At 67.0% G+C, this 56,277-nt stretch carries 51 protein-coding genes and 2 pseudogenes (1 of these 53 only partly in view); 25 read left to right on the top strand and 28 right to left on the bottom strand.

The genetic code is table 11. From position 1 onward, the window contains the following. Positions 1-729: the 5' portion of a LysR family transcriptional regulator gene (locus C5F75_RS05335; RefSeq protein ID WP_059576787.1), read on the bottom strand. It extends 174 nt beyond the left edge of the window; 729 of the gene's 903 nt are visible here — the first part of the coding sequence; the start codon lies at positions 727-729; its stop codon lies off the left edge, out of view. Between the two features lie 120 nt (positions 730-849). Here C5F75_RS05335 and C5F75_RS05330 point away from each other — a divergent pair, with 120 nt between their 5' ends. Both C5F75_RS05330 and C5F75_RS05325 read left to right on the top strand, forming a co-directional pair. Next, on the top strand, positions 850-1,587 hold the full coding sequence (locus C5F75_RS05330) for an SDR family oxidoreductase (RefSeq protein WP_059576789.1): 738 nt from the start codon (positions 850-852) through the stop codon (positions 1,585-1,587). A 43-nt stretch (positions 1,588-1,630) separates the two neighbouring features. Beyond that, positions 1,631-2,530, top strand: coding sequence for an SDR family oxidoreductase (locus C5F75_RS05325; RefSeq protein ID WP_060010176.1), 900 nt, complete (start codon positions 1,631-1,633; stop codon positions 2,528-2,530). A gap of 30 nt (positions 2,531-2,560) precedes the next feature. On the opposite strand, the gene C5F75_RS05320 is transcribed toward C5F75_RS05325, so the two are convergent. Then, positions 2,561-3,451 carry an alpha/beta fold hydrolase gene (locus C5F75_RS05320; RefSeq protein WP_060010251.1) on the bottom strand — a complete coding sequence of 297 codons (891 nt, stop codon included), beginning with the start codon at positions 3,449-3,451 and terminating at the stop codon, positions 2,561-2,563. 106 nt (positions 3,452-3,557) lie between these two features. Here C5F75_RS05320 and C5F75_RS05315 point away from each other — a divergent pair, with 106 nt between their 5' ends. Next, positions 3,558-4,445: a LysR family transcriptional regulator gene (locus C5F75_RS05315; RefSeq protein ID WP_060010172.1), complete on the top strand. Its 888-nt coding sequence runs from the start codon at positions 3,558-3,560 to the stop codon at positions 4,443-4,445. Between the two features lie 73 nt (positions 4,446-4,518). On the opposite strand, the gene C5F75_RS05310 is transcribed toward C5F75_RS05315, so the two are convergent. From C5F75_RS05310 to copC, 4 genes are all read right to left on the bottom strand, one after another. Then, positions 4,519-5,448 carry a LysR family transcriptional regulator gene (locus tag C5F75_RS05310; protein ID WP_060010169.1) on the bottom strand — a complete coding sequence of 310 codons (930 nt, stop codon included), beginning with the start codon at positions 5,446-5,448 and terminating at the stop codon, positions 4,519-4,521. Between the two features lie 166 nt (positions 5,449-5,614). Further along, complete coding sequence (locus C5F75_RS05305; RefSeq protein ID WP_006478064.1) at positions 5,615-6,388, bottom strand: SDR family oxidoreductase; 774 nt, start codon at positions 6,386-6,388, stop codon at positions 5,615-5,617. A 179-nt stretch (positions 6,389-6,567) separates the two neighbouring features. Beyond that, the gene (locus C5F75_RS05300; RefSeq protein WP_059576802.1) at positions 6,568-7,068 is read right to left on the bottom strand and encodes a DinB family protein; all 501 of its coding nucleotides are present in this window, start codon (positions 7,066-7,068) and stop codon (positions 6,568-6,570) included. A gap of 66 nt (positions 7,069-7,134) precedes the next feature. After that, on the bottom strand, positions 7,135-7,509 hold the full coding sequence (gene copC / locus C5F75_RS05295; RefSeq protein WP_060010165.1) for a copper homeostasis periplasmic binding protein CopC: 375 nt from the start codon (positions 7,507-7,509) through the stop codon (positions 7,135-7,137). A gap of 114 nt (positions 7,510-7,623) precedes the next feature. On the opposite strand from copC, the gene C5F75_RS05290 reads away from it, so the two are divergent. Continuing rightward, positions 7,624-8,340: a 16S rRNA pseudouridine(516) synthase gene (locus tag C5F75_RS05290; protein WP_060010162.1), complete on the top strand. Its 717-nt coding sequence runs from the start codon at positions 7,624-7,626 to the stop codon at positions 8,338-8,340. A gap of 106 nt (positions 8,341-8,446) precedes the next feature. Then, complete coding sequence (locus C5F75_RS05285; RefSeq protein WP_011546000.1) at positions 8,447-8,635, top strand: hypothetical protein; 189 nt, start codon at positions 8,447-8,449, stop codon at positions 8,633-8,635. On the opposite strand, the gene C5F75_RS05280 is transcribed toward C5F75_RS05285, so the two are convergent. Further along, positions 8,618-9,652, bottom strand: coding sequence for an NAD-dependent epimerase/dehydratase family protein (locus tag C5F75_RS05280; protein WP_059576812.1), 1,035 nt, complete (start codon positions 9,650-9,652; stop codon positions 8,618-8,620). The genes C5F75_RS05285 and C5F75_RS05280 overlap by 18 nt on opposite strands. Positions 9,653-9,760: 108 nt before the next feature. On the opposite strand from C5F75_RS05280, the gene C5F75_RS05275 reads away from it, so the two are divergent. The 3 genes from C5F75_RS05275 to C5F75_RS05265 all read left to right on the top strand — a co-directional run bounded on the left by C5F75_RS05275 (position 9,761) and on the right by C5F75_RS05265 (position 12,741). Continuing rightward, on the top strand, positions 9,761-10,792 hold the full coding sequence (locus C5F75_RS05275) for a CDP-6-deoxy-delta-3,4-glucoseen reductase (RefSeq protein ID WP_006478058.1): 1,032 nt from the start codon (positions 9,761-9,763) through the stop codon (positions 10,790-10,792). Positions 10,793-11,087: 295 nt separating this feature from the next. After that, positions 11,088-12,272, top strand: coding sequence for an acetylornithine transaminase (locus C5F75_RS05270; RefSeq protein WP_059576815.1), 1,185 nt, complete (start codon positions 11,088-11,090; stop codon positions 12,270-12,272). Positions 12,273-12,285: 13 nt separating this feature from the next. After that, complete coding sequence (locus C5F75_RS05265; protein ID WP_060010159.1) at positions 12,286-12,741, top strand: GNAT family acetyltransferase; 456 nt, start codon at positions 12,286-12,288, stop codon at positions 12,739-12,741. Positions 12,742-12,923: 182 nt separating this feature from the next. Here the strand turns inward: C5F75_RS05265 and C5F75_RS05260 are convergent, their stop codons facing one another. The 7 genes from C5F75_RS05260 to C5F75_RS05230 form a co-directional block, all read right to left on the bottom strand. After that, positions 12,924-13,640 (bottom strand): ABC transporter ATP-binding protein, encoded by a 717-nt coding sequence (locus C5F75_RS05260; RefSeq protein WP_059576820.1) that lies wholly within the window; start codon positions 13,638-13,640, stop codon positions 12,924-12,926. After that, positions 13,640-14,416, bottom strand: coding sequence for an ABC transporter ATP-binding protein (locus tag C5F75_RS05255; RefSeq protein WP_059576822.1), 777 nt, complete (start codon positions 14,414-14,416; stop codon positions 13,640-13,642). The genes C5F75_RS05260 and C5F75_RS05255 overlap by 1 nt, the downstream gene beginning before the upstream one ends. Before the next feature lie 23 nt (positions 14,417-14,439). After that, positions 14,440-15,609 (bottom strand): ABC transporter permease subunit, encoded by a 1,170-nt coding sequence (locus C5F75_RS05250; protein WP_059576825.1) that lies wholly within the window; start codon positions 15,607-15,609, stop codon positions 14,440-14,442. A gap of 19 nt (positions 15,610-15,628) precedes the next feature. Beyond that, complete coding sequence (locus C5F75_RS05245) at positions 15,629-16,579, bottom strand: branched-chain amino acid ABC transporter permease (protein ID WP_006478051.1); 951 nt, start codon at positions 16,577-16,579, stop codon at positions 15,629-15,631. A gap of 211 nt (positions 16,580-16,790) precedes the next feature. Continuing rightward, on the bottom strand, positions 16,791-17,435 hold the full coding sequence (locus tag C5F75_RS05240; RefSeq protein ID WP_059576828.1) for a hypothetical protein: 645 nt from the start codon (positions 17,433-17,435) through the stop codon (positions 16,791-16,793). A 268-nt stretch (positions 17,436-17,703) separates the two neighbouring features. Then, the gene (ispH, locus tag C5F75_RS05235) at positions 17,704-18,684 is read right to left on the bottom strand and encodes a 4-hydroxy-3-methylbut-2-enyl diphosphate reductase (RefSeq protein WP_059576830.1); all 981 of its coding nucleotides are present in this window, start codon (positions 18,682-18,684) and stop codon (positions 17,704-17,706) included. Positions 18,685-18,686: 2 nt separating this feature from the next. Continuing rightward, on the bottom strand, positions 18,687-19,142 hold the full coding sequence (locus C5F75_RS05230) for an FKBP-type peptidyl-prolyl cis-trans isomerase (protein ID WP_006488950.1): 456 nt from the start codon (positions 19,140-19,142) through the stop codon (positions 18,687-18,689). 135 nt (positions 19,143-19,277) lie between these two features. Between C5F75_RS05230 and radC the strand changes: the two genes are divergently transcribed. The 4 genes from radC to nadB all read left to right on the top strand — a co-directional run bounded on the left by radC (position 19,278) and on the right by nadB (position 22,455). Beyond that, entirely contained in the window at positions 19,278-20,051 is a 774-nt protein-coding gene (radC, locus tag C5F75_RS05225) for a RadC family protein (protein WP_059576833.1), read from the top strand. A gap of 237 nt (positions 20,052-20,288) precedes the next feature. Next, on the top strand, positions 20,289-20,522 hold the full coding sequence (gene rpmB / locus C5F75_RS05220; RefSeq protein WP_004186391.1) for a 50S ribosomal protein L28: 234 nt from the start codon (positions 20,289-20,291) through the stop codon (positions 20,520-20,522). A gap of 17 nt (positions 20,523-20,539) precedes the next feature. Beyond that, the gene (rpmG, locus tag C5F75_RS05215) at positions 20,540-20,707 is read left to right on the top strand and encodes a 50S ribosomal protein L33 (protein ID WP_006478046.1); all 168 of its coding nucleotides are present in this window, start codon (positions 20,540-20,542) and stop codon (positions 20,705-20,707) included. 161 nt (positions 20,708-20,868) lie between these two features. Further along, the gene (gene nadB, locus C5F75_RS05210; RefSeq protein ID WP_059576836.1) at positions 20,869-22,455 is read left to right on the top strand and encodes an L-aspartate oxidase; all 1,587 of its coding nucleotides are present in this window, start codon (positions 20,869-20,871) and stop codon (positions 22,453-22,455) included. 95 nt (positions 22,456-22,550) lie between these two features. Here nadB and nadC read toward each other — a convergent pair whose 3' ends face one another. From nadC to purN, 6 genes are all read right to left on the bottom strand, one after another. Further along, positions 22,551-23,432: a carboxylating nicotinate-nucleotide diphosphorylase gene (nadC, locus tag C5F75_RS05205; RefSeq protein WP_059576839.1), complete on the bottom strand. Its 882-nt coding sequence runs from the start codon at positions 23,430-23,432 to the stop codon at positions 22,551-22,553. Beyond that, positions 23,429-24,565: a quinolinate synthase NadA gene (nadA, locus tag C5F75_RS05200; protein ID WP_059576914.1), complete on the bottom strand. Its 1,137-nt coding sequence runs from the start codon at positions 24,563-24,565 to the stop codon at positions 23,429-23,431. The genes nadC and nadA overlap by 4 nt, the downstream gene beginning before the upstream one ends. 261 nt (positions 24,566-24,826) lie before the next feature. Next, on the bottom strand, positions 24,827-26,023 hold the full coding sequence (locus tag C5F75_RS05195; RefSeq protein WP_059576842.1) for a DesA family fatty acid desaturase: 1,197 nt from the start codon (positions 26,021-26,023) through the stop codon (positions 24,827-24,829). A gap of 214 nt (positions 26,024-26,237) precedes the next feature. Beyond that, complete coding sequence (locus tag C5F75_RS05190) at positions 26,238-27,620, bottom strand: mechanosensitive ion channel family protein (protein WP_059576844.1); 1,383 nt, start codon at positions 27,618-27,620, stop codon at positions 26,238-26,240. A gap of 18 nt (positions 27,621-27,638) precedes the next feature. After that, complete coding sequence (locus C5F75_RS05185) at positions 27,639-28,904, bottom strand: RsmB/NOP family class I SAM-dependent RNA methyltransferase (protein ID WP_059576847.1); 1,266 nt, start codon at positions 28,902-28,904, stop codon at positions 27,639-27,641. Further along, positions 28,901-29,563, bottom strand: coding sequence for a phosphoribosylglycinamide formyltransferase (gene purN / locus C5F75_RS05180; RefSeq protein WP_059576850.1), 663 nt, complete (start codon positions 29,561-29,563; stop codon positions 28,901-28,903). The genes C5F75_RS05185 and purN overlap by 4 nt, the downstream gene beginning before the upstream one ends. A 122-nt stretch (positions 29,564-29,685) precedes the next feature. Between purN and C5F75_RS05175 the strand changes: the two genes are divergently transcribed. From C5F75_RS05175 to dut, 5 genes are all read left to right on the top strand, one after another. Beyond that, complete coding sequence (locus C5F75_RS05175; protein ID WP_059576853.1) at positions 29,686-30,678, top strand: bifunctional riboflavin kinase/FAD synthetase; 993 nt, start codon at positions 29,686-29,688, stop codon at positions 30,676-30,678. Between the two features lie 102 nt (positions 30,679-30,780). Then, a complete protein-coding gene (gene ileS / locus C5F75_RS05170) occupies positions 30,781-33,618 on the top strand; it encodes an isoleucine--tRNA ligase (RefSeq protein WP_104011949.1) in 2,838 nt (945 codons plus the stop codon). Positions 33,619-33,620: 2 nt separating this feature from the next. Further along, the gene (gene lspA, locus C5F75_RS05165; protein ID WP_059646204.1) at positions 33,621-34,121 is read left to right on the top strand and encodes a signal peptidase II; all 501 of its coding nucleotides are present in this window, start codon (positions 33,621-33,623) and stop codon (positions 34,119-34,121) included. A gap of 67 nt (positions 34,122-34,188) precedes the next feature. Beyond that, positions 34,189-35,400, top strand: a complete 1,212-nt coding sequence (gene coaBC, locus C5F75_RS05160) for a bifunctional phosphopantothenoylcysteine decarboxylase/phosphopantothenate--cysteine ligase CoaBC (RefSeq protein WP_059646201.1) — start codon at positions 34,189-34,191, stop codon at positions 35,398-35,400. A gap of 53 nt (positions 35,401-35,453) precedes the next feature. After that, a complete protein-coding gene (dut, locus tag C5F75_RS05155) occupies positions 35,454-35,900 on the top strand; it encodes a dUTP diphosphatase (protein WP_060966753.1) in 447 nt (148 codons plus the stop codon). Positions 35,901-35,931: 31 nt separating this feature from the next. Here the strand turns inward: dut and C5F75_RS05150 are convergent, their stop codons facing one another. The 3 genes from C5F75_RS05150 to clpS all read right to left on the bottom strand — a co-directional run bounded on the left by C5F75_RS05150 (position 35,932) and on the right by clpS (position 40,026). Beyond that, complete coding sequence (locus tag C5F75_RS05150) at positions 35,932-37,311, bottom strand: amino acid permease (protein WP_104011989.1); 1,380 nt, start codon at positions 37,309-37,311, stop codon at positions 35,932-35,934. Between the two features lie 103 nt (positions 37,312-37,414). Beyond that, positions 37,415-39,715 (bottom strand): ATP-dependent Clp protease ATP-binding subunit ClpA, encoded by a 2,301-nt coding sequence (clpA, locus tag C5F75_RS05145; RefSeq protein ID WP_059576869.1) that lies wholly within the window; start codon positions 39,713-39,715, stop codon positions 37,415-37,417. Beyond that, positions 39,712-40,026 carry an ATP-dependent Clp protease adapter ClpS gene (clpS, locus tag C5F75_RS05140; RefSeq protein ID WP_006398529.1) on the bottom strand — a complete coding sequence of 105 codons (315 nt, stop codon included), beginning with the start codon at positions 40,024-40,026 and terminating at the stop codon, positions 39,712-39,714. The genes clpA and clpS overlap by 4 nt, the downstream gene beginning before the upstream one ends. A 547-nt stretch (positions 40,027-40,573) precedes the next feature. Here clpS and C5F75_RS05130 point away from each other — a divergent pair. After that, complete coding sequence (locus C5F75_RS05130) at positions 40,574-40,777, top strand: cold-shock protein (RefSeq protein WP_004196460.1); 204 nt, start codon at positions 40,574-40,576, stop codon at positions 40,775-40,777. A 272-nt stretch (positions 40,778-41,049) separates the two neighbouring features. On the opposite strand, the gene C5F75_RS05125 is transcribed toward C5F75_RS05130, so the two are convergent. From C5F75_RS05125 to C5F75_RS05120, 3 genes and pseudogenes are all read right to left on the bottom strand, one after another. After that, positions 41,050-42,360, bottom strand: coding sequence for a YadA family autotransporter adhesin (locus C5F75_RS05125; protein ID WP_258048544.1), 1,311 nt, complete (start codon positions 42,358-42,360; stop codon positions 41,050-41,052). Continuing rightward, positions 42,361-42,948 (bottom strand): annotated as a pseudogene (locus C5F75_RS37120) (hypothetical protein); the annotation flags it as partial. 434 nt (positions 42,949-43,382) lie between these two features. Then, positions 43,383-44,990 (bottom strand): multicopper oxidase family protein, encoded by a 1,608-nt coding sequence (locus tag C5F75_RS05120; protein WP_104011947.1) that lies wholly within the window; start codon positions 44,988-44,990, stop codon positions 43,383-43,385. 599 nt (positions 44,991-45,589) lie between these two features. Between C5F75_RS05120 and C5F75_RS05115 the strand changes: the two genes are divergently transcribed. Then, positions 45,590-45,814, top strand: a complete 225-nt coding sequence (locus C5F75_RS05115) for a hypothetical protein (RefSeq protein ID WP_006490888.1) — start codon at positions 45,590-45,592, stop codon at positions 45,812-45,814. A gap of 123 nt (positions 45,815-45,937) precedes the next feature. On the opposite strand, the gene C5F75_RS05110 is transcribed toward C5F75_RS05115, so the two are convergent. Further along, positions 45,938-48,166, bottom strand: a complete 2,229-nt coding sequence (locus C5F75_RS05110; RefSeq protein ID WP_104011946.1) for an NADP-dependent isocitrate dehydrogenase — start codon at positions 48,164-48,166, stop codon at positions 45,938-45,940. Between the two features lie 282 nt (positions 48,167-48,448). Further along, the gene (gene icd, locus C5F75_RS05105) at positions 48,449-49,705 is read right to left on the bottom strand and encodes an NADP-dependent isocitrate dehydrogenase (protein ID WP_006478026.1); all 1,257 of its coding nucleotides are present in this window, start codon (positions 49,703-49,705) and stop codon (positions 48,449-48,451) included. 277 nt (positions 49,706-49,982) lie between these two features. On the opposite strand from icd, the gene C5F75_RS05100 reads away from it, so the two are divergent. The 6 genes and pseudogenes from C5F75_RS05100 to C5F75_RS37490 form a co-directional block, all read left to right on the top strand. Continuing rightward, complete coding sequence (locus C5F75_RS05100; RefSeq protein WP_059576881.1) at positions 49,983-50,561, top strand: pseudouridine synthase; 579 nt, start codon at positions 49,983-49,985, stop codon at positions 50,559-50,561. 282 nt (positions 50,562-50,843) lie between these two features. Further along, positions 50,844-51,056: a hypothetical protein gene (locus C5F75_RS05095; RefSeq protein WP_006398520.1), complete on the top strand. Its 213-nt coding sequence runs from the start codon at positions 50,844-50,846 to the stop codon at positions 51,054-51,056. 160 nt (positions 51,057-51,216) lie between these two features. Next, positions 51,217-51,717 carry a DUF192 domain-containing protein gene (locus tag C5F75_RS05090; protein WP_034208197.1) on the top strand — a complete coding sequence of 167 codons (501 nt, stop codon included), beginning with the start codon at positions 51,217-51,219 and terminating at the stop codon, positions 51,715-51,717. 215 nt (positions 51,718-51,932) lie between these two features. Continuing rightward, positions 51,933-54,044: an elongation factor G gene (gene fusA, locus C5F75_RS05085; RefSeq protein WP_059576886.1), complete on the top strand. Its 2,112-nt coding sequence runs from the start codon at positions 51,933-51,935 to the stop codon at positions 54,042-54,044. 133 nt (positions 54,045-54,177) lie between these two features. After that, positions 54,178-55,227 (top strand): HoxN/HupN/NixA family nickel/cobalt transporter, encoded by a 1,050-nt coding sequence (locus C5F75_RS05080; RefSeq protein ID WP_059576889.1) that lies wholly within the window; start codon positions 54,178-54,180, stop codon positions 55,225-55,227. 289 nt (positions 55,228-55,516) lie between these two features. Next, positions 55,517-56,277: pseudogene (locus C5F75_RS37490) on the top strand (hypothetical protein); the annotation flags it as partial.

Here is a 56,277-nt window from a genome sequence, read left to right as displayed (position 1 = left end):
GATGCCGACGCCGCCCAGGCACGCGCCGAGCAGCCCGCCCGTATCGTTGACCATCAGCCTGCCGGCGGCGTCGACCGGCACGACTTCCTTGCCGCGATGAAATTCCCATTCGTACGGTCGCCCCGTCACCGGATCGCGGATCAGCACGCACCGGTGACCGTCCGCGAGATCCCGAGGGTGCCGCGGCTCGCCGTGACGCGCGACGTAGGCCGCCGACGCGCAGGTCAGCACGCGCGTCTCGAGCAGCAGTCGCGCCCGATATGACGACGGCTCCGGGATGCCGAAGCGCACGGCCACGTCGAAGCCGTCGGCGACGAGGTCGCCCATCCGGTCCCGCACGCTGATCTCGACCGACAGATCGGGAAAGCGGTCGAGAAATTCCGCCATCCGCGGCGCCAGCACGTAGTGGCCGAACGTGCCGTCCACGTTGACCCGCAGCCGCCCCCTCACGCGCGCCTTCGACTGGCCTGCGTCGAGCGCCGCCTCCTCGATACCGGCCAGCAGCGGCGCGACCGCCTCGTAAAAGCGTCGCCCTTCGTCGGTCAGCGTGATCGCGCGCGCCGTCCGGTTGAAGATCCGGATGCCGACCCGCTCTTCCAGCCGCGCGACCGCGCGGCTCACCGCCGGTTGCGTCAGCCCCATCGCCTCGCCCGCCCGCGCGAAGGTGCCGGCCTCGATCACCGCCGAGAGCACGCCGATACCACTGAGCAACCTGCTGTCGAATCCCATGAGACATACTTTCAGTCATTCATCGACTGATCATTATTCATTATTTTTATTGATCGAGGAAGCCTACAGTAGTCCTGTCGCCGGATCGAACGGCATTCATCCATTCACCAGGAGCAGGACATGAGCACATCGGAACAGGTCGCCCTCGTCACGGGTTCGTCGCGCGGCATCGGCGCGGAAATCGCCCGCCAGCTCGCCCGGGACGGCTTCCGGGTCGTCGTCAACTATGCCGGCAGCGCCGGCCCGGCCCGCGAAGTGGTCGACGCGATCGTCGCCGACGGCGGCCATGCCGTCGCGGTGCAGGCGAACGTCGCCGACCCGGCGGCCGTGGCCGCGCTGTTCGACGCCGCCCACGACGCATTCGGCGGCCTGGACGTGGTGGTCAATTCCGCGGGCGTGATGAAGCTGGCGGCCATCGCCGACTGCGACGATGCGCTGTTCGACGAAACGTTCGCGATCAACGTGAAAGGCACGTTCAACGTCTGCCGCGAAGCGGCCAGGCGGGTGCGCGACGGTGGACGCATCATCAACCTGTCGACCAGCGTGATCGGCATGCGCATGCCGACTTACGGCGTGTACGTCGCCAGCAAGGCGGCGGTCGAAAGCCTCACGCAGGTGCTGGCGCAGGAAATGCGCGGGCGCGGCGTCCGCGTGAACGCTGTCGCGCCGGGGCCCGTCGCGACCGAGTTGTTTCTGCAGGGCAAGAGTCCCGAACTCGTCGATCGGCTCGCGAAGCTGAACCCGCTCGAGCGGCTCGGCCAGCCCGACGACATCGCGCGCGTCGTTGCATTCCTCGCCGGCCCGGACGGCGCGTGGATCAACGGCCAGATCCTGCGCGCCAACGGCGGCATGTGCTGACCGACCGCTCGCGGCCATTCGTCTTTTCGCCAGGAGATCGCTCATGAAGGAAGTCGTCCTCGTCACCGGTGCGTCCAGCGGCTTCGGCTTGCTGACGGCCCAGGCGCTCGCCCGCGCCGGTCACACGGTCTACGCGTCGATGCGCGAGCTCGCCGGGCGCAACGCGCCGCGCGCCACCGCCGTCGCCGCCTATGCGCAAGAACACGGCGTCGATCTGCGCACCATCGAACTCGACGTCGGCGACGACGCATCGGTCGATGCCGCAATCGAGCGCGTGATCGCCGACCACGGCCATCTGGACGTCGTCGTCCACAACGCGGGCCACATGGTGTTCGGGCCGGCCGAAGCCTTCACGCCCGAACAGCTCGCGCAGCTCTACGACGTCAACGTCGTGTCGACCCAGCGCGTGAACCGCGCGGCGCTGCCGCACCTCCGCCGTCAAGGCCGCGGCCTGCTCGTGTGGGTGTCGTCCTCGTCGGCGCGCGGCGGCACCCCACCGTTCCTCGCGCCCTACTTCGCCGCGAAAGCCGCGATGGACTCGCTCGCGGTGTCCTACGCGGCCGAACTCGCCCGCTGGGGCATCGAAACGTCGATCGTCGTGCCGGGCGCGTTCACCCGCGGCACGAATCACTTCCTCCATGCCGGCAAGCCGGCCGATACCGCCGTGCAGGCCGCCTACGACAGCGGGCCGTACGCGGGCGTCGCCGACCAGGCATTGACGGGCCTCGCCGCGCTCGAGCCGGCGGACGCCGACGCCGGCGCCGTCGCCACGGCGATTGCCGAGCTCGTCGCGGCGCCGGCCGGCAAGCGCCCCTACCGCGTGTTCGTCGATCCGTCGCAGGACGGCGCCGAGGAAGTGTTCCGCGTCGGCGATCGCATTCGCCGCGAAATGTTCAGGAACATCGGGCTCGCCGACCTGCTCGCGCCGCGCGTCGGCGGCTGATCCTTCGCGCGCCGGGTCGGCCGGCGCGCGTCAACCCGGCTCGCAGAACCCGAGAATCGCGTCCGCGACCGCCGCCGGCGCCTCCCGCTGCGGAAAGTGCCCCACGCCGTCCAGCACCTGCCGCGCGTAGCGCCCGGCGAAGAACCGCTCGCGCCCGGCCGAGCTGTCCGGATGATTGCAGGCGTCCGCGCCGCCGTGCAGCACGAGCGTCGGGACCGCCAGCACGGGCGCCGGGTTCAGCCGCGCGTCGTCGTCGGCATAGGCCGGCGTGCCCGGCGCGAAGCCCCAGCGCTGCCGATACGAATGCAGCACGACGTCGATCCAGTCGGGCCCATCGAACGCGACGGCCGCTGCGTCGAAATCGCTGTCGCGATACCAGCCCGGCGGCGACCACGTATCCCACATCAGGCGCGCGAACGCGCGCCGATCGTCGCGCAGCGCCTGCTCGCCGCGCGGCGTCGCCATGAACCAGTGATACCAGTAGTTGCGCGCCTGCTGCAGTGACAGCGGCTGAGCGGGATCGTTGGTGCCGTACCCGACCGACAGCATCACGAGCTGGGATGCAACACCGTCTTGCAACCCGCACGCGTTCGCGGCCGCGCGGGCGCCCCAGTCGTGCCCGACCAGCACGGGCCGCTCGATACCGAGCGCATCGACGAATTCGAGCAGGTCGCGCCCGAGCGCCGCGAGCTGGCCGCTGCGCGGCTCGGACGCGTCGCGAAAGCGCGTCGGCGCGAAGCCGCGCAATGCGGGCGCCAGCACGCGATAGCCGCGCGCGGCGAGCGCCGATGCCACCGGCTCCCAGCCGACCGGGCTGTCCGGCCAGCCATGCAGCAGCACGGCCACGCGTTCGCCGCGCGGGTTCCATTCGAGATAGGCAATGTCGAGCGACGCGGTCGTCGCATGCGCATAGGTCGTCATCGTGTACTCCGCCAAAGGGGCTTGAACATACGATGGTAGGCCGGCCTTTCATCACGATTCCCGGAGTATCATCATTCATTACTCATATATTGCGTTGAATCGATCCATGGAACCGTCGCCCTCCCCCGCATCGACCGCACTCGACATCGCGTTGCTGCGCACGTTTCTCGAAGTCGTCGACAGCCGCGGGTTCGCGCCGGCCGCAGAGCGCCTCGCGCTGACGCCGTCTGCCGTCAGCGGCCACATCAAGCGGCTCGAACAGGCGGCCGGCGCCGTGCTGCTCGCGCGCACGACCCGCCGGATCGCGCTGACGCCGGCCGGCGACACGCTGTACGCGTACGCGCGCAACATCGTCGACATGGAGCGCGAAGTGCGCGCCCGGCTGCGCGGCGCGCCGGCGCACGGGCCGCTGCGCGTCGGGGCGTCCGAGGATTTCGCCGGCACGTGGCTGCCGCAGGTGCTGCGCACGTTCCGCGACAACCATTCGCACACCTCGATCGAACTGAAGGTCGGCATCACCGCGTCGCTGCTGCGGGAGCAATCGCTCGGCCGGCTCGACGTCGTGTTCGGCAAGCAATGCCGACAGGTCGACACGCCCGGCGAGCTGCTGTGGGAAGAGCCGCTCGTGTGGGCGTTCGCGGCCGATACGGCGCTCGACGCCGAGGAACGCGTGCCGCTCGCGCTGTTTCCGGAGCCGTGCGTGTACCGGGAAGCCGCGGTGTCCGCGCTCGCGGCGGCGCTACGGCCGTTTCGCGTGCTGTTCGAAAGCGCGAGCATGGCCGGCTGCATGTCGGCCGCGCTCGCCGGCTTCGCGGTCACGGCGCTCGCGCGCAGCCAGTTGCGCGACGGCCTGCGCGCGTGCGGGCCGCAAGACGGCCTGCCGGCGCTGCCGGCCGCGCGCTTTTACGCGTTCGCATCGAAGCCCGCGGGCGTCGGCGCCGCGTTGATCGACGCGGTACGGGCGACCGGGCGCACACGGCAGTTCGCCGCCTGAGCGCCCGCGGCGCGCTCGGCGCACGGGCCGACGAACGGCGGCACGGCCCGCGGAAACCCGCGCGTTGTCGCCTTCAATCGCCGCTGCTGCTCGCGCCCGCGCCGTTCAATGCATCGGCCATCAACTCCCCGAACCACTCGACGAACGCGTTGAGCCGCCGGGAGCGGTGCCGTCGGTGCGGATACACGGCCGACACGTCCATCGGCTCGGCGCGATGGCCGGGCATCACGTCGACGAGCGCGCCGCTTGCCAGCAGATGCTCGACGTCGAAGCGCGGAATCTGGATCAGCCCCATTCCGGCGATACAGCTGGCGATATAGGTTTCGGCGTTGTTGACGATCACGCGGCTCGGCAGCGTCAGCACGTGCCGCTGCCCGTTGGCGCAGTATTCCCAGCCGAGCTCGCGCCCCGTCGTCGGCGACGCATAGCCGATCGCCCAGTGCCCGTGCGCGAGCGCATCCGGATGCTCGGGCACGCCGCATTCGCGCAGGTAGTCGGGGCTCGCGCAGTTGATCAGCGTGAACTGCCCGAGCGGCCGCACGACGAGGCTGCTGTCCGCGAGCCGCCCGACGCGGATCGCGCAATCGACGCCCTCCTGCACGAGATCGATCGCGCGGTCCGTCGAGCCGAGCGACAATTGCAGCTTCGGGTGGCGGCGAAACAGCGACGGCAGCGCGGGCGCCACGACGCGGCGCGCGATCCGGCTCGGCACGTCGACGTTCAGCCGCCCGACCACGTCGCGGTCGCGGCGCCGGAACAGGCGGTCGAGGTCGTCGGCTTCCGCGAGCAGGCGCCGGCCGCGTTCGACCAGCAGCGCGCCGTCGGCGGTCAGCTGCACCTGGCGTGTCGTGCGGTGCAGCAGCCGTGTGCCGAGTGCCGTCTCGAGCTGCAGGACGGCCGCCGACACGGTCGCGCGCGGCACGTCGAGCGCATGCGCGGCCTTGATGAAGCTGCCCATCTCGGCAACCTGCAGGAAGATCCTGACCTGATCCAGCTTGTCCATCGGCGGGAGACCCGGGTTCGAACGACGGTCGCCGCCGGCTCGCCGCGCATCGCGGCCAGCTTCGGCGGCACGGAGAAAACGGGCGCGCGGCCTCGTGGCTGCGCGCCCGTTCATTGTCCACGCAAACGCGCCAGTGCGGTGCGCCGCGCGGCCGCGGGCGGCCCGGTTACTTGGTCGTGTAGCCGCCGTTGATCAGGATCGTCTGGCCCGTGATCCACCAGCCGTCGGTCACGAGATGGCGGATGAACGGCACGACGTCCTCGATGTCGGTCAGCCCCGTCTTGCTGAACGGCGACAGCGCGGCGGCCGTCTTGTGATACGCGACCGCGTCGGCGCCTTCGGCCGGATAGAAGAACGGCGTGTCCATCGGCCCCGGCCCGACGGCCGTCACCGAAATGCCGCGTGCGCCGTACTCCTTCGACGCCGCGCGCGTGAAGTGCTCGACCGGCGCCTTCGATCCTTCGTACGCCGCGTAGAACGGCGTGAACGCGCCGAGCAGCGACGTCACGAGCGTGACGAGCTTGCCGTGATCCTCGAGATGCCGCCCGGCTTCCTTGATGAAGAAGAACGCCGACTTGCTGTTGACCGCGAACATCTCGTCGTACTCGGCTTCGCTGATCTCGGTGAACGGCTTCTTCAGCACCTTGCCGACCGTGTTGATCGCGATGTCGATCTTGCCGAAGCGCTGCTTCGCGTCGTCGAACAGCTTCTCGACCGCGGCCGCCGTCGTCAGGTCCGCCTGGAACGTCGCGGCCTCCGCGCCGGCCGCGCGCACCGCGGCGGCCGTTTCCTCGGCCTGCGCCTGCGACGCCGCGCTGTTGTAGTGAATCGCCACCGCCTTCGCGCCGTGGCCCGCCAGGTCCCGGGCGATCAGGCCGCCGAGATTCTTTGCGCCGCCTGCGATCAGGACGACCTTGTCTGCGAGCGTATGAGTTGCCACGGTTGACTCCTTTTTTCGTTGAACGAAGCTAGGAGTGTAGGCACACGCGCCCCGCCGATCAGCCGGCCGCGGCTGGATGGATTATCCAGAAAATCGATCCAGTCGAAGCCGCGCAAGGAGGTCTTCCGCACCGACGGCGACGCCGGATTCCGCTGTCGATCGCGCGGCCGGCGGCCGGCTCAGCGCGCGTACAGCGCCGCGTCGATCTTGCCGAGCAGCCACTGCATGCCGGCCAGATGCTGCTGGTCGTGGCTGCACAGGTAATGGACGAGCCCGCGCACGGTCAGCGAGCCGTAGCCGTCGAATTCGCCGGTACGCTCGAACTGTTCGGGCGTGAGGCGCGACAGCAGCGCCAGCGTCTCGCGCCGTGCGTCGCGGATCGCCGCGAGCACGTCGGACGCATACGCGTCGTCGTAGCGCCGCTGAACCGCGAGCGCGTCGCCGTCGATCGACACGAGCAGCGGCCGGTCTTCGTCGAGCATGCGCCGCAGCCGCACGTGATAGCCGTCGATCTCGATGTCGCGCACGTGGCAGAGCTGCCCGAGCGGCGAGAAATGCTCGCTCGGTATGCCGGCCCAGTCGTCGGGCGTCCAGCGCGCATAGCCGTCGGGCACGGCCGCGAAATGCGCTTCGAGTTGACGGGGGAAATCGGCGAGTGCGTCGAGCGTCGTCGGATTCATGCGGAAGACTCCCTGTCGGATAGAGGCGGGCAGCAACCCTGGCACAGGCCTGCCGCCCCCGTTGCGTCACTTCACGCCGAAGCCGTACGCGCCCTGCGTGCGATGCCCGTCGGTCGCGACGGCCACCCACTTCACCGTGTACGCGCCGGTGGCGAGCGCCGCGAGCGGCACCGTCATGCGCTTGCGGTTCGACGCGTCGATGCGCGCGCGGCCGTTCGACACCGTCTTGCCGTCGGCGTCGACGACGACGATCGAGCTGAATGCCGGCTCCAGCGGCTCGGTGAAGTCGATCGTGACGGCGGCCGGTGCGGCAGCCAGCATCGCGCCCGCCTCCGGGTCGCTCTTCGCGAGATGCGCGTGCGCGAACGCGGCCGACGAAACGGTTGCTGCGACGATGACGGCGGCCGCGTGGCGGCCGAACGGGAATGAATCGAAACGCATGAACTGTCCGTGAAGAATGGGCGGGCGCCGCGCACCGCACGGCGTTCCGGCAGCTTACCAGCGCATGCGCGTTCATGCCGGCCCTACGCCGCCGCTTGATAGAATGCGCGCGCTATGGATCTCGAAAGCATTCTCTACACCCAGGGCTTCGGCTCGCGCCGCCAGTGCCGCGGCCTGATCGAGGCGGGCCGCGTCGCCGTCGCGGGCGCCGCCGCGACCGACCCGGACGCCACCTTCGACACCGACGGCCTCGTGTTCGAGGTCGACGAGGCCGCATGGCCGTTCCATGCGCGCGCGTATCTCGCGCTCAACAAGCCGGCCGGCTACGAGTGTTCGCGCGATCCGCAGCACCATGCGAGCGTCTTCAGCCTGCTGCCGGCGCCGCTCGTCGCGCGCGGCGTGCAGTGCGTCGGGCGGCTCGACCAGGACACGACCGGCCTGCTGCTGCTGTCGGACGACGGCCAGTTCGTGCACGCGTACACGTCGCCGAAGCGGAAGGTGCCGAAGACCTACGTCGCGACCGTGCGCCACCCGCTCGACGACACGCAACTGCACGCGCTGCGCACCGGTGTGCAACTGCATGGGGAGCCGAAGCCGATCGCGGCCGTCGCCGCCGACGCCCGCACCCCGCACACGCTCGCGCTGACCGTCCTCGAAGGCAAGTACCACCAGGTCAAGCGGATGGTCGCGGCAGCGAGCAACCGCGTCGAATTGCTGCACCGCGAAAGGATCGGCGGCTTCACGCTGCCGGCCGATCTCGCGCCCGGCGCATGGCGCTGGCTCGACGAAGCCGACCTTTCCGCGCTGCGCAATCCCGTCGAAACCCTGTAAGGGAAAATCCGCACGACCGTTCGGTGTCCGGCCGCCTCTCGGCCGCAGGTTCCCCCGCTATACTGAAATCACAAGCTGCAAGAGCGGCGATGCAGGGGGAGACATCATGAACATCAACCATTCTTTCGAACTGTCGTCCGTGATGATCGCGTTCGCGGTCATCGGCGTCATCGTGATCGGCGGGCTGCTGGCCACGATGCATCTGAAGCACAAATATCACCCGAACCTGATCGGCGCGCTGATCGGTGCGCTGCTGTGCTTCCTGCTGATCGAGGCGTTACCGGCGCTCACCTGACGCGCTGCCCGGCGCGAGCGTTTGAAGGAAATCGTCTACGGTCGGATAGCGCAACGTCACGCACAATTCGGCCTTGAGCCGTGCGTTGGACAGGCGCCGCGACTCGCGCATGAAGGACAGCAGCGTCGGCTCGAGCAGGCGTTCGGCGTCCGCGCGGCTCACGCGCGGCGGCCTCGGCAGACCCAGCGCCTGCGCGACCCGGTCGAAATACTCTCCCATCCGCAGTTCGGTGTCGTCCGACGCGTGCACGACGCGCGCCGGCTTGCCGCGCTCGGCCGCACGACGCAGGATCGCCGCGAGATCGTCCGCGTGGATGTGGTTCGTGTAGACGTCGTCGGCCGGCTCGAGCGCCGGCGTGCCGCGCTCGAGCCGCGCGACCGGCAGACGGTTCGCCGCGTAGATGCCCGGAATGCGCACGATGCGCGCGGACAGCACGCCGCGCACCGTCGCCGCACGCAGTTGCCGCTCGGCCGACACGCGCCGGAACGCGCGCGGGTTCGCGGGGCGCAGCGGGTGCGTTTCGTCGATGCGCGCGCCGCCGCAGTCGCCGTAGACGCCCGTCGTGCTGGCATAGACGAGCCTCGGCGCGCGAAGACCGTCGGGTACAATACGCGCTGCCCGAACGGGCGCGCCGGCCTGTCGCGCCGCGGTGCGCAGCCGTCGGAGCCGGCCGACCGCCGGTGCCGTCGGAGACGGCCGACGCGCGGGCATGGACGTTGCGGCGATCAGCGCACGCGTGCGCCGGTCGTCGCGGCCGTCGGATGGCGGCGGCGCGAGATGCAGGATCGTGCGGGCGACGCCCGCGAGGCGACGGAGCGTCGCCGGGCGATCGAGATCGCCGACGATCGGCGTCGCGCCCGCGGCGCGCAATTCGCTGCGGCGAGCCGGGTGGCTCGTCAGCGCGAGGATGCGCAGGTCGGGGCGCGCGTCACGCCATTGCGCGACGCAGCGCATGCCGACGTCGCCGCAGCCGACGATCAATACGCGCGGCCGGCGCAGGATTCGTGTCGCGATCATGTTGGTTGCGAGATTCAGTAGCCGCCGTTGCGCGACGCGCAACGGTTTTGCATTGTAGCTGCCGTGCGCGACATGCACGGTCCCCCCATTTTGTTCTAGTTTGGTTCTATGGCATTCAACGTCACTCTCAAGCAAAGCGGCCGGCAATTCCAGGTCGAGTCGGACGAAACCGTGCTGGCGGCCGCGCTGCGCCAGAACGTCCACCTGCCGTACGGCTGCAAGAACGGCGCGTGCGGTTCCTGCAAGGGCCAGATCGTGTCGGGCCAGATCGAACAGGGCCCGCACGCCGCGTCGGCGCTGTCCAACGACGAACGCACGCGCGGCCTCGCGCTGCTGTGCTGCTCGAAGGCGCAATGCGATCTCGAGATCGACGTGCGTGAAATCGCCGGCGTCGACGGCGTGCAGGTCAAGAAGCTGCCGTGCCGCATCGCCGCGCTCGAACGCAAGGCGGACGACGTGATGGTCGTGAAGCTGCAGTTGCCTGCCAACGAACGCCTGCAGTACCTCGCGGGCCAGTACGTCGAGTTCATCCTGAAGGACGGCTCGCGCCGCAGCTACTCGATGGCGAACGCGCCGCACGAGGAAGGCCCGATCGAGCTGCACATCCGCCACATGCCGGGCGGCAAGTTCACCGACCACGTGTTCGGCGCGATGAAGGAGCGCGACATCCTGCGCTTCGAAGGCCCGCTCGGCACGTTCTTCCTGCGCGAGGATTCCGACAAGCCGATCGTGCTGCTCGCGTCGGGCACCGGCTTCGCGCCGATCAAGGCGATCATCGAGCACGTGAAGCATTCGGGCATCACGCGCCCGATGACGCTCTACTGGGGCGCGCGCCGCAAGAAGGACATCTACCTCGCCGAGCTCGCCGAGCAATGGGCGCGCGAGATCCCGAACTTCAAGTACGTGCCGGTCCTCTCCGAACCGGACGACGCCGACCAGTGGACCGGCCGCACGGGCTTCGTCCATCGCGCGGTGATCGAGGACCTGCCCGATCTGTCCGGCCACCAGGTGTACGCGTGCGGCGCGCCCGTGATGGTCGAATCCGCGCAGCGCGATTTCACGCAGCACCACGCGCTGCCGGCCGACGAGTTCTACGCGGACTCGTTCACGAGCGCCGCCGATCTCGCGCATCCGGTCTGAGCGCCGGGCGCCTGAACGCGCCCCGCTGCGCGCCGCCCGTGTCACATCCGTGGCATCGCGGCGGTTTACAGTGGGGCGCGGGATGCCTTATGCTTGCGCACATGAACCGCTTCCTGTCCGCTCTCCGACGTCGCCGCTCGCCGCTCCGCCCGGATGCCGCCGGCTCGTCACGGACTCGCGCGTAACCCTCCTCCGCTTCACCGGTTACGCACAAGCTGTTCGACCCACCAGCCACGGCCTTCCGTGGCTTTTTTATTGCCCGTTTCCCTTTCAACGCCCGCTGGAGTCTGCTGCCATGCCCCTGAACGATTACCCGATCGACTCGCTGATGTACATCACGAACCGCCCCGACATCGTGTTTACGCACGGCAAGGGTTCGTGGCTCTACGATCACACGGGCAAGCGCTATCTCGACTTCATCCAGGGCTGGGCCGTCAACAGCCTCGGCCACTGCAACGACGGCATCGTCGAGGCGCTGAAGACGCAGGCCGAAAAGCTGCTGAACCCGTCGCCGGCGTTCTACAACGAGCCGATGGCGAAGCTCGCGGGCCTGCTCACGCAGCACAGCGTGTTCGACAAGGTGTTCTTCACGAACAGCGGCGCCGAGGCGAACGAAGGCGCGATCAAGCTCGCGCGCAAGTGGGGCCGCAAGTTCAAGAACGGCGCGTACGAGATCATCACGTTCGACCACAGCTTCCACGGCCGCACGCTCGCGACGATGTCGGCCAGCGGCAAGCCGGGCTGGGACACGATCTACGCGCCGCAGGTGCCGGGCTTCCCGAAGGCCGAGCTGAACGACATCAACTCGGTCGAGAAGCTGATCACCGACAAGACCGTCGCCGTGATGCTCGAGCCGATCCAGGGCGAAGGCGGCGTGATCCCGGCGACGCGCGAATTCATGCAGGCGCTGCGCGCGCTGACGAAGCAGCACAACCTGCTGCTGATCGTCGACGAAGTGCAGAGCGGCTGCGGCCGCGCGGGCACGCTGTTCGCGTACGAGCTGTCCGGCATCGAGCCGGACATCATGACGCTCGCGAAGGGCATCGGCGGCGGCGCACCGCTCGGCGCGCTGCTGTCGAAGGCCGACGTCGCGGTATTCGAGGCCGGCGACCAGGGCGGCACGTACAACGGCAACCCGCTGATGACGGCGGTCGGCTATTCGGTGATCTCGCAGCTCGTCGCGCCCGGCTTCCTCGAAGGCGTGCGCGCGCGCGGCGAGTATCTGAAGCGCAAGCTGCTCGAGCTGTCGGAGGAACGCGGCTTCGAGGGCGAACGCGGCGAAGGCCTGCTGCGCGCGCTGCTGCTCGGCAAGGACATCGGCCCGCAGATCGTCGAGAAGGCGCGCGACATGCAGCCCGACGGCCTGCTGTTGAACGCCGCACGGCCGAACCTGCTGCGCTTCATGCCAGCGCTCAACGTGACGACCGACGAGATCGACCAGATGATGGCGATGCTGCGGTCGATCCTCGACACGCTGTAAGGAGGCCACCGCGATGGATGCCGCCGCCGATGCTGTCGCGATCCGCCCGTTCGAACGCGCCGACACCGATGCCGTGCTCGCGGTATGGCGCGACGCGTTCCCGCAGTACGACGAAGCCGGTGCGCCGCCGCACCGCGATCCGCTGCGATCGATCGAGCTGAAGCTCGCGACGCAGCCGGAACTGTTCTTCGTCGCGACGTGCGGCGCGCGCGTCGTCGGCACGCTGATGGCCGGTTTCGACGGACATCGCGGCTGGCTCTACTCGTTCGGCGTCGCGAACGACGCGCGCCGGCTCGGCGTCGGCCGTGCGCTGATCGCGCATGCGGAACGCGCGCTCGCCGCGCGCGGCTGCCTGAAGATCAACCTGCAGGTGCTGCCCGGCAACGACGACGCATGCCGCTTCTATGCGGCGCTCGACTATCGCGTCGAGGAGCGCATCTCGTTCGGCAAGACGCTGCCGGCCGCGTAAGACCGCCGCCGGCCGCGGCGCGATTCGGCGCGCGATCGGCCCCGCGTCCGGCAGCGGATCGCCGAGCGCGTCGGTCGGCACGATCAGACCCGCCACACGAAAAAAAACCGCCACGGTTTCCCGTGACGGCTTTTCGACAGCCCGGCTGCGCCATGCGCGGCCGGGCCCGTTCATTCGATCGCTTACTCGCCCAGATACGCGGCGCGCACCTTCGGATCGTCGAGCATCTGCTTCGCGTCGCCTTCCATCGTGACCATGCCCGAATCCATCACGTAGCCGCGGTCGGCCGCCTGCAGCGCGAGGCGTGCGTTCTGCTCGACCAGCAGCACCGTGATGCCCTCCTTCGAGATCTCGCGCACCACTTCGAAGATCTTCTCGACCATGATCGGCGACAGACCCATCGACGGCTCGTCGAGCAGCAGCAGCTTCGGCTTCGACAGAATCGCGCGCGACATCGCCAGCATCTGCTGCTCGCCGCCCGACAGCGTGCCCGCGAGCTGCGTCGCCCGCTCCTTCAGGCGCGGGAAGAAGCCGAACATCCGGTCGACGTCCTTCTTGATCTGCTCGTTGTCGTTGCGCAGGTACGCGCCCATCTGCATGTTCTCGATGATCGACATCCGCGCGAAGATCCCGCGGCCTTCCGGCACCATCGCCAGGCCGCGCTTGAGCAGCTCGTGCGGCGGGATGCCCTTGATCGACGTGCCGTCGTACTCGATGTCGCCCGCCGAGTACGGCTTCAGGCCCGTGATCGCCTTCATCGTCGTGGTCTTGCCGGCGCCGTTCGCACCGATCAGCGTCACGAGCTCGCCCTGACGGACTTCCATGTCAACGCCCTTGACGGCCTGAATGCCGCCGTAGTTGACCTGCAAGCCCTTGATTTTCAACATTGCCGCTGCCATCAGTGCACCCCTGCGCCGAGATATGCCTCAATCACCTTCGGATTCTTCTGCACGTCCTGCGGCAGACCCTCGGCGATCACCTTGCCGTAATCGAGCACCGTCATCCGGTTGCACAGCCCCATCACGAGCTTCACGTCGTGCTCGATCAGCAGAATCGTGCGGCCGTCCGAGCGGATCTTGTCGAGCAGGCGCGTGAGTTCGACCTTCTCGGTCGCGTTCATCCCGGCTGCCGGCTCGTCGAGCGCGAGCAGCTTCGGGTCGGTGGCCAGTGCACGGGCGATTTCCAGACGACGCTGGTGACCGTACGACAGGTTGCGCGACGTGTAGTCGGCGTACTGCAGCACGCCGACGTAGTCGAGCAGCTCGATCGCGCGTTCCTTGATCTCGCGCTCTTCCTGGCGTTCGGCCGGCGTCTGGAACACCGCGCCGAGCAGCCCGTGCTTGGTGCGCACGTGGCGGCCCACCATCACGTTCTCGAGCGCCGTCATCCCGCCGAACAGGCGGATGTTCTGGAACGTGCGCGCGATGCCGGCCTTGGCCACTTGGTGCACGGCCGTCGGCGTGTAGTTCTGGCCGTCCAGCTTGAAGTCGCCGGAGTCCGGCGTGTAGAGGCCCGTGATCACGTTGAAGAACGTGGTCTTGCCGGCGCCGTTCGGGCCGATCAGCCCGTAGATCTCGCCTTCCTTGATCTGCAGGCCGACGTCGGACAGCGCCTGCAGCCCGCCGAAGCGCTTGTTCACGCCCGAGACGGACAGTCGGATTTGCTTGTCGCTCATGTGGTTATCCCCTTGTCCGTAGGTTAAGCGCGCACCGGCTTCTTGCTGTTGCGCTTCGCCAGTTTCGCGATCTTGTCCTCATGCTTCGGCGCGGGCCACAGGCCTTCCGAGCGGTACAGCATGATGATGACCATCGCGAGGCCGTACAGCGCCTGACGGATCACTTCCGTATCGACGATGTCATGACCGAACAGCGCATGCTGCAGCGGGCTCATCGTCGAGCGCAGGAATTCCGGGAAAATCGCGAGCAGCACCGCACCCAGGATCACGCCCGGGATGTGGCCCATGCCGCCGAGCACCACGCAGGCGAGCACGACGATCGATTCCCAGAACGTGAACGACTCGGGCGACACGAAGCCCTGGAACGCGCCGAACATCGAGCCCGACAGGCCGCCGAACGACGCGCCCATCGCGAACGCGAGCAGCTTCACGTTACGGGTGTTGATGCCCATCGCCTTCGCGGCGATCTCGTCTTCGCGGATCGCGGCCCACGCGCGGCCGATACGCGAGTGCTGCAGACGCGTACACACCCAGATCACCAGCAGCGAGCAGAGCACGAACAGGTAGTAGTACATGTACACCGACGGCAGCTGGAAGCCGAACAGCGAGTGCGTCTGCGACAGGTTGAAGCCGCCGACGTGCACCGGATCGATGCCCGTGATCCCCTTCGGGCCGTTGGTGATGTTCACCGGACGGTCGAGGTTGTTCATGAAGATCCGGACGATTTCACCGAAGCCGAGCGTGACGATCGCCAGGTAGTCGCCGCGCAGGCGCAGCGTCGGCGCACCGAGCAGGATCCCGAAGGTCGCCGCGAGCGCCATCGCGATCGGCACGATGATCAGGAACGGCACGTGCAGCCCGTTCGGCGCGAGCGCCGCGATCCACTCGAACTGCGAGGTCAGGTGCGGCGAGCTCAGCAGCGCGGCCGTATAGGCGCCCACCGCGTAGAACGCGATGTAGCCGAGGTCGAGCAGGCCGGCGAAGCCCACCACGACGTTCAGGCCCAGCGCGAGCATCACGTACAGCATTGCGAAGTCGAGCACGCGGACCCAGTAGTTGCCGCCGGCCGAGCCGATCACGATCGGCGCGGCGATCACGAGGACGGCAGTGAGCAGGCCGATGACGACGGTCTTGGCGGTGTTGCGCTCTTCGACGAGCGACGTCGACGATTCGATCGGTTGAATGGATGTCATGTTGTTTGCTCCCCTTCCGTTACGCGCGGTCCGCGACACGTTCGCCCAGCAGGCCCGACGGACGGAACACCAGCACGATGATCAGCACGACGAAGGCGAACACGTCCTGGTAGTTGCTGCCGAACACGCCGCCCGTGAGGTTGCCGATGTAGCCGGCCCCGAGCTGCTCGATCAGGCCGAGCAGCACGCCGCCGACCATCGCGCCGCCGAGGTTGCCGATCCCGCCGAGCACCGCGGCCGTGAACGCCTTCATGCCGGGGATGAAGCCCATGTAGAAGTGCACGTTGCCGTATTCGGACGCGATCATCACGCCGGCCAGCGCGGCGAGCGCGGAGCCGATCATGAACGTGGCGGAGATCACGAAGTTCGGGTTCACGCCCATCAGGCTTGCCGTATTCGGGCTTTCGGCGATCGCGCGCATCGCGCGGCCGAGCTTGGTCTTGTGCACGAGCAGCAGCAGGCCGCCCATCACGATGAACGCCACCGCGATGATCACGATTTCGGTGACCGAGATCACGGCGCCGGGCGTCGTGTCGGTGGCCTTGATCACGTTGATCGGGTCGGTCGGCAGCAATTGCGGGAACGGCAGCGGGTTGCGCGACCAGATGATCATCGCGGCCGTCTGCAGCAGGATCGACACGCCGATCGCGGTGATCAGCGGGGCGAGGCGCGGCGCGCGGCGCAGCGGCCGGTACGCGACGCGCTCGATCGTGAAGCCGACGAACGCACAGACGACCGCGGCGATGCCCAGGCCGATCGTCAGCGTCGCGACGTTGCCGAGTCCGGGAAAGTGGTTCTGCAGCACGGTGATCGCCGACAGCGCGACCATCGCGCCGATCATCAGCACGTCGCCGTGCGCGAAGTTGATGATGCCGAGAATGCCGTACACCATCGTGTATCCCAACGCGATGATGGCGTACACACTGCCGAGCACCAGCCCGTTGAGAACCTGCTGGACGAAAATATCCATTTAAAGCTCCTTGGCCCGTGCTGCCGGAGGACGTTGCGCCCCGCGGGTAAGCGAGGAATCGCGCCTTCTCGGCGGCACTGCGGGTACTAGTCGATACCGGTAAGGGTGGATCGTCCCGGCGCGCGCCGCCCGGCCTGTACGGCCGGACCTGCCGCCGGAGCGGATACAAAAACGGCACCGCACTGTTCCGGTGCCGTCATGAGTCCCGTCGCTAAATCGTCACGACATCGAGGACGGTGTTCGTGGCCTCCTTGAAGTCGTGGGGCAGCATGCCGAGACGGCCGTCATCCGGTTTCCCGGCATCCGTGCCTTGGCCCGTCCAGTGCCATGCAAGCATCGCGCCAGGACGGATCGGATTCCGCGCCGCATCGCCCGGGAAGGCGTTGCGACGGGCGCGCCCGACTTTCGTCAGGACTGCATCGGAATCCATCGTACGAACCAGGCTGCGCGCCGCGACACGGTCGGTCGCGGCAGCGCGCTGTTTCGTCGAATCGAATTGAAGGGGAGACAATGGCTTCGGCACGCTACCGGCAGCGCCGCGATCGTCCGCCATCCGTGGACCCGCCACTTGCCGCGCTACAACCTGCATGCCCGCTGCCGGCCCGATCGCCAGGCCATGCGTGTTGATTTCCTCGATCGTCAAACGTGCCCCGTTTTCCTTGTCCCTGCCCAGTTGCGCGATACGGCGCGCCGATGGCGCCGCAGGTCCGGTTCCGGCGACGCGCACGCCGGTGGCCGCCGGTGCCGCGTACACCGCAGCCTCCCTGGCCGCCCCGCCGTCGCTCTTTTTGCTGCAGCCGGCAAACATTGCAACCGGTGCGGCGACGGACACGGCGTAAGCCAACTTCACATGCATCGAATGGTCTCCCGCGCCTTGCCAAAACCCGTTTCAAAGCCATTCCGGCTTGAAAACGGGCGCATTGTAACTCCATTTATAGGACGCCAATAATCCTGATTCGATGGGGTTTTCCTGCATTGCAACCAATTTTGAGACACGATTGGGCGCGCCCGGAGCAACCGGGTTGCACCATGCTTGGGAATAACGGTTGCGATGTGAATTTCTAGGCACAAAAAAAGCGCGCCGACGGGCGCGCTTCGGTATTCCGCTGGGTGCGATGCGGCAATCAGGCCGCGGGCGGCAGGTTCAACCCGCGCGGCAGCGGAAACGACACGTTTTCCTCGATGCCCTCGAGTGCGCGGACGTTGCGCACGCCGAGCTCGCGCAGCCGCGCGATCACGGCCTGGGCGAGCACTTCGGGCGCCGACGCGCCGGCCGTCACGCCGATGCGGCGCTTGCCGGCAACCCATGCCGGATCGATCTGATCCGGCGCATCGACCATGTACGCGGCCACCCCGCGCTTTTCGGCCACTTCGCGCAGCCGGCTCGAGTTCGAGCTGTTCGGACTGCCGACCACGATCACGACGTCGCACTGCGGCGCCATGAACTTCACCGCATCCTGCCGGTTCTGCGTCGCGTAGCAGATGTCCTGCTTCTTCGGCTCGCGGATCTTCGGATACTTCGCCTTCAGCGCGCCGATGATCTCGGCCGCGTCGTCGACGGACAGCGTCGTCTGCGTGACGAGCGCGATGCGCTCGGGATCGGCGAGCTCGAGCTTCTGCACGTCCTCGACGCTTTCGACGAGATGCATGCCCCGCTCGACCTGGCCCATCGTGCCTTCGACCTCGGGATGGCCCTTGTGTCCGATCATGACGATGTCGACGCCGTCCTGGCGCATCTTCGCCACTTCGACGTGCACCTTCGTGACGAGCGGGCAGGTTGCGTCGTAAATGCGCAACCCGCGCACGTCCGCCTCGTCGCGCACGGCTTTCGACACGCCGTGCGCACTGAAGATCACGGTGTTGCCGGCCGGCACTTCCTCGAGTTCCTCGACGAAGATCGCGCCCTTCTTCTTCAGATCCTCGACCACGTACTTGTTGTGGACGATTTCGTGACGCACGTAGATCGGCGCACCGTGCATCGCGATGGCGCGCTCGACGATCTCGATCGCGCGGTCGACGCCCGCGCAGAAACCGCGCGGCTGGGCCAGCAGGATTTCGGCGTCGGCGGCGACGGTCTGCGCGGACAGCGTATCGGTGGTACTCATGATTACAGGATTCCGATGATTTTCACTTCGAACGTGAGCGCCTGGCCCGCGAGCGGATGATTGAAGTCGAACAGCGCCGAGGTCTCGCTGACTTCCTTCAGCACCCCCGCGTAGCGGCCGCCATCCGGTGCGTTGAACTCGATGAGCTCGCCCGGCGTGAAATCGTCGCCGACCATCCCGTTCTCGCGCAGCGTCGACAGCGTCACGCGCTGAAGCATGTCGGGATTGCGGGGGCCGAACCCCTGATCGGGCGCTAGCTGAAAAGTCGAGTGGTCGCCGACCCTGAGCCCGAGCAGAATCTGTTCCAGCGACGGCGCCAGTTGCCCCGCGCCCAGCAACAGCGTGGCCGGCTTGTCCGAGAAGGTGTTGACGATGTCGGCGCCGTCGGCCAGTGCCAGCCGGTAATGCAACGTGACGTGGGAACCGGGCTTCACTTCGGATAGATCGATGAGGCTCATGAATTACTCGTTCGGTCGGCGCCCGCTACGGCCGAATGGCCCGGCGCAAAGCCAATATTGTAAGTCACCTGAGCGTGCAAGGCGGAAAGTGCGACGACGTCGCGCACGCCGCCCGCCGCCAATGGAGTTCAGACCATGCTGTCACCCCGCCTCATCCTGCCGTCGGCCGAATGCCGCGACACCAGCGATGCGCCGGCCGATCCGCCCGCCCGCGTCATCCCGATCAACCGGCGCAGGCGCCGACCGGGCGACTGGCGGCCGGAGCGGCCGCGCGAGCGGCTGCTGGAACGCGGGCCGGCCGCGCTGACCGACGACGAACTGATCGCGCTGCTGCTCGGCACGGGCAAGCCCGGTCACGACGTATTCGTCATCGCCCGCGATCTGATCAAGCAGTACAAGTCGCTGCGCGGATTGCTCGAAGCGGGCGCCGACGATTTCGAGGCGCACCCCGGCATCGGCCCCGCGCGCTCCGCGCGGCTGGTCGCGGTCACCGAGATCGCCCGGCGCATGCTGGAGGAGAAGGCACGGGACGGCATGCAGATCGATTCGCCCGGCGCCGTCGAGGATTGCCTGCGAATGAAGATCGGCACGCTCCCGCACGAAGTATTCGTCGCGGTCTATCTGGACGCCCGCAACCGCATGATCGACATGGAGGAACTCGCGCGCGGCTCGCTCACGCGGATGGCCGTCTATCCGCGCGAGATCGTGCGCCGCGCGATGCAACAGAACGCCGCGGCGCTGATCGTCGCGCACAACCATCCGTCGGGCGCGGTGCAGCCGAGCGCGGAAGACCGCCGCCTGACGCGCGTGCTGAAAGACGCGCTCGAGCTCGTCGACGTGCGGCTGCTCGATCACGTCGTCGTCGGCGTCAGCGATACTTTCTCGTTCGCGCGGGCCGGTTGGCTGTAGACTGTGGCGCGGCAGCCCGTCCCAGGGCGCCGCAACGGCGAAGCGAAATTAGGTTTGATTTTTCTGAACTTTTTCTGCTAGAATCGCCGTCTGTCTTTTTTCCAACCAGTTCTAGCCATCGAAGGGCCTTGTCTGTAAGGGCTACGGCGTTCTGAGTGCAGCCATGGATCACGTGGCGGTGCGATGGAACCTTCACCGGCGATCGAACCCCGAATTTAGCGTATTAGGAGTGCTCTCATGGCACGCGTATGCCAAGTAACTGGGAAAGCGCCGATGAGCGGCAACAACGTTTCCCACGCCAACAACAAGACGAAGCGCCGCTTCCTGCCGAACCTGCAAAACCGCCGGTTCTGGGTGGAGAGCGAAAACCGCTGGGTGCGTCTGCGCGTCTCGAACGCCGGCCTGCGCCTGATCGACAAGAACGGCATCGATTCCGTGCTCGCTGACCTGCGCGCACGCGGCGAAGCCTAAGCCCAAGGAGCACAATCATGGCAAAAGGCGCCCGCGACAAGATCAAGCTCGAGTCGACCGCTGGTACGGGTCACTTCTACACGACCACGAAGAACAAGCGCAACATGCCGGAAAAGATGGCGATCAAGAAGTTCGATCCCGTCGTCCGCAAGCATGTGGAATACAAAGAAACCAAGATCAAGTAATCTCCGGTTTCTGCCAGCTTGACGGTGACCGAAAAGCCCCGCACATGCGGGGCTTTTTGTTTTGCGCGCACGCGCGGGCCCCCGACGCGGTATGCTCTCCCCTTTCCGCGGCGACAGCCGACGGAACGCAAGATCAAAAAGCGTAACGATGGAGATGCAGCATGAAATTCGACGTGGCGATCGTCGGCAGCGGCCTGGCAGGGCTGTCGGTCGCACTCAATCTGGCCAGCACGCGACGTGTCGCGCTGATCGCGAAACGTTCGATGATGGAGGGGGCGAGCGATAACGCGCAGGGCGGCATCGCAGCGGTCCTCGACTCGGCGGACAGCATCGAGAACCACGTCGACGACACGCTGGTCGCCGGTGGCGGCCTGTGCGACGAAGGCGCGACGCGCTACATCGTCGAGCACGGCCGCGAAGCGATCGAATGGCTGATCTCGCAAGGCGTGCCATTCACGAAGGACGACGCGGCCGAACTCGGCTTTCACTTGACGCGCGAAGGCGGTCACAGCCACCGCCGGATCATCCATGCGGCCGATGCGACCGGCCATGCGGTGCTCGCGACACTGTCGGAGCGGGCGCGCCAGCATCCGAACATCACGTTCCTCGAAAACCACCACGCGATCGACCTGATCACGTCGGACCGGCTCGGGCTGCCCGGCCGCCGCTGCCACGGCCTGTATGCGCTCGACGTCGACAACGACCGCACGATCACGATCGAGGCGCCGCACACGGTACTCGCCACCGGTGGCGCGGGCAAGGTCTACCTGTACACGACGAACCCCGATACCGCGACCGGCGACGGCATCGCGATGGCATGGCGTGCCGGCTGCCGCGTGTCGAACATGGAATTCATCCAGTTCCACCCCACCTGCCTGTTCCATCCATACGCGAAATCGTTCCTGATTTCGGAAGCCGTGCGCGGCGAAGGCGGCCTGCTGAAGCTGCCCGACGGTACGCGCTTCATGCCCTCGCACGATCCACGCGCCGAGCTCGCGCCGCGCGACATCGTCGCACGCGCGATCGACTTCGAGATCAAGAAGCGCGGGATCGACTGCGTGTATCTCGACATCAGCCATCAGCCGGAAGCATTCCTGCGCGAGCACTTCCCGACGATCCATGCGCGCTGCCTCGAATTCGGCATCGACATCGCGAAACAGCCGATCCCCGTCGTGCCGGCCGCGCACTATACGTGCGGCGGCGTCGTCACCGATCTCGCGGGCCGCACCGATCTCGCCGGCCTGTATGCGGTCGGCGAAACGTCGTACACGGGGCTGCACGGCGCGAACCGGCTCGCGAGCAACTCGCTGCTCGAATGTCTCGTGATCGGCCGCGCGGCAGCCGGGGCGATCGAGGCCGCCGGCTTCGACGCCGACACGCCGGCCGCGCTGCCCGCCTGGGACGAAAGCCGCGTGTCGGACGCGGACGAGGAAGTCGTCGTGGCGCACAACTGGGACGAATTGCGCCGCCTGATGTGGAACTACGTCGGCATCGTGCGCACCGACAAGCGTCTCGAACGCGCGAAGCACCGGCTGTCGCTGCTGCGCGACGAAATCCACGAGTACTACGCGAACTTCCGCGTGACGCGCGATCTGCTCGAACTGCGCAACCTCGTCGACGTGGCAACGCTGATCGTGAAGAGCGCGTACTCGCGCCGCGAAAGCCGCGGGCTGCACTACAGCCGCGACTGGCCGCATACGCTGCCGAAGGCGCTGCCGAGCGTGCTCACGCCGCGCTCGCGCCGCTAAGCGGCGCGCCGCCCTTCCCGGCTGCGGCCGCACAAGAAAAAGGCCGTTGGCGTTTGCGCGCCAACGGCCTTTTTGTCCGATCGGACGCGAATCGGTCAGTCGACGATCCGCATCGAATAGTCCGTCGCCCGCACGTCCTTCGTCAGCGCGCCGATCGAGATGCGATCGACGCCCGTCTCCGCGAACGTGCGCACCGTATCGAAATTGACGCCCCCGGACACTTCGAGCACGGCCTTGCCGGCCGCGACGCGTACCGCTTCGCGCATCATGTCCAGCGTGAAGTTGTCGAGCAGCACCGATTGCGCGCCATGCGCGAGTGCCGTGTCGAGCTGCGCAAGCGTCTCGACTTCGATCTGCACCGGCACGCCCGATTCGAGCGCGAACGCCGCATCGAGGGCTTCACCGACGCCGCCTGCCGCCGCGATGTGGTTCTCCTTGATCAGGATGCCGTCGTACAGCGCGAGACGCTGGTTCTCGCCGCCGCCCACCCGGACCGCGTACTTCTGCGCGAGCCGCAGCCCCGGCAGCGTCTTGCGCGTATCGAGGATCTTCGCGCGCGTACCTTCGACACGATCGACGTAACGGCGCGTCGCCGTCGCGACGCCCGACAGCAGCTGCAGGAAGTTCAGCCCGTTGCGCTCGGCCGTCAGCAACGCGCGCGCCGGCCCCTCGAGTTCGCACACGGCCGAATCGGGCATCATCCGGTCGCCTTCGCGATAGCGCCATTGCACGACGATCGACGGATCGATCCGCGCGATCACGGCCTCGAACCACGGCACGCCGCACAGCACGGCTTCCTCGCGCACGATGATCCGCGCACGGCGGCGCTCGGCGGCCGGCACGAGCCGCCCGGTCTGGTCGCCGGCACCGACGTCCTCGGCGATCGCGTCGGCCACGTTGCGCGCGATCGCTTCGTCGAATGCCGCCCCGTATTGGGCGCGGACGGCGTCGAACAGCGGGGAGACGGCGTTGCTCATGCGGCCCCCACGTTCGCGAACAGCTGCTGGTCGCGCTGCAGGTCGCCGCTCGCCTGCACGCGCTTCTTGTGCGCGGCCGCGAATTCGAGCATCCGGTCGATCGGCAAGCGCGCGCGTTCGCCGATCGCGGGATCGACGAAGATCTGGTTGTGACCGCGCTCGAGCACGTCGGCGAGGTTCGCGAGGCCGTTCATCGCCATCCACGGGCAGTGCGCGCAGCTCTTGCAGGTCGCGCTGTTGCCGGCCGTCGGCGCGGCGATGAAAGTCTTGCCGGGCGCGGCAAGCTGCATCTTGTGCAGGATGCCGAGGTCGGTCGCGACGATGAAGCGCTTCGCGTCGAACTTGACGGCCGCGTCGATCAGCTGCGTGGTCGAGCCGACGACGTCGGCCTGCGCGACGACGTTTTCCGGCGATTCCGGATGCACGAGCACCTTCGCGTCCGGATATTCGGCGCGCAGCAGGTCGAGCTCGATGCCCTTGAACTCGTCGTGGACGAGGCACGAGCCCTGCCACAGCAGCATGTCGGCGCCGGTTTTCTTCTGGATATAGCTGCCGAGATGGCGGTCCGGCGCCCAGATGATCTTTTCGCCGCGCGCGTGCAGGTCGGCCACGATCTCGAGGCCGATCGACGACGTGACCATCCAGTCCGCGCGCGCCTTCACGGCCGCGCTGGTGTTCGCGTAGACGACCACGGTACGGTCCGGATGCGCATCGCAGAATGCCGAGAATTCGTCGACCGGGCAGCCGAGGTCGAGCGAACAGGTCGCGTCGAGATCGGGCATCAGGATGCGCTTGTTCGGGCTCAGGATCTTCGCGGTCTCGCCCATGAAGCGCACGCCGGCGACGACCAGCGTCTGCGCGTCGTGATCGCGGCCGAAGCGGGCCATTTCGAGCGAATCCGCCACGCAGCCGCCCGTTTCGTCGGCCAGTTCCTGCAGTTCGGCATCCACGTAGTAGTGGGCGACGAGCACGGCCTTTTCACGGGTGAGCAATGTCTTGATGCGCGCCTTCAGCGCAGCGCGCTCCTCGGCGGACGGCGCATCGGGCACCTTGGCCCATGCTTGCCCGACGCTACAGACGGTGCCTGCCGACACCGGCCGGTCGTACTCGACGGATTTGATCGTCGATTGCATCTCCATATCTCCTGTCGACCCAAGTTAGCGCTTCAGCGCTTACTTGGGTCCCATGCTTCGCGGTCGGCCCAAGTTAGCGCTTTAGCGCTTACTTGGGTCCATGCTTCGCGGTCGGTGTGAGCGGTTTTTCGGCCCTGACGCGGCACCCAAACTTCACACCAATTCCGGCGCCTGGGCCATCCTGCAAAAACCAGCCGCCCAAATGAAAAAACCCCGCCAACGCGGGGTTTGTGACGTCCTGAGATTCTAATCGATTTCGAATCAGGCGTAGCGGCGCAGGCGCGTCGCGAATTCCTGCAGCGCCTTGATGCCGCTTTGTTCTGCGCGATGGCACCAATCCTGTAATTGCGCGAGAAGCTGTTCGCGCGACGCGGTCGAACGGTCCCAGATCGCGGCGAGATCCTGGCGCAGCTGGAAGTACGTATGCAGCTTCTGGCTGTTCGCGAAGATTTCCGGCAGCAGCTTCTTCTGCGGCTCGTCGAGGCCGTCGGCGTCCTTGTGGAACCACTTGCGCGCGCTGCGCATCAGCTGGTACTTCTCGCTCGAACCGAGTTCCTTCAGGTGCGCGAGCTCCTGGCGGTAGGCACGCTTGACGGCCTTGCCGTAGCGAGCCATCACTTCGTAGCGGTTCGACAGCACGGCCTGCAGCGTTTCCTGGTCGAGCACCGTCTTAGGCTTGTTCAGACGCGGCGTGGGCGCGACCTTCTTCACCTTCGCGAGACCGAATGCCGACATGATGCGGATGTACATCCAGCCGATGTCGAACTCGTACCACTTGTTCGACAGCTTCGCCGACGTCGCGAACGTATGGTGGTTGTTGTGCAGTTCCTCGCCGCCGATCACGATGCCCCACGGGAACAGGTTCGTGCTCGCGTCGGCCGAGTTGAAGTTGCGATAGCCCCAGAAGTGACCGAAGCCGTTGACGACGCCCGCCGCCCAGAACGGAATCCACACCATCTGCACGGCCCACACGGTCAGGCCGAGCACGCCGAACAGCGCGACGTCGATGACCATCATCAGGCTCACGCCGAGAATCGGGTACTTCGAGTAGACGTTGCGTTCGATCCAGTCGTTCGGCGTGCCGTGGCTGAACTTGCGCATCGTCTCTTCGTTCTTCGCTTCCGCGCGATACAGCTCGGCGCCCTCGAGGAACACCTTCCAGATGCCGCGCGTCTGCGGGCTGTGCGGATCTTCCTCGGTCTCGCACTTCGCGTGATGCTTGCGGTGAATCGCGGCCCACTGGCCGGTCAGCATGCCGGTGGTCATCCACAGCCACAGGCGGAAGAAATGGCTCGCGATCGGATGCAGCTCCAGCGCGCGGTGCGCCTGGCAGCGGTGCAGGTAGACCGTCACGCCGATGATCGTGACGTGCGTGACGGCGAGCGCGAACAACGCGACCTGCCACCACGAAAAATGCAGGAGCCCGTGGGAAAGAAAATCGAGCAGGGAATTCAACAAGGCAGTTACCTGTGATGAGAGCGACGCCCGTTGGCGTCAGAAGAATGAAAGCATACCGCGTGTAGACCAGAATTTTACTTCAACCGTTCCAAGTCTTTGTAAAAAATGAACATTTTCTTGCCCTCACGCAATCCGCGCGGTCCATGGGCGGACTGGGAAAGGCCTGCGATCCGGTTTCGACCGCGAAATCGGTACGATTGACCGGCCGCGAGCGCTATGCCGCCGGCGCGCGCGCGCCCAGCGCACCGTTGGCGGCAGCCGGATCGCGCCCGGCCGCCGCGCCGGCCGCGGGAAAGCCGTCCGGCAGTCCGACCACGCGCACTTCGCGCTGCGGAAACGGAATGGAAATCCCGTGCTCGCCGAACAGCCGCCAGATGTTGCGGTTCACGCTCGAGCGCACGCCCGACGTGCCTTTCGCCGCATCCTCGATCCAGAAACCCAGCTCCAGGTCGATCCCGTCCGCGCCGAAACTCGCGAGGTACGGCGTCGGCGCCGGCTCGGCCAGCACGCGCGGCACGTCCTTCGCGGCTTCGGCAAGCAATGCGAGTGCCTGCTCGACGTCGCTCGTGTAGGCGACCTGCACCGCGACCTTCGCGTAGCCGCGCGTCAGGTACGACGACTGGTTCTGCACGACGTCGGTGATCAGCTTCTCGTTCGGGATCAGCGTCTCGTTGCCGTCGAGGCCGCGCACGACCGTGTAGCGCGTGCGGATCTGCGTGACGACGCCCTGCAGCCCGCCGACGCTGATCGCATCGCCGAGCCGCAGCGAGCGGTCGAGCAGGATGATGAAGCCCGACACGTAGTTGCTCGCGATCTTCTGCAGCCCGAACCCGAGGCCGACGCCCACCGCGCCGCCGAACACGCCGAGCACCGTCACGTCGATACCGACGAGCGACAACCCGATCAGGATCGCCGCGAACACGAGCAGCGCGCGGCCGACCCGCGACAGCACGACCTTCAGGTTCGCGTCGAGCGTGCTCGCGCGCGACAGGCGATCCTCGAGCACCGAGCCGAGCCACATCGCGACCATCAGCGTCACGCACACCCACAGCGCGCCGGAGATCACCGACAGCAGCGTGAGGTGCGCGGTCGCGACCCGGAACTGCACGCTGTCGAGCCAGCCGAGCACGTCGCGCTGGATGCCGAGCACGGTCATCACCATCGCGGCCCACACGACGGTCGACACGATCTTCTCGACGACCGACAGCCACGCGTGCGTGTGGCCGTCGCGCGCGAACACGCGCCGCGCGAAGAAGAACAGCACGTAGATCAGCCCGATGCCGAACAGCGGCACGAGCGCGAGCGACAGCAGCGACGTCGACATGAACGGCTCGAACGCGAGCTGCGCGCCGCCGACGAACACGCCGCCGAACAACGGAAACAACGCACGCTTCAGGCTTTGCGCGCCCGCGCCCGGCGCGCGTCCGGCTGCCCGGCGCCGCGCATCGATCCGAGCGTGCACGAAGCGCGCGGCCACCCACGCGAGACACAGCGCACCGACGAGAATCGCCGCCTGCCAGATCATCACCGGCTGGTGGAAATCGCGAATCACCGATGCCAGCCGGCGCGACAGCAGGCGGCTCTGCAGACTCTCCATCGTCCGTCCGGCCAGCCGTTACTGCGCGGCGCGGCGTTCGAGCACCGCGGCGAAGAAGCCGTCCGTCGCGTGACGGTGCGGCCACAGCGACAGGTAGTCGCCCGTCTCGAGTTCGACGCGCTGGTCGGCCAGCACCTTCTGCGCCGGCACCAGCACGAACTCGGGATGATCGGCGAGGAACTGTTCGACGATGCGCTCGTTCTCGGCATCGAGCACGCTGCAGGTCGCGTAGACGAGCCGGCCGCCCTTCTTCACGAGGCGCGCGGCGCTCGCGAGGATCGACGCCTGCTTCGGCGTCAGCTCGTCGATCGCGGTGCGCGTCTGGCGCCACTTCAGGTCGGGATTGCGGCGCAGCGTGCCGAGGCCGCTGCACGGCGCGTCGACCAGCACGCGGTCGATCTTGCCGGCGAGCCGCTTGACCTTCGCGTCGTGCTCGCTGTCGATCAGCACCGGGTTCACGTTCGACAGCCCGCTGCGCGCGAGGCGCGGCTTCAGCTTCGCGAGGCGCTTCTCCGACACGTCGAACGCATAGAGGCGCCCCGTCGAGCGCATCATCGCGCCGAGCGCGAGCGTCTTGCCGCCCGCGCCCGCGCAGAAATCGACGACCATTTCGCCGCGCCGCGGCGCGACCAGCGAGCACAGCAGCTGGCTGCCTTCGTCCTGCACCTCGATCGCGCCTTCCTCGAACAGCTTCAGGCGCGTCAGCGCCGGCTTGCCGACCACGCGCACGCCGAACGGCGCGAACGGCGTCGCGCCCGCATCGATGCCGCTCGCGCGCAGCGCGTCGATCACCTGGTCGCGGGTCGCCTTCTGCGCGTTGGCACGCAGGTCGAGCGGCGCCGGGTAGTTCAGCGCGGCGGCGAGCTGCGCGAGCTCCTCGGCGTCGAAACGGGCCGACAGCGCCTGGTGAATCCAGTCGGGCAGGTTCGTGCGGATGCGCACCGGCAGGCTCGCCGGATCGATCTTCGACACGTGTTCGAGCCATGCCGACTCGGTGTCGGACAGGAACGGCTTCAGCGCATTGCGACCGACCGTCTGCATCAGGCCCAGCAGCGTGAGGCGCCGCGCGGGCGTGCCGGTGCCGCTCTCGGCCAGATGCGAAAACTCCATCTTCCGGCGCAGCACCGCGAACACGGCCTCGGCGATCACGCCGCGCTCCGCATGCCCGAGCTTCGGGTGCGCACGGAAGAACCGGCTCGTCGTCGCGTCGGCGGGGCCGGCGAATTTCAGCACCTCGGCCAGCAAAGTCTCGGTCTGGCCGATCAGGAATCCGTGCAGCTTCATACGCCCTCACTCGTTTCGGTATGCGGTTGATCCGCGAAAATCCAGCGCGCCTCGTCGGGCGCCACCACTGCGCGGCCGTTCTCGAGGCGCAGCCGCCCCTCGACGAACCAGCGCACCGCACGCGGATACAGCACATGCTCGACCGCCAGCACACGCCCCGCGAGCGCGGCCGCGTCGTCGCCGGCGCGCACGGGCACCGCGCCCTGCGCGACGATCGCGCCGCTGTCGAGCTCCGGAATGACGAAATGCACGCTCGCGCCATGCAGCGCGACGCCGGCGTCGAGCGCCTGCTGGTGCGTGTGGATGCCCTTGAAGCTCGGCAGCAGCGACGGATGGATGTTGAGCAGCCGGCCTTCGTATCGTCTGACGAATGCGGGCGTCAGGATGCGCATGAAGCCGGCGAGGACGACGAGATCGGGCGAGAAACGGTCGATCTCGGCGGCGAGCGCCGCGTCGAAGCTGTCGCGGCCGTCGAACGACCGGTGGTCGACCACCGCCGTCGCCGCCCCGTGCGACGCGGCAAAAGCCAGTCCGGCCGCATCGGGCCGGTTGGCGATCACGGCGGCAATCTCGGCCGGCCAGCGTTCCTGCGCGCACGCGCGGACGATGGCCTCCATGTTGCTGCCGCGACCGGAAATCAGGATCACGAGTTTTTTCATCCGCGAATTTTACCATTCGCCCTCGCGTTTCCCGCCTTCTCGGCCGTCGGCCCGCCCGAACGTTTATAATCTTCTGCTTTGCGGCATTCCACCGCTCATTCCCCGACGCTGCATCCGCTATCGTGAAAGTCTTCCGCGGCCTGCCCAACGCCGAGAGCCGCGCCCCGTGCGCGCTGACGATCGGCAACTTCGACGGTGTCCATCGCGGCCACCAGGCCCTGCTCGCGCGCGTGCGCGCGGCGGCGGACGCGCGCGGCCTGCCCGTGTGCGTGATGACGTTCGAGCCGCACCCGCGCGAATTCTTCAATCCGGCCGGCGCGCCGCCGCGCATCGCGATGCTGCGCGACAAGCTCGAGGCGCTGCGCGAGCACGGTGTCGACCGCGTCGTCGTCGAGCACTTCAACCACACGTTCGCGAGCCAGTCGCCGCAGGCGTTCGTCGAGCGCACGCTGGTGAACGGCCTGCACACGCGCTGGATGATGGTCGGCGACGATTTCTGCTACGGCGCGAAGCGCGCGGGCACCTTCGACACGCTGAAGGCGGCCGGCGAGCAGCACGGCTTCGAGGTCGAGCAGATGGGCACGGTGGCCGGCAGCGACGGCACGCGCATTTCCAGCTCCGGCGTGCGCGCGTCGCTCGCCGCGGGCGATCTCGACGCGGCCGCACAGGCGCTCGGCCACGGCTATGCGATCAGCGGCCACGTCGCGCACGGGCTGAAGCTCGGCCGCGATCTCGGCTTCCCGACGCTGAACCTGCCGATCGCGCACAAGCGGCCGGCGCTCGCGGGCATCTTCGTCGTGCAGGTGCACGGCCTCGGCCCCGAGCCGCTGCCGGGCGTCGCGAGCCTCGGGCTGCGTCCGACCGTCGACGATTCGGGCCGCGTGCTGCTCGAAGTCCACCTGCTCGACTGGCACGGCGACGCGTACGGCAAGCTGATCCGTGTCGAATTCCTGAAGAAGCTGCGCGACGAGGCGAAGTTCGACGATCTCGAGGCGCTGTCGCGCGCGATCGCGCTGGACGTCGCGAACGCGCGCGCGTACTTCGTCGAGCGCGACCGTGCGCCGGGCAGCCGGGCGACGGGCTTCGCGACGTCGGCCACCGACCGAATTAGCTGATCCGGACGGCGGCGCCCTGGCGCCGCACCCTCGCGCGCCTGCTCGCGCGCCTACCCGATTCACGACGCCCGAGCGTCCCCCGATTTAGATAGCGATCCCATCATGAGCAACAAGAAAGCCGATTCGAAACCGCAGGCCAAGTATCCGGTCAACCTGCTCGACACGCCGTTCCCGATGCGCGGCGACCTGCCCAAGCGCGAGCCGCAGTGGGTCAAGGAGTGGGAAGAGCGCGGCATCTACGACAAGATCCGCGCGGCCAGCAAGGGCCGGCCGAAGTTCATCCTGCACGACGGCCCGCCGTATGCGAACGGCGACATCCACCTCGGCCACGCGGTCAACAAGATCCTGAAGGACATCGTCGTCAAGTCGCGCAACATGGCCGGCTTCGACGCGCCGTACGTGCCGGGCTGGGACTGCCACGGCATGCCGATCGAAATCCAGATCGAGAAGCAGTTCGGCAAGTCGCTGCCGGCGGCCGAAGTGATGAGCAAGGCGCGCGCGTACGCGACCGAGCAGATCGAGAAGCAGAAGGTCGGCTTCAAGCGCCTGGGCGTGCTCGGCGACTGGGCCAACCCGTACAAGACGATGAACTTCGTGAACGAGGCGGAAGAGATCCGCGCGCTCGGCAAGATCATCGAGAAGGGCTACGTGTATCGCGGGCTGAAGCCGGTGAACTGGTGCTTCGACTGCGGCTCGGCGCTCGCGGAAGCGGAGGTCGAGTACAAGGACCGCACCGACCCGACGATCGACGTGATGTTCGCGTTCGCGGAGCCGGAAAAGACCGCGCACGCGTTCGGCCTGCCGGCGCTGCCGCGCGCCGAAGGCGGCATCGTGATCTGGACCACCACGCCGTGGACGATTCCCGCCAACCAGGCGCTGAACCTCCACCCGGAAATCGTCTACGCGCTGGTCGACACCGAGCGCGGGCTGCTGATCATCGCGCAGGAGCGCGTCGAAGCCTGCATGGCCGACTTCAAGCTGACCGGCCGCGTCGTCGCGACCGCGCCCGGCGTGAAGCTCGCGAACCTGCGCTTCCACCACCCGCTCGCGTCGGCCCACCCCGGCTACCAGCGCACCGCGCCCGTCTACCTCGGCGACTACGTGACGACCGACACGGGTACGGGCGTCGTGCACTCGTCGCCCGCGTACGGCATCGAGGACTTCCAGTCGTGCAAGGCGCACGGGATGACCGATTCCGACATCATCAACCCGGTGATGGGCGACGGCCGCTACATCGAGTCGCTGCCGCTGTTCGGCGGCCTGTCGATCTGGGACGCGAACCCGAAGATCGTCGACGCGCTGAACGCGGCCGGCTCGCTGCTGCGCAGCGAGAAGTACACGCACAGCTACATGCACTGCTGGCGCCACAAGACGCCGATCATCTACCGCGCGACGTCGCAATGGTTCGCCGGCATGGACGTGGCGCCGCGCGACGGCGGCAAGACGCTGCGCGAGACGGCGCTCGAAGGCGTCGACGCGACCGCGTTCTACCCGTCGTGGGGCAAGCAGCGCCTGTTCAGCATGATCGCGAACCGTCCCGACTGGACGCTGTCGCGCCAGCGCCAGTGGGGCGTGCCGATGGCGTTCTTCGTGCACAAGGAAACCGGCGAGCTGCACCCGCGCACGCTCGAGCTGCTCGAGGAAGTCGCGAAGCGCGTCGAGCAGTCGGGCATCGAGGCATGGCAGTCGCTCGACCCGCGCGAGCTGATCGGCGACGACTCGAACCTGTACGAAAAGAACCGCGACACGCTCGACGTGTGGTTCGACTCGGGCACGACGCACTGGCACGTGCTGCGCGGCTCGCACAAGGATCAGCTGCAGTTCCCGGCCGACCTGTACCTCGAAGGCTCCGACCAGCACCGCGGCTGGTTCCACTCGTCGCTGCTCACGGCATCGATGCTCGACGGCCGCGCGCCGTACAAGGGCCTGCTCACGCACGGCTTCACGGTCGACGGCGAAGGCCGCAAGATGAGCAAGTCGCTCGGCAACGGCATCGACCCGCATGAAGTCGCGAACCGCCTCGGCGCGGAAATCATCCGTCTGTGGATCGCGTCGACCGACTACTCGGGCGAGCTCGCGATCTCCGAGGAAATCCTGAAGCGCGTGACGGAAGGCTATCGCCGCATCCGCAACACGCTGCGCTTCCTGCTCGCGAACCTGTCGGATTTCGACTTCGCGCAGCACGCGGTGCCGGTCGACGAATGGCTCGAGATCGACCGCTACGCGGTCGCGTTCTCGCAGCAACTGCAGACGGAACTGCTCGGCCACTACGAGAAGTACGAGTTCCACCCGGTCGTCGCGAAGCTGCAGACGTACTGCTCGGAGGATCTCGGCGGCTTCTACCTCGACGTGCTGAAGGATCGCCTGTACACGAGCGCCGCCGATTCGCGCGCGCGCCGCTCCGCGCAAACGGCGCTGTACCACCTGACGCAAGGCCTGCTGCGCGTGCTCGCGCCGTTCCTGTCGTTCACGGCGGAAGAAGCGTGGAAGGTGTTCCAGCCGGCGAGCGACACGATCTTCACGGAGACCTACTATGCGTATCCGGAAGTCGCCGGCGCGGCCGCGCTGATCGAGAAGTGGGCGCTGCTGCGCGACGTGCGCGGCAACGTGACGAAGGCGCTCGAGGAAGCGCGCACCGCGAACCGCATCGGTTCGTCGCTGCAGGCCGAAGTGGCCGTGCATGCGAGCGGCGCGCGCTACGACGCGCTGACGAGCCTCGGCGACGATCTGAAGTTCGTGCTGATCACGTCGGCCGCGACGGTCGTCAAGGTCGACGACGACGCGCAGGAAAGCGTCGACGTGGCCGCGTCGAAGTACCAGAAGTGCGAACGCTGCTGGCACTACCGCGAAGATGTCGGCGCGCACGCCGATCATCCGACGCTGTGCGGCCGCTGCTTCTCGAACCTGTTTGAAAACGGCGAAATCCGGAGCGCTGCATAAATATGGCGAAGACCCTGTCGAAACCGGCCAGCGGCGCGCTCGCGCCCTGGCTCGGCATTTCGCTGATCGTGATCCTGTTCGACCAGTTGTCGAAGATCGCGATCCTGAAAACGTTCGCGTACGGCGCGCAGCATGCGCTGACGTCGTTCTTCAATCTCGTGCTGGTGTACAACCGCGGCGCCGCGTTCGGCTTCCTGTCGGCCGCGAGCGGCTGGCAGCGCTGGGCGTTCACCGCGCTCGGCATCGGTGCGACGCTCGTGATCTGCTTCCTGCTGCGCCGTCACGGCCAGCAACGCCTGTTCAGCCTGTCGCTCGCGCTGATCCTCGGCGGAGCGCTCGGCAACGTGATCGACCGGCTCGTCTACGGTCACGTGATCGACTTCCTCGATTTCCACCTCGGCGCGTGGCACTTCCCGGCGTTCAACCTCGCCGATTCCGCGATCACGATCGGCGCGGTGCTGCTGATCTACGACGAGCTGCGGCGCGTGCGCGGCGCGCGCTGAGCGCGCATACTCCGTGTCGACGGCCGGCTTCGCGCCGGCCGTTCCGTTTGACCCCAGGAGGCCTGAGTTGGCACACGCAGAACTCGCAGGAAAACACCTCGTTCTCGGCCTGACGGGCGGCATCGCCTGCTACAAGATCGCCGAGCTCACGCGGCTGCTCGTGAAGGCCGGCGCGACCGTGCAGGTCGCGATGACCGACGCCGCCACCCAGTTCATCACGCCGGTCACGATGCAGGCGCTGTCGGGGCGGCCCGTCTACACGAGCCAGTGGGACGCGCGCATCGACAACAACATGGCGCACATCGACCTGTCGCGCGAAGCCGACGCGATCGTGATCGCGCCCGCGTCGACGGATTTCCTCGCGAAGCTCGCGCACGGGTTCGCCGACGATCTGCTGTCGACGCTGTGCGTCGCACGCGACTGCCCGCTGCTCGTCGTGCCCGCGATGAATCGCCAGATGTGGCAGAACCCGGCCACGCAACGCAATGCCGCGCAACTGCGCGCGGACGGCGTATCGGTGCTCGGCCCGGACTCGGGCGCGCAGGCATGCGGCGAAGTCGGCGACGGCCGCATGCTCGAACCCGAGGCGATCTATGAAGCGATCGTCGCGCACTTCGCGCCGAAGGTGCTCGCGCACCGGCGCGTGCTGATCACGGCCGGGCCGACGTTCGAGCCGCTCGACCCGGTCCGCGGCCTGACGAACCGCTCCAGCGGCAAGATGGGCTTCGCGCTCGCGCGCGCCGCGCAGCAGGCGGGCGCCGACGTGCATCTCGTCGCCGGGCCGGTCGCGCTCGACACGCCGTGGGGCGTGACCCGCCAGGACGTGCAGACCGCGCAGCAAATGTACGACGCGGTGATGCAGGCGGTCGCCGATGCCGACATCTTCATCGCGGTGGCGGCGGTCGCCGACTGGCGCGTCGACCAGCCGGCCGAGCACAAGATGAAGAAGACGGCCGACCGCAAGATGCCGGCGCTCGCGTTCGTCGAGAACCCCGACATCCTCGCGTCGGTCGCCGCGCTGCCCGATCCGCCGTTCTGCGTCGGCTTCGCGGCCGAAAGCGGCGACCTCGACGTGCACGGCGACGAGAAGCGCAAGCGCAAGAACGTGCCGCTGCTCGTCGGCAACCTCGGCCCGCTGACGTTCGGGCGCGACGACAACGAAGTCGTGCTGTTCGAGGCCGCCGGCCTCACGCGCCTGCCGCGCGCGCCCAAGGACGAACTCGCGCACGCGCTCGTCGCGGAAATCGCGAAGCGCCTGCCCGACAATCGCCTGATCTGATCCCGCGCGGCGGCACTGGCCGCCGCGCCCTTCCCGACCGATTCGACGACCGCATGAAACTCGACCTGAAGATTCTCGACGCGCGCATGCGCGACTACCTGCCCGCCTACGCGACCACCGGCAGCGCCGGCCTCGACCTGCGCGCGTGCCTCGACGCCCCGGTCACGCTGAAGCCGGGCGAAACCACGCTCGTGCCGACGGGCCTCGCGATCCACCTCGCCGATCCCGGCTATGCGGCGCTGATCCTGCCGCGCTCGGGCCTCGGCCACAAGCACGGGATCGTGCTCGGCAATCTCGTCGGCCTGATCGATTCCGACTACCAGGGCCAGTTGATGGTCTCGACGTGGAACCGCGGCCAGACCGAATTCGTGCTGAACCCGTTCGAACGGCTCGCGCAGCTCGTGATCGTGCCGGTCGTGCAGGCGCAGTTCAACATCGTCGACGAATTCACCGAGAGCGATCGCGGCGAAGGCGGCTTCGGCAGCACCGGCCGCCACTGAGCCACGCAGCACGAAAAGCCGGGCCGCACGATCAGCGCGCGTGCCGGTGCCGGTAATGCAGCGCGTAGGCGAGCGTCAGCAGCACGACGAACACGACGCCGACCACCATCGTCATCCGGAATTCGCGCGTGAAAGCGGTCGTCAGCAGGATCGCCGCGACGAGCGCCGCGCCGAGCAGGCTGCCGAACGGGTGCCCCCACATCCGGAACGCGAGCGTAGGGCCCCGATACTTCGAACGGAAGCGCAGGTGCGTGACGAAGATCATCAGCCACGTAAACAGCGCGCCGAACATCGCGATCGCCATCATCACCGTGAACGCGGTGTCGGGCGCCAGCGCAACCAGCACGGCGGCCACCGCGACGCCGCTCGTCGAAATCCATAGCGCGGCGCGCGGCACGCCGTTCGCGCCCAGCCGGCCGAATACCGCCGGCGCGAGGCGCGCGCGCGACAGACTGAACATCATCCGCGTCGTCACGTAGAGCTGGCTGTTCATCGCCGACAGCGCCGCGATCAGCAGCACGAAGTTGATCACGCCCGCCGCATACGGCACGTGCGTCGCGGCCATCACCTTCACGAACGGGCTTTCGTCGGTGCCGGCCTGCGTCCACGGCACGATCGCCAGCATCAGCGACAGCGTCAGCAGGTAGAACAGCACGAGCCGGAACACGGTCGAGCGGAAGGCGCGCGTGACCGCGTGCTGCGGATCGCGCGCCTCGCCGGCCGCGATCGCGACGGCTTCGATGCTCATGTAGCTGAAAATCGCGACGATCACCGCGACCCAGGTACCCCAAGGCCCCTTCGGCATGAAACCGCCGTGCGCGGTGTAGTTCGCGAAACCGACGCCCGATGCGGCCGGCGCCGACCACACGAGAAACGCGCCGAGCACGATGAACACGACGATCGCCGCGATCTTCAGCAACGAGAACGCGTATTCGACCGTCCCGTACAGCGTGACGCTGGCGAGATTCACCGCGATCAGCAGCGCGGAGAAGCCGATCACCCAGTACCAGCCGGGCACGGCCGGAAACCAGTACTTCATGAACACGGCGATCGCGCTGATCTCGGTGCCGATCGCGAACACGACCGCGAACCAGTACGCATAGCGCACCAGGAAGCCCGCGAGCGGGCCGACGTAATGCTCGGCATACGCGCCGAACGAGCCGGCCGTCGGATGCGCGGCGGTCATTTCCGCGAGCGCGCCCATCAGCAGCAGCGCGATCAGCGCGCCGATCGCATAGGAAACCAGCACGCTCGGGCCGGCGAGCCCGATCGCGAACCCGCTGCCGAGGAACAGCCCCGTGCCGATCGCGCCGCCGATCGCGATCATCGCCATCTGCCCCGACGTCAGCGCGTGGCGCAACCCTTGTTCGCGCGCGACGATATCGTCGAACGACCGTTGTTGTTGTGTCACTGCGTTACCACTCCCCTGCACCACCATCGCGCCGCCGGCGCCGGATAAAACGAAACGGCGCGGAGAACTTCCCGCGCCGTTCGCATGAACAACGAATGATCGCTTACTCGACTTCGACCGTCTCTTCGTTCGGCTTGTGCGGCGGATTCGCCAGCTTGTCGAACGACAACTGCACCTTGTCGCTTTCGTCGACGTCGACGGTCACATGACCGCCGTTGACGAGCTTGCCGAACAGCAGTTCGTCGGCCAGCGCGCGCCGGATCGTGTCCTGGATCAGCCGCTGCATCGGCCGCGCGCCCATCAGCGGGTCGAAGCCGTGCTTCGCGAGATGCTTGCGCAACGCGTCGGTGAAGAGCGCGTCAACCTTCTTCTCGTGCAGCTGTTCCTCGAGCTGGATCAGGAACTTGTCGACCACACGCATGATGATTTCCTCATCGAGCGAGCGGAAGCTGATGATCGCATCCAGGCGGTTGCGGAATTCCGGCGTGAACAGGCGCTTGATGTCGGTCATCTCGTCGCCCGTTTCGCGGCGCGTCGTGAAACCGATCGTCGCCTTCTGCATCGACTCGGCGCCCGCGTTCGTCGTCATGATGATGATGACGTTGCGGAAATCCGCCTTGCGGCCGTTGTTGTCCGTCAGCGTGCCGTGGTCCATCACCTGCAGCAGCACGTTGAAGATGTCCGGATGCGCCTTCTCGATTTCGTCGAGCAGCAGCACGCAATGCGGCTTCTTCGTGACGGCTTCGGTCAGCAGGCCGCCCTGGTCGAACCCGACGTAGCCCGGCGGCGCGCCGATCAGCCGGCTCACCGCGTGACGCTCCATGTATTCCGACATGTCGAAGCGGATCAGCTCGATGCCGAGCGTGAACGCGAGCTGGCGCGCCACTTCGGTCTTGCCGACACCCGTCGGGCCGGAGAACAGGAACGCGCCGATCGGCTTGTCCATCTTGCCGAGGCCCGCGCGCGCCATCTTGATCGAGGCCGCGAGCGCATCGATCGCCGGATCCTGGCCGAACACGACGCTCTTCAAGTCGCGATCGAGCGTCTGCAGCTTGCTGCGATCGTCCTGCGACACGCTCTGCGCCGGCACGCGCGCGATCTTCGAGATGATTTCCTCGATCTCGCCCTTGCCGATCGTCTTCTTCTGCTTCGACTTCGGCAGGATCCGCTGCGCGGCGCCCGCCTCGTCGATCACGTCGATCGCCTTGTCCGGCAGGTGACGGTCGGTGATGAAGCGCGCCGACAGTTCGGCCGCGGCCGACAGCGCACCCGACGAGTACTTGACGCCGTGATGCTCCTCGAAGCGCGACTTCAGCCCGCGCAGGATCGCGACCGTCTGCTCGACGCTCGGCTCCGTCACGTCGACCTTCTGGAAGCGCCGCGACAGCGCCGCATCCTTCTCGAAGATGCCGCGGTACTCGGTGAACGTCGTCGCGCCGATGCACTTGAGCGTGCCCGACGACAACGCCGGCTTCAGCAGGTTCGATGCATCGAGCGTGCCGCCCGACGCGGCGCCCGCGCCGATCAGCGTATGGATTTCGTCGATGAAGAGGATCGCGTGCGGCCGCTCCTTCAACTCCTTCAGCACCGTCTTCAGACGCTGCTCGAAATCGCCGCGATACTTGGTGCCCGCGAGCAGCGCGCCCATGTCGAGCGAATACACCTGCGCGTTCGCGAGGATGTCCGGCACTTCGCCGCGGGTGATCCGATACGCGAGCCCTTCGGCGATCGCGGTCTTGCCGACGCCGGCTTCGCCGACGAGCAGCGGGTTGTTCTTGCGGCGACGGCACAGCACCTGCACGACGCGCTCGACCTCCGGCTCGCGGCCGATCAGCGGATCGATGCGGCCGTCCTTCGCCATCTGGTTCAGGTTCTGCGTGAACTGCGCGAGCGGCGTTTCCTTCTGCGCGTTCGCGTCCTCGCTTTCCGCGTTCGCGTCGGTCGACTTCGCGGCTTCGCCGCTGTTCGTCTTCGCGATACCGTGCGAAATGAAGTTCACCACGTCGAGACGCGTGACGCCCTGCTGCTGCAGGTAGTAGACGGCGTGCGAATCCTTCTCGCCGAAGATCGCGACCAGCACGTTCGCGCCGGTGACTTCCTTCTTGCCGTTCGACGTCGACTGGACGTGCATGATCGCGCGCTGGATCACGCGCTGGAACCCGAGCGTCGGCTGGGTATCGACATCGTCGGTGCCCGGGACGGTAGGTGTGTTGTCGTGGATGAAATTGCGCAGGTTCTGACGCAAGTCCTCGATGTTGGCCGCACACGCGCGCAACACCTCGGCTGCCGTCGGATTATCCAGCAGGGCCAGCAGCAGGTGCTCGACCGTAATGAACTCATGGCGCGCCTGGCGTGCTTCCATGAACGCCATGTGCAGGCTGACTTCCAATTCCTGGGCAATCATGCTTCCTCCATCACGCACTGCAGCGGATGCCCTGCCTGCCGCGCATGGGTAACGACTTGCTCAACCTTGGTCGACGCGATGTCCCGCGTATAGACCCCACAAACCCCTCGCCCTTCGCGATGGACCTTCAGCATGATCTGCGTGGCCGTCTCGCGATCCTTCTTGAAATACTCCTGGACCACCATCACGACGAATTCCATCGGCGTGAAGTCGTCGTTCAGCAGCACCACCTTGTACATCGAAGGCGGCTTCAGCTTCTGCTGCTTGCGTTCCAGGACGGTACTGTCCTGCTTGTCCGGGATAATCGCCATACACCCATTCTAAACAACTCGGACAGGCCCGCAATCCTGCCATTACCCGACCGACCGGCCGGCGCCCTCCCCGGTATCCCGGAACACGCGATCGCCCTCGCGCCATACGAAAGCCGGCTGCGGTGCCGGCTTTCACGCATGGCGCGGAACACGAACCGTCAGTGGGAGTCGCACCGGAACGTCGTGTCCGCATCCAGTATCCCACAAGCCGGGACGACTCGAACGCGTGTCACTCGAGCCTGGTATATGAGCCGATTATGCGGCTTTTCAAGCCCCCGCGCTTGGCCACATGCTGCAAAGCAAAGCCGGAAAAACCCTGAAAATGGGTTCTTTACAACGACCCTCCAACCGTCTAAAAATTCCACTTGACACTCCAATAAAGAGCGCCAACAATCAAGCTGGCACTTTTTTCAATTCGTCTGACGGCGAAATGAAAGAGGCCGAAGGTGAGCTTGTGAGGGGGGAACGGCTGTATTTTCCGGTCGTTTAGCTTTTCGAGCGTGCTCGTGGTAAGTAGCAGCGACTGTGTGACAGGGGAAGTAGGAAAATGGCAACTGGTATCGTTAAGTGGTTCAACGACGCGAAGGGCTTCGGTTTCATCACTCCCGACGAGGGCGGTGAAGATCTGTTTGCGCACTTCTCGGCCATCAACATGCAGGGTTTCAAGACCCTCAAGGAAGGCCAGAAGGTAAGCTTCGAGGTCGTCCAAGGCCCGAAGGGCAAGCAGGCTTCGAATATCCAGGCTGCCTGAAGGCAACGGATTTCGGATGAAGAAACCCGGCATATGCCGGGTTTCTTTTTTTGTGGCGCATCTTTCAAAGCGCCAATGCATCGGCGATTTGATTGCCGTTTTCATACAATCGCGGCGCGCAATATACGATTGTCGCGCCAAAGATGCGAATGCGTGGCGCATGAAAAACGGGCGCGCCGCCGAAGCGCCGCGCCCGCCCGATACCCGCACTTGCTGGCGACACGTGCGGCGTACCGGATCCGACACGCCGGCAACGCCGCCGGCGCCATTCGTTACCAGCTGTACGACGCGCCCGCGCCCCACGTCGTCGCCGCGGAGCTAAAGCCGGCGCCGATCTTCATCTTCAGGTTCTCGCGGAGCCGGACCGACGCGCCGAACGCGCCGGCCTGATAGCCGAGATAGCTGCCAAAGCCCATGCCGACGGCAATCGTCTTGCCGGGATCGACATCCGGAATCATCGTCAGCGCGGTGGCCGCCGCGACGCCGCTGTAGGCACGTCGCGCGACCGCGTTGAGTTGACGGAGGTTCACGGCATCCGAAGGCAGCACGGCGTCCGCGAGGTTGGCGATCTTCCTCTCGTTCGTCGGCGTGCCCACCGACACGGTATTGTCACGATCCGCCACCGAGCCGCTCCCCAGCGCCACGGAGTTCGCGCCGGTCGCGACCGCGTCCGTACCGATTGCCGTGCTGTGCGCGCCGGCCGCCGATGCCCCCGAGCCGAGCGTCACGCTGCCGTTGCCGGCCGCGACCGCGCCCGTGCCAACCGCGACGCTGCGCGCGCCGAGCGCCTGGGCGCGCACGCCGTTCGCCATGCTCGCGTCTCCCGTTGCGGCCGCTGCCGCGCCCAGCGCCATGCTGTTGTCCGCGCCCGCCAGCGCGCCGACACCCACCGCGGTGCTGTTCGCACCCGATGCGTACGCACCGGCTCCGGCCGCGAGACTCGCATTGCCGGCCGCCGCGGCCTGCGCGCCAAGCGCCGTACCGTTCACGCCCGACGCCGTCGCGCCGGTGCCGGCCGCCATGCTCTGCTCGGCGCTCGCATTCGCGCCCTTGCCGAGCGCGACGCTCGCGTCGCCCGTCGCCGACGCCGAATTGCCGAGCGCCGTGCCGTCCACACCCGCGGCCAACGCGTTCACGCCGACCGCCGAGCCGTTCGCGCCCGATGCCGTCGCGCCGGTGCCGGCCGCCATGCTCTGCTCGGCGCTCGCATTCGCGCCCTTGCCGAGCGCGACGCTCGCGTCGCCCGTCGCCGACGCCGAATTGCCGAGCGCCGTGCTGTCCACGCCCGCCGCCGACGCGTTCACGCCGACCGCCGAGCCGTTCGCGCCCGATGCCGTCGCGCCGGTGCCGGCCGCCATGCTCTGGTCGGCGCTTGCGTTCGCGCCCTTGCCGAGTGCGATGCTCTCATCGCCCGTGGCCGATGCCGAATTGCCGAGCGCGGTGCTGTCCACACCCGCCGCCGACGCATTCACGCCGACCGCCGAGCTGTTCGCGCCCGATGCTGTCGCGCCCGTGCCAGCCGCCATGCTCTGGTCGGCGCTTGCGTTCGCGCCCTTGCCGAGTGCGATGCTCTCATCGCCCATGGCCGATGCCGAATTGCCAAGCGCCGTGCTATCCACACCCGTCGCCGACGCATTCACGCCGACCGCCGAGCTGTTCACGCCCGATGCCGTCGCGCCGGTGCCAGCCGCCATGCTCTGGTCGGCGCTTGCGTTCGCGCCCTTGCCGAGTGCGATGCTCTCATCGCCCGTCGCCGATGCCGAATGGCCGAGCGCAGTGCTGTCCACACCCGTCGCCGACGCGTGCACACCCACCGCCGAGCTGTTCACGCCCGATGCCGTCGCGCCGGTGCCTGCCGCCATGCTCTGGTCGGCGCTTGCGTTCGCGCCCTTGCCCAGCGCGACGCTCGCGTCGCCCGTCGCCGACGCCGAATTGCCGAGCGCCGTGCTGTCCGTGGCGGACGCGTTCGAGTTTTTCCCGAGCGCGACGCTGTTTTGCCCCGTGCCGGGTGACGGCAACGAAGAATTGGCAAGCCTGTCGTTGATGTTGTTGATCGATCCGGCCAGCGAATCGGCCGTCGCGCCCAACCGGCCGACTGCGTTGCTCAATTGATCGATCTGCTCCTGCAACGACAGTTGAGCGCGCGCATCCGTGGCCAACAGACTCGACATGCCAATCACACTTGCCGCGATGGTACGCAAGGTCAGAACGCGCACGGCACGCTTTTCGTTCATCAGACCGCCCATCGGGTTTCTTATTAATTTCATAAGAGTCCTAAATACTTGATTTCGTCACTCATGGCGCGACATCGTTTGAATTCAAGAGAAACGGATATCGTCTTGCGCCCGCGTCAATACCGCGCAACGTCATGGCGACACCGGCGATGCCCGCCCGCATGGGCCGGCACCGTAGCGCGTCATGGAAATTGCACTCGACCGAGTATAGGGACCGTCAACTCAAAAGAATATGAGCCAAGTACGAAATTAAGCGCTGTCCGATTGCGTGGATATCGAACATCGGATGCGTCTGAACAGGAATGGCCGCTGTGCGATCGCGGGACGATCGATCCGCCGTCAAACCAGCCCGACGGCGGATCGATCCGGCATCACATCACCTTCAGCGTTCCCATCATCCCGAGATCCTCGTGTTCGAGGATGTGGCAGTGAAACATGCGCTCGCCGGACATCTCCTGCGTGGTGAGGATCGTCACGGTTTCGCCGCTGCGCACGTTCACGGTATCACGCCATGCGCGGAACGGCTCGGGGATGCGCGAGCCGTTCGACGCGCGCTCGATCACCTGAAACTGCGTGCCGTGCAAATGGAACGGGTGATCCATGTCGGTGGCGTTGTGGATCTCCCAGCGCTCGACGTCGCCACGGCGGCTCGTCAGCGTCGCGCGATGCGGCGCGTACGTATCGCCGTTGATCGTGAAGCGCATGCCCGCCGGGCGGCCGTGCGCCGCCCCCTTCATCATCGCGTCCATGTCCATTTCCTCGCCGAACGCGACCGTCTTGTGCGCGACCGGTTCGCCCAGCGGCGGCACCGTGCGCAGCGTGGCAGGCAGCGCGCGGGCCTCGGCGGGCGCGAACGCGACATCGGCCAGCGCCAGCGCCGGATCGGGCGGCAGGCTGCCGTGACCGTCGTCGTGCGACATCGCCATCTTGCGGCGGTCGTACTCCGCCGCCTGCAGCACCGCGCGGGACACACGATCGCCGGCACGCACCAACAGTTCCGCGCGCTCGCCCGGCGCAATCAGCAGCGACGTCACGCGCCGCGGCGCGTCGAACAGCCCGCCGTCGGTGCCCACCTGCTCGAACGCGCGACCGTCGTCGAACGCGATGCGCAGGTAGCGTGCGCTGCACGCGTTCCAGACACGCCAGCGTTCGTCGCCCGCGACGTCGATGCGCGGCCGGCGCGCACCGTTGACCAGCACGAACTGGCCTTCGCGGCCGTTCATCCAGTCCATCATGTCGTTCGGCGCGATCGTGCCGTCCCGCGCAAGCTTCAGATCCGACACGAACAGGTGGCGCTCGGGCCAGCCGGCAAGCGGATCCTCCGCGGCGCGCACGACGAACGGGCCGGCCAGCCCGCGAAACACCTGCTCGGCGGTCATCATGTGCGGATGCGGGTGGTACCAGTACGTACCGGCGCTACCCTTCGGCAGCGTGAAGCGATACACGCGCGACGCGCCGTGCGCGACCGGATCGGACGGGTTGCCGTCCTGGTCGGGCGGCACGGGCAGGCCGTGCCAGTGGATCGTCGACGGCTGCGGCAGCTTGTTCACGAACCGGATTTCGACCGTATCGCCCTCGCGCACGTCGATCAGCGGGCCGACGACGGGGCCTTGCGTGCCCGGGCCGAACTGCCAGAACGGGGTCGGCCGCGCACCGCGCAGCAGCGCTCGCGCCACCGGTTGAGCGACCAGCGTGGCCCGGAATGTGCCGGGCTCTTGGCTTTCGTTGGCCAGCGTGCGCAACGTCGCGAGCGGCGCGCCGGCCGGCAGCGCGTCGGCGGCCGCCAGGGCAGCCGGCGCGGGCTTGCCGTGCTGCGCGTGCGCCGACATCCCTGGCATACCCGACATGCCCGGCATGTCGTCCATCGAATCCATGCCGGCCATGCCCGCGTGACCGGCATGCTGCGCCGATGCGGCGCGCGCGAACAGCGACGCGGCCGCGACACCGATGGTGCGCGACAGGAAGGTTCTCCGTCTCATCAATCGATCCTCGTTATCCGTGCAGCGCCGCGCGAGAGCGGCGGCGATCGCGTCATCATAACCGCAGGGCCGGATCGAAAAACGCCGCCGCGGGACGGGTGGCGATACGCCGCAGCACGCATCGTTACCGCGCCGGACGGCGTCACGACGGCCATCGCCGGGCGGTGTTTCGGCACGCATGGCGCCGCCCCTTCGCACATTCCAGCGAACGCGCTGTGCGCCTTCCGCTCGGCCCTCGCGCTCTCCGCCGCTGCAGCCGGATGCTCGCACCCGCCGATTTTTCACGATGCGGAACAAGTCACTGCGTTATAAAAATTCGTGGTGCAGGGCACAAATTTCCCGTTTCGCGATGCCGAAAAACGTTCCGCAATACAAAACGACGAAAATAATCAATTGTTTTTAAAAGGGAATTTTTGTTTCGAGAAGTCGCTCTACGCGCACCATCCGAGCGGAGCCCGGACGTAGACTTGGTTCCATGCACTGACGCTTCGCCACGACGTTCGACACGGAATCCGGCGCAAGCAGCCAGTCGGGCCACAGCCGGGCGAACCGGCGGACGGCGCAACAGAATCGCTTGTGATCAGAAAGGGAGAACGGAAATGAAGGGATTTCGCTTTGGTTCAGCGCTCGGGTCGTTCTACATCCTGCCGGGTAACGGCGGCTGGGAAGCGACGTTCGGCAACGCCCTGCTCGGCGCGTTCTCGTGCCCCGAAGTGGCGGCCGACCACATCTCGCGCGGCGACTGCGAGCAACTGTCCGAACTCGACACCGCGACGCTCGAAGTGCCGCATGAAATCGCTGAATGGGAAATCGTTCACGTCTGAATGGCAACCCCGCAACGACAAACGCCCCGGGCGACCGGGGCGTTTTTCTTGAGTGCCGGGCGGCGAACGGTTCAATCCGCCGCGCCGGCACATGCAACGGCTCGCGCGAGTGCGCGGCCGGCGTCACGCGACCGCGTCGACGATGCCGTTCAGCGTCGCGCTCGGGCGCATGGCCTGGCTCGTCAGCTCGACGTTCGGACGGTAGTACCCGCCGATCGCCTGCGGCTTGCCTTGCGCGGCCGCCAGTTCTTCCAGGATGCGCGCCTCGTTGTCCGACAGCGCCTTCGCCACACCTTCGAACTGCGCCTTCAGCGCGGCGTCCTCGCTCTGCTCGGCCAGCGCCTGCGCCCAGTACAGGCACAGGTAGAAGTGGCTGCCGCGGTTGTCGAGGCCGCCGACCTTGCGCGCCGGCGACTTGTTCTCGTCCAGGAACTTGCCGGTCGCCTGGTCGAGCGTCTTCGCGAGCACGAGCGCCTTCGCGTTCTGGTACGCGTTGCCGAGGTGTTCGAGCGACGCGGCCAGCGCGAGGAATTCGCCGAGCGAATCCCAGCGCAGGAAGCCTTCTTCGACGAACTGCTGCACGTGCTTCGGCGCCGAGCCGCCCGCCCCCGTTTCGAACATCCCGCCGCCGGCCATCAGCGGCACGATCGACAGCATCTTCGCGCTGGTGCCGAGTTCCATGATCGGGAACAGGTCGGTCAGGTAGTCGCGCAGCACGTTGCCGGTGACCGAGATCGTGTCCTTGCCCGCACGGATGCGCTCGAGCGAGAAACGCGTCGCTTCGACCGGCGTCATGATGCGGATGTCGAGGCCGTTCGTGTCGTGATCCTTCAGGTAGCGTTCGACCTTCGCGATGATCTGCGCATCGTGCGCGCGCGCCGGATCGAGCCAGAACACGGCCGGGGCGCCGGTCGCGCGGGCGCGGTTGACCGCGAGCTTGACCCAGTCCTGCACCGGTGCGTCCTTCGTCTGGCACATGCGCCAGATGTCGCCCGACTCGACCGCGTGCTCGAGCAGCACGTTGCCGGCTTCGTCGATGACCCGCACGACACCGTCCGCCGGAATCTGGAACGTCTTGTCGTGCGAACCGTATTCCTCGGCCGCCTGCGCCATCAGGCCCACGTTCGGCACGCTGCCCATCGTGACCGGATCGAACGCGCCGTGCTGCTTGCAGTCCTCGATCACGGCCTGGTACACGCCCGCGTAGCAGCGGTCCGGAATCACGGCCTTCGCGTCGTACAGTTGACCGTCCGGGCCCCACATGCCGCCCGAATCGCGGATCATCGCCGGCATCGACGCGTCGACGATCACGTCGCTCGGCACGTGCAGGTTCGTGATGCCCTTGTCCGAGTTGACCATCGCGAGGCGCGGGCGCACCGCGTACTCGGCCTTGACGTCCGCTTCGATCGCCTCGCGCGTGTCGGCCGGGAGATCCTTCAGGCGCGCGTAGAGGTCGCCGATCCCGTTGTTCGGGTTGAAGCCGGCTTTCGCCAGCACGTCCGCGTGCTTGGTGAGCGCGTCGCGGTAGAACACCGACACGAAGTGGCCGAACAGGATCGGGTCCGAGACCTTCATCATGGTCGCCTTCAGGTGCACCGAGAACAGCACGTCCTGCGCCTTCGCGTCGGCGATCTGCGCTTCGATGAAGCTGCGCAGCGCGTTGCGGCTCATCACCGATGCGTCGATCACTTCACCGGCCTTCACGGCCGTCTTTTCCTTCAGCACCTTCTTCGCGCCGTCGGTGGTCGTCAGTTCGATCTTCACGCTGCCGGCCGCTGCGATCAGCGCCGACTTCTCGCTGCCGTAGAAGTCGCCTTCGGTCATGTGCGCGACGTGAGCCTTCGACGCGGACTTCCACGCGCCCATCTTGTGCGGATGCTTGCGTGCGTAGTTCTTGACCGACAGCGGCGCGCGGCGGTCGGAGTTGCCTTCGCGCAGCACCGGGTTCACCGCGCTGCCCTTGATCTTGTCGTAGCGCGCCTTGACGGCCTTCTCTTCGTCCGTCGACGGATCTTCCGGATACGCCGGCAGCGCGTAGCCCTGCGCCTGCAGTTCGGCGATCGCGGCCTTCAGCTGCGGCACCGATGCGCTGATGTTCGGCAGCTTGATGATGTTCGCTTCCGGCTTCAGCGTGAGCTGGCCCAGCTCGGCCAGATCGTCGGAACCCTTCTGCTCCGACGGCAGGATGTCTGCGAATGCCGCGATGATGCGGCCGGCGAGCGAGATGTCGCGCGTTTCGACGGCGACGCCGGACGAACGCGTGAAGGCCTTGACGATCGGCAGCAGCGAATAGGTCGCGAGCGCGGGCGCTTCGTCGGTGAGGGTGTAGATGATCTTGGGCGAAGTGGACATGGTGGTCAAAGCATTGCTACGTGATGGTGGGACTGAAGAGCGCCGGCGGTAACCGGCGGGGAGCGACCGGGTCGATCGCGAAAGGGGCGCGCCGGCTCAGCCGGGCGGTGGTGTTGCGAGGGCCGTCATGTTCTACCTTGCAGGGCCTGCGGGCCGCATCGCGGCGCCGCGGCCCGGATGCCGGGCCGCCCTGCCAACAAACCTGCCATCCACGAAACGCTCCGGCGCCGGCAGTCAGCGCCGGGGCGGCCGGCATCGTGCCGGCCCACCCCGGAAGGGGTCTTACATGTTCTCGATCAGCACTTCGCCGAAGCCGGAGCACGACACTTGCGTCGCACCTTCCATCAGGCGCGCGAAGTCGTACGTGACGCGCTTCTGCAGGATCGACTTCTCCATCGCGGCGATGATCGTGTCGGCTGCTTCCGTCCAGCCGAGGTGGCGCAGCATCATTTCCGCCGACAGGATCTCGGAACCCGGGTTCACGTAATCCTTGCCCGCGTACTTCGGCGCCGTGCCGTGCGTCGCCTCGAACATCGCGACCGAATCCGACAGGTTCGCGCCCGGCGCGATCCCGATGCCGCCGACCTGCGCGGCCAGCGCGTCGGAGATGTAGTCGCCGTTCAGGTTCAGCGTCGCGATCACGTCGTATTCGGCCGGGCGCAGCAGGATCTGCTGCAGGAACGCGTCGGCGATCGAATCCTTGATCACGATCTCGTTGCCCGTCTTCGGGTTCTTCACGCGCATCCACGGGCCGCCGTCGATCAGCTCGCCGCCGAATTCCTTCTGCGCGAGCGCGTAGCCGGCGTCACGGAACAGGCCTTCCGTGAACTTCATGATGTTGCCCTTGTGCACCAGCGTGACCGACTTGCGATCGTTGTCGATCGCGTACTGGATCGCCTTGCGCACGAGACGCTCGGTGCCTTCGGTCGACACGGGCTTGACGCCGATCCCGGAGGTTTCCGGGAAGCGGATCTTCTTCACGCCCATCTCGTCCTGCAGGAACTTGATCACCTTCTTCGCCTGCTCGGAGCCCGCGGCCCATTCGATGCCCGCGTAGATGTCTTCCGAGTTCTCGCGGAAGATCACCATGTCGATCTTCTGCGGCTCGCGCACCGGCGACGGCACGCCCTTGAAGTACTGGACCGGGCGCAGGCACACGTAGAGGTCGAGCTCCTGGCGCAGCGCGACGTTCAGCGAACGGATGCCGCCGCCGACCGGGGTCGTGAGCGGCCCCTTGATCGACACCACGTATTCCTTCAGCACCTGCAGCGTTTCGTCCGGCAGCCACACGTCCGGGCCGTACACCTTGGTCGCCTTCTCGCCCGCGAAGATCTCCATCCAGTGGATCTTGCGCTTGCCCTTGTACGCATGCGCGACCGCCGCGTCGACGACCTTGATCATGACCGGCGTGATATCGAAGCCCGTACCGTCGCCTTCGATATAGGGAATGATCGGCTGATCGGAAACGTTGAGCGAGAAGTCCTTGTTGACGGTGATCTTGTCACCGCCCTCCGGAACCTTGATGTGCTGATACGGCATGATCGACTCCAGTGACGTGGCTGAGCAGGTGATGCTGGTCGAAGCTGCGCGCGCGACGGGGGCGCGGCATGGCCACCCCGTGACGGCAACAGCGAGCCGCTATTCTAGCGCCCCAACCGGGCACTTCGGCGCGAACCGCGGCACTGCGTATCAAGACCTCACTTATGTCTTATATAAGACAGAGGACTTGCCGTTCCGTATTATGCATTAAGATTCCGCCATTTGCCATAGACCGCCCGCCCCCGCTCCGTGCGGGGCGCCGGGCGGCCGCCCTGCCATGAACCTGATCGCCCTCAACAAGCCGTTCGGCACGATTTGCCAGTTTTCCGCGCACGAGACGCGGCCGTCGCTCGGCGACTGGGTAAAAACGCCCGGCGTGTACGCGGCCGGCCGGCTCGATGCGGACAGCGAGGGGCTGCTGCTGCTCACCGACGACGGCGCGCTGCAGGCGCGCATCGCGGAGCCGCGCCACAAGCTCGTGAAGCGCTACTGGGCGCAGGTCGACGGCGCGCCGGGGCCGGCCGACCTGAAGGCGCTCGCGCGCGGCGTCGATCTCGGCGACTACGTGACGCGCCCGTGCCGCGCCGAATTCATCGAGCCGCCCGACACACTGTGGCCGCGCAATCCGCCGATTCGCTACCGCGCCGCGATCCCGACCACGTGGATCGAGCTCGCGATCACCGAGGGCAAGAACCGGCAGGTGCGCCGGATGACGGCGGCCGTCGGCTTTCCGACGTTGCGCCTGGTGCGCGTCGGCATCGGCGCGCTCGATATATTCGCGCTCGGCATTGCGCCGGGCGAAACAATCGCGCTGCCGCCGCGCGCGCCGTGGGACGGTTTCGCAGCCGCCGGGTAGCGAATCCAGGGCGCGCGAATTTTTCGTCGTCTTTTTCGTCAACCGCGCGCGCAGATCGCGCGTTAAACCACGCAGATGCCAACCTTAGCTATCCGGCATTGGCAGCCGAACCCCGTGTTTGCGTCACGAAAGCGACGTTTTATTCGAATACGATTCGGCGCCCGCAGCGCAAAGAGAAATTTCTCGAAGCGTCTGTCAACCGAAAGGTGGATGGCACCGTTAGACGACATGACTCCTATTGCCGGGTCATTTGGTTAATTAACTAAAGCTGAGGAACACAACATGAACAAACTGATCGCCGCTCTGGTCGCTGGTCTCTTCGCAACGGCTGCTTTCGCACAAGCATCGGCTCCGGAAGCTGCTTCGGCTGCTGCTCCGGCAGCTGCTTCGGCACCGGCAAAGCACAAGGCTGCCAAGAAGCACCACGCCAAGAAGCACCACGCAGCGAAGAAGGCAGCTAGCGAAGCCGAAGCTCCGGCAGCTGCTTCGAACTAAGTAAGCAGGCTGTAATAACGCAGTCAAGAACACGCAGTCCTGCCGTTCTTACGGCGTTGAAAGGCAGATCACCGCAAGGCGATCTGCCTTTTTCTTTTTTGTGCCCGCCGCCGCGCATCGCGTACCATGCGGGTCTTGCTTTCCAGACAGGAGCCATGCTGTGCCATTCTCCCTGCGCCCGTCGCTCGGCCGCCTTGCGCGCGCCGCCGTGTTTCCCGCCGCGCTCGCCGTTCTCGCGCTCGGCATGCAGGCCGCCGGCGCGCAAGTGCCGCCCGGCGCCAAGCAGCCGAGCGAGTTCCCGCGCGTGAAGCTGCGCGCCGGCATGTACGTGATCGACGCGGCCGTCGCCGCGAACGACGCCGACCGCGAACAGGGGCTGATGTACCGTTCGCAGCTCGCGCCGAACGAAGGCATGCTGTTCGTCTTCAACGAGAACGCCGTGCACTGCTTCTGGATGAAGAACACGCTGATTCCGCTGTCGATCGCGTTCATCCGCGCGGACGGCACGATCACCGACATCGACGAGATGAAGGCCGAGACGACCGACAACCACTGCCCGCGCAACAACGGCGTCTATGCGCTCGAGATGAGCAAGGGCTGGTTCGCCGCGAAGGGCATCAAGCCGGGCATGAAGCTCGACGGGCTGCCCAAGCCGCAGTAACCACCCATGCCGCGGCGGCGGCGCGCGTCGACCCGAGCCGGCCGCTCGCAGCGCGCCGGCTTTTTTTTCGCCCGCCCGCGGCGCCCGCCTTGATTCGGCACACGCTGCCCGCATCTGCAAAAGCCACGGACAAGCGCTATCCTTTAAATCTCGCTTGTTCCAGTCCGGGCCGGCCCAGCCGGCCCCCTTACGATCCGAACCACCAGGAGGTTCACGTGCCCCGCAAAACCCCCATCGAGCGCTATCGAAACATCGGGATCAGCGCTCACATCGACGCCGGCAAGACCACGACGACCGAGCGCATCCTGTTTTACACCGGTGTGAGCCACAAGATCGGTGAAGTGCACGACGGCGCGGCCACGATGGACTGGATGGAGCAGGAGCAGGAACGCGGCATCACGATCACGTCGGCGGCGACCACGGCCTTCTGGAAGGGCATGGCCGGCAACTATCCGGAACACCGGATCAACATCATCGATACGCCCGGGCACGTCGACTTCACGATCGAGGTCGAGCGCTCGATGCGCGTGCTCGACGGCGCGTGCATGGTCTACGACTCGGTCGGCGGCGTGCAGCCGCAATCCGAGACCGTGTGGCGCCAGGCGAACAAGTACAAGGTGCCGCGCATCGCGTTCGTCAACAAGATGGACCGGATCGGCGCGGACTTCTTCCGCGTGCAGAAGCAGATCGGCGAGCGCCTGAAGGGCGTCGCCGTGCCGATCCAGATTCCGATCGGCGCAGAGGACCATTTCCAGGGCGTCGTCGATCTCGTGAAGATGAAGGCGATCGTGTGGGACGACGAAAGCCAGGGCGTGAAATTCACGTACGAGGACATCCCCGCGAACCTCGTCGATCTCGCGCACGAATGGCGCGAGAAGATGGTCGAGGCCGCGGCCGAAGCGAGCGAGGAACTGCTCGAGAAGTATCTGCACGACCATGAATCGCTGACCGAGGACGAGATCAAGACCGCGCTGCGCCAGCGCACGATCGCCAACGAGATCGTGCCGATGCTGTGCGGCAGCGCGTTCAAGAACAAGGGCGTGCAGGCGATGCTCGACGCGGTGATCGACTACCTGCCGTCGCCCGTCGACGTGCCCGCGATTCTCGGGCACGACTTCGCCGATCCGGAGAAGCCGGCGGAACGCCACCCGAGCGACGACGAGCCGTTCTCGTCGCTCGCGTTCAAGATCATGACCGACCCGTTCGTCGGCCAGCTGATCTTCTTCCGCGTGTATTCGGGCGTCGTCGAGTCGGGCGACACGGTGCTCAACGCGACGAAGGACAAGAAGGAGCGGCTCGGCCGGATCCTGCAGATGCACGCGAACGAGCGCAAGGAAATCAAGGAAGTGCGCGCGGGCGACATCGCGGCGGCCGTCGGCCTGAAGGAGGCGACCACCGGCGACACGCTGTGCGACCCGGCCAAGCCGATCATCCTCGAGAAGATGGAATTCCCGGAGCCGGTGATCTCGCAGGCCGTCGAGCCGAAGACGAAGGCCGACCAGGAAAAGATGGGCCTCGCGCTGAACCGGCTCGCGCAGGAAGATCCGTCGTTCCGCGTGCAGACCGACGAAGAGTCCGGCCAGACGATCATTTCGGGGATGGGCGAGCTTCACCTCGAAATCCTGGTCGACCGGATGAAGCGCGAGTTCGGCGTCGAGGCGACGGTCGGCAAGCCGCAAGTCGCCTATCGCGAAACGGTGCGCACGACGGCGGCCGACGTCGAAGGCAAGTTCGTCAAGCAGTCGGGCGGTCGCGGCCAGTACGGCCACGCGGTGATCACGCTCGAGCCGAACCCGGGCAAGGGCTACGAGTTCCTCGACGAGATCAAGGGTGGCGTGATTCCGCGTGAATACATCCCGGCGGTCGACAAGGGTATCCAGGACACGCTGAAGTCGGGCGTGCTCGCGGGCTACCCGGTCGTCGACGTGAAGGTGCATCTGACGTTCGGTTCGTACCACGACGTCGACTCGAACGAAAACGCATTCCGGATGGCCGGCTCGATGGCGTTCAAGGAGGCGATGCGCAAGGCGAAGCCCGTGCTGCTCGAGCCGATGATGGCCGTCGAGGTCGAGACGCCCGAGGACTTCATGGGCAACGTGATGGGCGACCTGTCGAGCCGGCGCGGCATCGTGCAGGGAATGGAGGACATCGCGGGCGGCGGCGGCAAGCTGGTGCGCGCCGAAGTGCCGCTCGCGGAGATGTTCGGCTATTCGACGTCGCTGCGCTCGGCCACGCAAGGCCGTGCGACGTACACGATGGAATTCAAGCATTACGCGGAAACGCCGGCGAACGTGTCGGAAGCCGTGATCAACGCGAAGACGAAGTAAGCACTGCTCACCCGCGCGCGGTCGCGGGTACGCGAAGCCCGTCCGGTTCCGGACGGGCTTTTTTTCGTCCGGCGCACACGGCGAATCGCGGCCCTTTTTGATCGGCGCGCCGAGCTTTTTTTCGCGTGCCACAATGGATGGCGATTCGTCAGATGGAACCCGCCCGATGCCGCCCACCCCCACCCCTGCCCTGCGCCGCCTGCTGACCCTCTATGCCGGCCTGATCGCCGCGAACGTCGCCGTCTGGCTGTGGGCGCTCGCGGTGCTGCGCGACCATCCGCTGCTGCTCGGCACCGCGGCGATCGCGTACGGGCTCGGGCTGCGTCATGCGGTCGACGCGGATCACATCGCCGCGATCGACGTCGCGACGCGCAAGCTGATGCAGGACGGCCAGCGTCCGGTGAGCGTCGGCCTGTTCTTCTCGCTCGGCCATTCGACGATCGTGATCGTCGCGACGCTCGGCATCGCGCTGACCGCGTTCGCGCTGCGCGACCGGTTCGACGCATTTCGCGAAATCGGCGGCACGATCGGCACGGCCGTATCGGCCACCTTCCTGCTGGTGCTCGCGTGCGTGAACCTGATGATCCTGCGCGACGTGTGGCGACGCTATCGCGGCGCATCCGGGCATACGCACGACGGCGCGCACGACCATCGTCCCGCCGGACTCGTATCGCGGTTGCTGCGCCCGCTGTTCCGGTTCGTGTCGAAGAGCTGGCACATGTACCCGGTCGGCGTGCTGTTCGGGCTAGGTTTCGATACTGCAACCGAAATCGGCCTGCTCGCGATCGCCGCCGCGCAGGCGAGCCAGGGCCTCCCGGTCTATACGGTCATGCTGTTTCCGGCGCTGTTCACCGCCGGCATGACGCTGATCGACTCGACCGACAACGTGCTGATGATTCGGGCATACGGCTGGGCGATGGACGATCCGCAGCGCAAGCTGCTCTACAACGCGAGCATCACGTTCGTGTCGGCGGCCGTCGCGCTGGCGATCGGCGGGATCGAGGCGGCCGGCCTGCTGGCCGACAAGCTGGCGCTGTCGGGCCCCGTGCGCGACACGCTCGATGCGATCGGCGAACGCTTCGGCTCGATCGGCTACGGCATCGTCGCGCTGTTCCTCTTCTGCTGGATCGCGTCGATCCTGTTCCACCGCTGGCAACGCGCGGCCGACGCGCCGGCGCGCTGAACGACGCCCCTACGTTTCATTCCGGAAACAAAACGCCTCCCAACGGTGCTGCATGCGCGCTCGCGCGACTGCGCACGCCTTTCGTCACGGCCCTGAGCGGCCGATGGCACGAATCTCGCAGAGTGGGATCCGCACGGCGGGCCCGCGTGCCGATCCGCGTCCGCGGCTGGCGTCAAGCGCCGGCCCGAACGTCATCGGCCGACGATAGGACAACGAATCTTCTGAGCCCCCTGCACTACACGTAAATCGTCGCGCGGCAACGAGGCATCGCGCGCATGGGGAGGCCATGATGCATAAAACGACACAACCGTTCCGCGCGGCGGGACGGCGCCCTCGTGCAACCTTGCTGGCCGCAGCCGCGTTGGCGTGCTGCTGCTCGTATGCCGTCGCACAAAACACGACACCCGACTCCGCGTCCGACACGAACGCCAGTGCGGACACCATCATGACGCTGGTCGAGAACGCCTCGCCGTGCGCCGCCGATCCGGCTGGATGCGCGGCGCACGTCTATGCCGGCCGGGGCGCCGGTAATGGCGGTCCCGGCGCGAGCGGCAGCGGCGGCGGAAATGGTGGTGGGACAGGTAGCGGCAGTGGCAACGGGAACGGTAGCGGCGGAAACAACGGGAACGGCGCCGTCGGACCTGCCGGTGTCGGGGGAACGACGGGGGGAACCTCAGGCAGCCCGGGCGGCACAGGCCGCGGCGGCAACGCGTCGGGCAACGGCGGTTCAGGTGGCGGCTCTTCCGGTGGCGGTACTTCGGGTGGCGGTACTTCCGGTGGCGGTACTTCGGGAGGCGGTACTTCGGGTGGCGGCACTTCGGGTGGCGGTACTTCGGGTGGCGGCACTTCGGGTGGCGGTACTTCGGGTGGCGGTACTTCGGGTGGCGGTACTTCGGGTGGCGGTACTTCGGGTGGCGGTACTTCGGGTGGCGGTGGCCACGGTGACGGCGGTGGTGGCGGTCACGGAGGCGGTCACGGCGGTGGTCACGGTGGCGGTGGCGGTGGCGGTGGCGGTGGCGGCGGCGGCGGCGGCGGCGGCGGCGGCGGCGG

It is taken from the genome of Burkholderia anthinoferrum (assembly GCF_002925705.1).
Lineage (GTDB): Bacteria > Pseudomonadota > Gammaproteobacteria > Burkholderiales > Burkholderiaceae > Burkholderia > Burkholderia semiarida.
The sequence above is the reverse complement of the archived record's forward strand: the minus strand, read 5'-3'. Positions and strand labels throughout refer to the sequence as shown.

What these genes read in the sequence shown, in the direction of transcription:
- C5F75_RS05330 (WP_059576789.1), top strand. Translation starts at nt 850, where the DNA reads ATGAGCACATCGGAACAGGTCGCCCTCGTCACGGGTTCGTCGCGCGGC.
- C5F75_RS05325 (WP_060010176.1), top strand. Translation starts at nt 1,631, where the DNA reads ATGAAGGAAGTCGTCCTCGTCACCGGTGCGTCCAGCGGCTTCGGCTTG.
- C5F75_RS05320 (WP_060010251.1), bottom strand. Translation starts at nt 3,451, where the DNA reads ATGACGACCTATGCGCATGCGACGACCGCGTCGCTCGACATTGCCTAT.
- C5F75_RS05315 (WP_060010172.1), top strand. Translation starts at nt 3,558, where the DNA reads ATGGAACCGTCGCCCTCCCCCGCATCGACCGCACTCGACATCGCGTTG.
- C5F75_RS05310 (WP_060010169.1), bottom strand. Translation starts at nt 5,448, where the DNA reads ATGGACAAGCTGGATCAGGTCAGGATCTTCCTGCAGGTTGCCGAGATG.
- C5F75_RS05300 (WP_059576802.1), bottom strand. Translation starts at nt 7,068, where the DNA reads ATGAATCCGACGACGCTCGACGCACTCGCCGATTTCCCCCGTCAACTC.
- copC (WP_060010165.1), bottom strand. Translation starts at nt 7,509, where the DNA reads ATGCGTTTCGATTCATTCCCGTTCGGCCGCCACGCGGCCGCCGTCATC.
- C5F75_RS05290 (WP_060010162.1), top strand. Translation starts at nt 7,624, where the DNA reads ATGGATCTCGAAAGCATTCTCTACACCCAGGGCTTCGGCTCGCGCCGC.
- C5F75_RS05285 (WP_011546000.1), top strand. Translation starts at nt 8,447, where the DNA reads ATGAACATCAACCATTCTTTCGAACTGTCGTCCGTGATGATCGCGTTC.
- C5F75_RS05280 (WP_059576812.1), bottom strand. Translation starts at nt 9,652, where the DNA reads ATGATCGCGACACGAATCCTGCGCCGGCCGCGCGTATTGATCGTCGGC.
- C5F75_RS05275 (WP_006478058.1), top strand. Translation starts at nt 9,761, where the DNA reads ATGGCATTCAACGTCACTCTCAAGCAAAGCGGCCGGCAATTCCAGGTC.
- C5F75_RS05270 (WP_059576815.1), top strand. Translation starts at nt 11,088, where the DNA reads ATGCCCCTGAACGATTACCCGATCGACTCGCTGATGTACATCACGAAC.
- C5F75_RS05265 (WP_060010159.1), top strand. Translation starts at nt 12,286, where the DNA reads ATGGATGCCGCCGCCGATGCTGTCGCGATCCGCCCGTTCGAACGCGCC.
- C5F75_RS05260 (WP_059576820.1), bottom strand. Translation starts at nt 13,640, where the DNA reads ATGGCAGCGGCAATGTTGAAAATCAAGGGCTTGCAGGTCAACTACGGC.
- C5F75_RS05255 (WP_059576822.1), bottom strand. Translation starts at nt 14,416, where the DNA reads ATGAGCGACAAGCAAATCCGACTGTCCGTCTCGGGCGTGAACAAGCGC.
- C5F75_RS05250 (WP_059576825.1), bottom strand. Translation starts at nt 15,609, where the DNA reads ATGACATCCATTCAACCGATCGAATCGTCGACGTCGCTCGTCGAAGAG.
- C5F75_RS05245 (WP_006478051.1), bottom strand. Translation starts at nt 16,579, where the DNA reads ATGGATATTTTCGTCCAGCAGGTTCTCAACGGGCTGGTGCTCGGCAGT.
- C5F75_RS05240 (WP_059576828.1), bottom strand. Translation starts at nt 17,435, where the DNA reads ATGCATGTGAAGTTGGCTTACGCCGTGTCCGTCGCCGCACCGGTTGCA.
- ispH (WP_059576830.1), bottom strand. Translation starts at nt 18,684, where the DNA reads ATGAGTACCACCGATACGCTGTCCGCGCAGACCGTCGCCGCCGACGCC.
- C5F75_RS05230 (WP_006488950.1), bottom strand. Translation starts at nt 19,142, where the DNA reads ATGAGCCTCATCGATCTATCCGAAGTGAAGCCCGGTTCCCACGTCACG.
- radC (WP_059576833.1), top strand. Translation starts at nt 19,278, where the DNA reads ATGCTGTCACCCCGCCTCATCCTGCCGTCGGCCGAATGCCGCGACACC.
- rpmB (WP_004186391.1), top strand. Translation starts at nt 20,289, where the DNA reads ATGGCACGCGTATGCCAAGTAACTGGGAAAGCGCCGATGAGCGGCAAC.
- rpmG (WP_006478046.1), top strand. Translation starts at nt 20,540, where the DNA reads ATGGCAAAAGGCGCCCGCGACAAGATCAAGCTCGAGTCGACCGCTGGT.
- nadB (WP_059576836.1), top strand. Translation starts at nt 20,869, where the DNA reads ATGAAATTCGACGTGGCGATCGTCGGCAGCGGCCTGGCAGGGCTGTCG.
- nadC (WP_059576839.1), bottom strand. Translation starts at nt 23,432, where the DNA reads ATGAGCAACGCCGTCTCCCCGCTGTTCGACGCCGTCCGCGCCCAATAC.
- nadA (WP_059576914.1), bottom strand. Translation starts at nt 24,565, where the DNA reads ATGCAATCGACGATCAAATCCGTCGAGTACGACCGGCCGGTGTCGGCA.
- C5F75_RS05190 (WP_059576844.1), bottom strand. Translation starts at nt 27,620, where the DNA reads ATGGAGAGTCTGCAGAGCCGCCTGCTGTCGCGCCGGCTGGCATCGGTG.
- C5F75_RS05185 (WP_059576847.1), bottom strand. Translation starts at nt 28,904, where the DNA reads ATGAAGCTGCACGGATTCCTGATCGGCCAGACCGAGACTTTGCTGGCC.
- purN (WP_059576850.1), bottom strand. Translation starts at nt 29,563, where the DNA reads ATGAAAAAACTCGTGATCCTGATTTCCGGTCGCGGCAGCAACATGGAG.
- ileS (WP_104011949.1), top strand. Translation starts at nt 30,781, where the DNA reads ATGAGCAACAAGAAAGCCGATTCGAAACCGCAGGCCAAGTATCCGGTC.
- lspA (WP_059646204.1), top strand. Translation starts at nt 33,621, where the DNA reads ATGGCGAAGACCCTGTCGAAACCGGCCAGCGGCGCGCTCGCGCCCTGG.
- dut (WP_060966753.1), top strand. Translation starts at nt 35,454, where the DNA reads ATGAAACTCGACCTGAAGATTCTCGACGCGCGCATGCGCGACTACCTG.
- clpA (WP_059576869.1), bottom strand. Translation starts at nt 39,715, where the DNA reads ATGATTGCCCAGGAATTGGAAGTCAGCCTGCACATGGCGTTCATGGAA.
- clpS (WP_006398529.1), bottom strand. Translation starts at nt 40,026, where the DNA reads ATGGCGATTATCCCGGACAAGCAGGACAGTACCGTCCTGGAACGCAAG.
- C5F75_RS05130 (WP_004196460.1), top strand. Translation starts at nt 40,574, where the DNA reads ATGGCAACTGGTATCGTTAAGTGGTTCAACGACGCGAAGGGCTTCGGT.
- C5F75_RS05125 (WP_258048544.1), bottom strand. Translation starts at nt 42,360, where the DNA reads ATGGGCGATGAGAGCATCGCACTCGGCAAGGGCGCGAACGCAAGCGCC.
- C5F75_RS05120 (WP_104011947.1), bottom strand. Translation starts at nt 44,990, where the DNA reads ATGAGACGGAGAACCTTCCTGTCGCGCACCATCGGTGTCGCGGCCGCG.
- C5F75_RS05115 (WP_006490888.1), top strand. Translation starts at nt 45,590, where the DNA reads ATGAAGGGATTTCGCTTTGGTTCAGCGCTCGGGTCGTTCTACATCCTG.
- C5F75_RS05110 (WP_104011946.1), bottom strand. Translation starts at nt 48,166, where the DNA reads ATGTCCACTTCGCCCAAGATCATCTACACCCTCACCGACGAAGCGCCC.
- icd (WP_006478026.1), bottom strand. Translation starts at nt 49,705, where the DNA reads ATGCCGTATCAGCACATCAAGGTTCCGGAGGGCGGTGACAAGATCACC.
- C5F75_RS05100 (WP_059576881.1), top strand. Translation starts at nt 49,983, where the DNA reads ATGAACCTGATCGCCCTCAACAAGCCGTTCGGCACGATTTGCCAGTTT.
- C5F75_RS05095 (WP_006398520.1), top strand. Translation starts at nt 50,844, where the DNA reads ATGAACAAACTGATCGCCGCTCTGGTCGCTGGTCTCTTCGCAACGGCT.
- C5F75_RS05080 (WP_059576889.1), top strand. Translation starts at nt 54,178, where the DNA reads ATGGATGGCGATTCGTCAGATGGAACCCGCCCGATGCCGCCCACCCCC.